Here is a 57671-nt window from a genome sequence, read left to right as displayed (position 1 = left end):
TACCTGCTGGGCGGAAAAGACAATTACGAGACCGACCGCGAGATGGCCGGTCGAATGCTCTCGCATGTGCCGGAACTCAAGACCTTGGTCTGGTTCACCCGGGGCTTCCTGCTCAAGGCGGTCGAGATGGCCGCTGACGCGGGTATCCGCCAGTTCCTCGACCTCGGCTCGGGTATCCCGATCTCACCCGCCGTGCACGAGGTGGCTCGAAAGATCGAGCCGTCGGCACAGGTGGTGTACGTCGACTACGACCCGGTCGCGATCACCCACTGCAACGCGCTACTCGCCGGACCACCTGGAGTCACCGCACTGCTGGGCGATATTCGTCGTCCCGGCGAAATCCTCGAACAGATTCACGACCAGGCCCTGATCGACTTCAGCGAGCCGGTAGCGGTCACGCTCTCCGGGGTGCTGCACTACGTGATGGACGACGAACACCCCGCCGAGATCGTCGCCGCCTTCCGTGATCAGTTGGCGCCGGGTAGCTACCTGGCGATCAGTCATGGCTCCACGGATTCCGACCCGGAGATACTCCAGGTGCTCACCGGCACCAAGGGCACTCCGGCCCAGGTCACCTTCCGGTCGACGGCGGAGACGGAGGCATTCATGGCCGGGTTCGAGTTGTTCGAACCCGGTGTGGTGCCGGTGCAGCAGTGGCTGCGTGACGGCTTGCCGGACACTCGGATGGTCATGCTCGGGACCATCGGCCGCAAACCCTGAGGAAGCCGGGCGAGCACGAGTATCCTCGAATGCGCAAATTTGTTGTTGTCCCCCTTCACATTCGAGCGCGCAGCCTGCGCTGTCCCAGCTGATCAGAGGATGAAGAGATGAAGTCCTTCAATATTGTCGCTGGTGTCGTGTCGTCGATCCTGACGGTCGCCGCGGTCACCACCGCCGCCTCGGCCGTCAATGCCCCTGCCGCCTCCGCCGCTCCCGGCGGGTTCCTCGTCACCGCGGACGTCCCCACCCTGACCGACCTCCACGACCAGGTCGTCTACTTGATCGAGACGCCCGGCGTCTCCGATGAGGCCAAGGCGGCCAATATGGAAGGCGGCATGGGAGCGGTCCCGGTCGCGGACGCCCTCTACAACACCGGTCTGTTCCGAGCGCCGTACGGATCGAATGAGATCACCGGTCCGGAAACCCAGGACGGCGACATCCACACCGCGATGCTGCGCACCAAGTCGGTCGGACGACCGGATATCACCGCGCGCGTGGTCTGGAAGCGTATCGACGGTGTCTGGAAGCTCGCCAACAGCTCCGTGTGCGAGGGCATCCAGGCCGTGGGCCTGTCGATGTCCTGCAACTTCTGACCGGCTCCGGGCACCGTGATCGAGATTCGTGACCTCACCCTGAACTACCCGGGCGTGACCGTCCTCGAAGTCCCCGAACTGACCGTGGCAGACGGGGCGCTCACCTACCTGATCGGTCTCAACGGCACCGGCAAAACCACACTGCTGCGGTGTATCTGCGGTCTCATCGCGCCTGCCGCGGGGACCGTCCGGGTCGACGACACCGTGGTGCGAGCTCATCACACCACGCCCGCGACGCTCGGAACGCACCTCGACTACCGAGCTTTCGATCCACGCCACACCGCGCGTCGGCATCTGCGCTGGATCGCTCGCGCTCGTGACATACCTACCGGTCGCGTCGGCGAGGTCCTCGAGATAGTCGATCTCGTCCGGGTCGCCGATCGCCGACTCGGGCACTATTCGCTCGGCATGCTCCAACGCGTCGGCATCGCCGCCGCGCTGCTCTGCGAGCCTCGGACCCTGCTGCTCGACGAACCGCTCAACGGCCTCGACATCGCGGGGATCCGCTGGATACGCGAACTGCTGCGCGAGCTCGCCGATTCCGGGACCTGTGTCATGGTTGCCTCGCACCTGCTCGACGAGGTCGAACGCAATGCCGACCGCATCGTCATCCTCGGAAACGGGCGGGTGCTGGCCGACCAGCCTTTCACCCAGCTCATGAGCACGCTGGAGCCCGGCGAGACCAGCCTCGAAGAGGCCTACGTGCGAATCGCGGGCCTGCCTACCCGCGTCGCGTCCGGCACGGCGTCATGAACAGTCCCGGTCCGGCCACCTTCATCCGCCGGGGTGTCGCCGCGGAATGGACCCGCACCACCGGCCGCAGCTTTCTGTGGACCGTCGCGGTCCCGCTCACCTTCGTGCTGCCGCTGGCCGTCACCTTCGGAATCGCCGCTGTCGCAGAACGACTCGCCACGCTGCCCGGGCAGCGTTTCGTCAACCCGGTCTCCACCACCAACTCCGTGTACTGGGTGATGACATTTTCGGTGTCGATCATGATGGTCACCGCTGCTTACGCCCACGGCACCCAAAGACGCGGTCAGACAAGTGATCTCAGCATGTTTCTGTTCCCCCGGCCCTGGACGGTCGCGCTGGCCAGGTGGATCTACTACGGCGCCATCGCGGCGATATCGACGGTGGTGCTGCTCATCGTCGTCATGGTCACGCTGCCCCACCAGTTCCCCGAACTCTATGGGGCAGTGGACATTACGGACTCCGCCGGTATCCGGTTCCTCTGGACCGTCCCGATCTACGCGTTCGCCGCGTGCGGAGTGGGCATCGCGGTCGGGTCACTGATTCGCGCCCCGTCCGCCGCCGTCGCGGTCCTGCTGTTCTGGGTGTACGTCGCCGAGAGTTCCATGAATCTGCTCCCCCATGGATTCACGCTGCAGGCCTATGCCCCGTTCCTCAACGCCGTCGCCGCGACAGGCCAGCAAGTCGCGTTCATTCCGCGCTTCGGCCGCAACGGATCGCTGCTCTATTTCATCCTCGTCGCCGTCACGCTCTTCATCGCGGCGGCCGTCCTACCGATCCTCATTCGCCGGATATCCGGTTATCGCAGGACGACACTCACCAAATCAGCCAAGAGCTGAGACTGGTTGAACCTGGAGCGGAAGCTTTCTCATTCCGGGTATCGGGCCCATGGCTCGCGGGAGCTTCTTGGTCGGTACCGGCTGGAACTCCCATTTCGACAGCAGACTGTGCAGCGTCGTTTGCAGTACCGGCCACGCGAAATTTCTACCGATACACATCTGATTGCCCATGCTGAACGGAACGAAGCTCCGGATTTTCGCCCCGGGGTTCGACGACGACCACCGATCGGGGTCGAAGGTGTTCGGCTCGGCGAAGAGATTCGGGTCGCGGTGAACAGCCGCGATGCTGTAGCCGATATCGGTCCCGGCGGGAAATGTGTAACCACCGAGTTCGACCGCGGTGACACTGCGTCGGGTCTGCAGCAGTGGCGAATGGATCCGCGTGACCTCGTTCAGGAACCAGTTCAGGTAGTCGAGCTCATCGAGGCTTCGAGAGCCGATGTCTCCCGCGTCGATAATCTCGCGCCGCAGTTTCGAAGCCACCTCCGGACGCTGGGACACCTCGCGCAGTGACCAGGTCAGCGTGGCGGTCAAGGCGTCGATCCCGCCGAAGAGCAGCGTCACGGCCTGCTCTGCCAGGAACTTGTCTGTACGTTGTTCAACGCCAGGCGAATTCAGCAGGAGATCGATCAGGTCGTTGCGGCGCTCACCGCTGACCCGGCGCACGACGAGCAACTCCTGGCAGTAGTCCCGCAGTCGCGTTCCAGCCGAAAGGAACTTGCGGTTCACCGGCAATGGCAGGCTCGCCAGTCGCTTCGGCAGCACACTGCCCACTATCGCGCCCGCACCGATGCTCTCGATCAGGCTCGAGATGAGTCGCAGCTCCGAGATCTCGGGTTCGTGCGAGAACATGGACCCGAGCAGATCGGTGATCACCAAATCCAACAGCTCGGCACGGATGTCGATGATCTGCCCCGGCCGCCACGAACTCGCCAGCGCGTCAGCGTTACGCCGCACGGTCGGCGTGTAGCTTTCCAATATCGTTCGATGGAACGCCGGTTGCAGCAGCCGACGAAGATCCTTGTGTTGCTGGCCATCCGCGACAATCAGCGATTCCTCGAATATGAGACGGATGCGTTCGAAGAGCAGCCCTCGCTCATAGGAATCGGAGTTCTCCACCACCACCCGGTGGAACAGTTCGAAATCGGTAATGACATAGACGACGCGACTGCCGATATCGACACGCACGATTTTCCCGACACCGGCCAGATCCACCATGAACTGGACCGGATCACGCCGCATTCGCCAACCGTGTCCGAGCACCGGCAACCGCCCGGGTCCGCTCGGGACCTCACGAGGATCCACCGCACGCTGCTGCGTTTCGTTCGGCAGATTCGACGCCGGAGACTTCGGGTGACTGTCGCTGCGCACCATCGCCCCGCCTATCGGTACGACGCCGACGATGGCACGGCCGATGCCCCTGGACGCCCGGCTACGAGAAGTAGTCCTCCGACCAGGTCATTCATGGCCAACTCCTGGATCAGCGTGTCGGTTGATGAGGTCTGAGGCCTGTGGTCCGTCAGCGCACTACGTTAGTCGCGATCAGCAACCGACCGCCGTCTTTTGCCGAAACGCTCACGTCCCGAGCATCATTCACGGGCCGCACGCGGCGTGGGTGGCGGAACTGGGGGCGATGGGTGCGGGGCCGATGGGCGGAAAAGCCGTGTGCGGCACGGGAACCAGCCAGGGTCAGGCGGTGGCGATCTGTGAATGGATCGACAGCGACAGTTTCGCGCCCAGGTGGAACGCACCGGCTAGGAAAGAAGATTTTGGACGACGCGAGGGAACTCAACTCGTCCCCCAGCTATAGACCCAGGGGTTTCCCCGCGTCGCGGCGACGACTATAACAGAGTGGTCGTCGCCAGCGCCAACCAGATTTCTCACCCGGGCAGATGCGTGCGTGCCGGAAAGCTCAGTAGTTCGGGTCGGAGATCGAGGCTCGGGCCGCGGAGCCCAGCACGGCAATCAGGGCGGCACCGGCCACGAGGTTGATGCAGGCGGTGGCGATCTGGGAGGTCTGGTCGGCGCTGAGGGTGAACGGGACCAGCACCGCGACCGCTGTGATCAAGGCCATGATCCAGTAGAAGAGCGTCATGGGGTTCGGCATGAACAGCAGCAGCAGGGTCAGCAGCCCGGTCGACATGAGGGCCACCGCCGCACCGCCGAGCGCATAGCCAGCGGTGCTCGCATTGCCGTAGGTTCCATTACCCTCCGGCGCCAGCAGCGAGAACCCGAATACGCCGCGCACCAGCAACACTCCGACCCAGATGACGAGCGCGACAACAATGCCCGCCCCCACTCCCCCGGCCCACAGCTTCCCGAAATCGACACCACGGTCGTCAGGAGCCGAAGGCAACTCCTCATAACCGGGTTCGGCCCGCGGTACGTACGGTCCACCCTGCCCCGGCACGTTGTAGTCGCGCATGCGCCAGACCGTACCGGTGCGAACACTATTCGCGATCGAACACGCCGCCCACGAATGGCGACACGGCATCGACGCGCCGTACGAACACAATTGGAATACGCAAAACACACATTCAGCCGTACGCCGAGTAGCCGTATTCACCACTCGCTCTGGGTCGCGGGAAAATTCGATCGTGGTGCGCGCCAATCCGCTGCGGCGCGGTCGAATTCGCGACTATTCGGTCACTCCCAGGCGAAGCGGGGTTGTTCCATATGAGCTACGCGGGTGGGGCGGTGGCGGAGGGCCACCTCACGGAATTGATGGAGGATGGCGGCGGTGGGGGCGTGGAGGTGGCCGCCGAGTAGGGGGAGTTGGATGGCGGGGCGGTCGGAGCCGGGAACCGGGACGAATTGGGGGTCTACGTCCAGGTCGGTGAGGGGGATCCAGTGGACTTCGGCTACTTCGGCGGGGTTGGGGCTGAGGGGTGGGGTCTCGCCGACCCAGGCGACCACGGGGGTCATGACGTAGCCGGAGCGGGTGGGGTAGTCGTCGAGCAGGCCCAGAATCGCGGAGTGCGGGAGCAGGATTCCCAGTTCTTCGTGCAGTTCGCGGAGGGCGGCGGTTTGCGGGTCCTCGCCGGGGTCGAGTTTGCCGCCGGGCAGGGCCAGCTGTCCGGCGTGGGCGCGCAGGCTCGGTGCTCGTTCGGTCAGCCAGATGCCGTGTTCGCCAGCGGATTCCGCGATGGCGATCAGCACCGCGGCGGGCTTGCGACCGTCGGGGTCTGCGGCTCGGCGGGGGAACGACGCCAGGGCCTCGGATATCCGGCGGTGCAACTGGCCGGCGGGCATCGCGTTCCAGCGGTATCCGCTGCTGTCCTCGTCGACCTGCATCATTCGAACGTAATTCGCGGCACTGCCCGACGTCAACGCGATGCGGGCAGGCGCTCGACAGCGGCTATCCGATTGCCGCCATGGATGATTCAGCGGTGGCCGTGGTCTCCGCCGTCGTGGTGGTTGTTCATGTCACCCTCGTTGCTGTGGTCGTCGGGGAACTGGGTGCAATTCGGGTTGTTGACGTCGGGGTAGGGGCACAGTTCGGACGTTCCGGGGTCGGGGCTGGGATCGTCCGGGTCGGCGCTGGCCACAGCTGCCAGGTGCGCGGCTCCGAAAATATATGTTGCTGCCACGAGTGCGGCGATGCACTTGCTTCGCATGTATGCCTCCTCACATCGGATGGACCCGATCGGGCACTGATAACTCGACGATAACCGTCATTTCGGGCGCGCGGTGAGGATCCGAGACGGATTCGGCGGAGCCCCGGATCGTGGAACTGTGCGAGTCGCCGCCTTTCGGTAGGCTGATCTTCGGACTGGGGGCTCGGTCCGATCTTGTAGTGCTCGTAGTGCGCGACGATCAGTGGAGGGCGGGATGTGTGTTGATGGAGCCCGAGAAGGCTGATGTGCGCCCGGAGTGGGCGCCGCTGACGGTTGATCTCGACCGTCCGAGCGTCGCCAGGGTGTGGGATTTCTATCTGGGTGGTTCGCACAACTTCCAGGTCGATCGTGAGCTCGCGCGGCAGACGATCGCGCAGGTGCCGGACGCGCTGGTGATCGTGCGCGAGAGCCGGGCGTTCCTGCGGCGGGCGGTGCGCTATCTCGCCGAGCGCGGGATCGACCAGTTCCTGGACATCGGGTCCGGGATTCCGACCGTCGGCAATGTGCACGAGGTGGCGCGGGCGACCCGGCCCGACGCGCGCGTGGTCTATGTGGACAGCGATCCGGTCGCGGTCACGCACAGCCGGGCGCTGCTGCAGCACGACAGCCGCACGCTGGTGCTGGAAGCCGATCTGCGTGATCCCGAACAGGTCATCGACGACGCCGCGGAGCTGATCGATTTCTCGCGGCCGGTCGCGGTGTTGTTGATCGCGGTGCTGCACTTCCTGCCGGATGCCGATGATCCCGCCGGAATCGTCGCGCGGATCGCCGCGCGGCTGGCTCCCGGCAGCCACCTGGTCATCGTGCACGGCAGCGCCGACACCGACGCCCACCATGCCGCCGCGGAGCTGTACAACAAGGCCGCCAACCCGTTCCATCTGCGCGATCGCGCCGAGATCCTGACGTTCTTCGACGGATTCGAGCTGGTCGCACCGGGACTCGTCGCACCGAGCCGGTGGCAGTCGGATCAGCCGGCCGGCACCGTGCCCGCGCTGCGCACGCCCGGGTACGCCGGTGTGGGTCGCCTGCCATGACCACCCGGCAGGCGCACACCATGCGATCGGATCCACGTGACCGTGAATACACGCTGTGCCGGGCCGCCTCGGAGTATCTGCGCCTGCTCGCCGAGGCCGGGTACATCGCCACCGACGACAGCGCGATGATCGAGGCCGCCACCGAGTTCCTGCGCGGCCTGGATCAACTCCCCGCCGAGGACACCGGCACCGCCCGCGTACTGGGCGCGGATTTCGCCGCGCGACTGCCGAGGCCGGCCGCCAGCTCGCGCTTCGTCGGCCCGCTCACCACCGCGCTGCTGCTGGCCGCCCCGCAGTCCCCCGCCGACGCGGCGGCCTGGGCGCAGCACGCCGGGCAGGCCGCGGCTGCCTACGCCGAGGTGCTCACCGAACAGGCGCTCGGACAGCACGAAGCGATACTGCGGGCTGCCGTCGCCGCGCGCGAACATCGGATCAGCGAACTGCAGGATCGGCTGCACTACGCGGCGACCCACGATCGGCTCACCGGGCTGGCCAACCGGGCCGTGCTCGAGGAGTGGATCGGCGCGCCGCGCGCCACGGCGGAGACGGTGTCGATCCTGCTCGTGGATCTGGACGGGTTCAAACAGGTCAACGACACGCACGGTCACCATGTCGGCGACGAACTGCTCGTGGCGGTCGCCGACCGGCTGCGTGCGGTCGCGCAGGCCGACGACTGCGTATGCCGTTACGGCGGAGACGAATTCGTCATCGCCACCATCGCCGGGAACACCACCGCGCAGGCCGACGCCGACCGCATCCTGTGCGATATCGCCCGCCCGTTCGCGCTCTCCACCGGCGATGTCCATATTCGAGCCAGCATCGGCATCGCCACCGCCGCGCCCGGCAACCACGACGCTCCGGCGCTGATCCACGCCGCCGACCGCGCCATGTACGTCGCCAAATCCGGTGGCGGGCAAAGCTACCGGGTCCAGGACTGACCGGCGGCTATTTCGGGGGTTTGATCGTCGAGCGGGCGATCAGGGCTCCGATCATCGCGACCACGCCGGTTCCGGCGAATGCGGTCGCGGTGGCGTGATAGGAGAGGGAGAAGGTGGCGGCGGCCAGGATCAGCAGCATTATTCCGATCACTACCAGTGATTGGATGACAGCCGCTTGGTTGCGAGTCAATTCGGTCCTTTCAAAGTTGTTGAGTACCAGGCCGACTGCGAGTCGCGTTGCACGCGGAAGCGAACTCCTCTCGGGTCCGGCGAGGGCACTGCGGGTCAGGCTACAACCGAATCGGCGATAGGGGGGAAGCTCCCGATGAGTGAACATGCCATTGCCTGTCGAATATCTCCGGTTCGGAGCCTTTAGGATTCGACGCATGCGGATCCGTGCCCGGGCTGGGTTGCTTCTCACCGTGGGCGCGGTCGTCGCCCTCACCGTTCCGACCGTAGCGTCCGCGCAGTCCAGCGCGCCGGAGGCGGTGTGCGGGACTCCCCTGTCCGATGCCGAGCTCGGCGATATCGCGCGGCTCTCGGATATTTCCGAGGTGAGCGGCGATACGCTGACGCGATTGGAGACCGCGGTCGCGCGGTTGCACACCATCACCGGAATTCTGGTCGAGCACCGGGATCGCCGGGGGCTGTTCGGAATCGGGTTGGACGCGGTCGAGCAGAGCGCGGTGATGCCGTTGCAGGAGGATCCCGGCGCGTTCCAGGATCCGGAGTACGCACACCGGATCAGCCTCGAATTGCTGGGCCGGTACCTGCGCAATCTGCATGCCGAATTCACCGGCGGCGCAGTGGATCCGCAGTGGGCGCGCTATTTCGACCTGGCGGCGCAATGCGATATCTCCGGCGCACGCGCGGCGATGGCCGGATACAACGCCCACCTGGTGGTCGACCTGGCGAACTCCGTAGCCGCCGTCGGTTCCCAGACCGGCAACGCCGCCGACTACTTCAAAATCGTCGCCACCATCGCGGCCGCCGGTGACGAGATCATCGACCGCACCGAGACCGTTTACAACGCCGACCTCGGCCCCCTGTGGCGCTTCTACTTCTTCGGCGAAGGACTGGACCTGCTGGCCGGTAAAGGCATGGCAACCCGCCCCCTGCTGGTCTTCGCCGACCTCAGCGCCAACGTCGTCATCTTCGGAAACGGCCTGGCCCTACAGGATCCGACCCTCCACGACGCCACCACCACCGAAATCTCCGCCCTCTACGGCACCGCCGACACCGCCTTCGACATCCTCACCCGACTCCACGCCCTCTAGCTACTCCGCCCTCCTCTGGTCGGTCTGGTCCGGTGATCGCGCCGACCGTGGAGCGCAGGATGTAGTCGGAGCGGTTCGGGGTGCGCAGCATGTGGCGGTGGCGGGCCGGGGTCCAGGGCCACAGTTCGGGGGTGCCGTCGGGGGCCAGATACCAGCTGTCACAGCCGGATGCCCAGACCGTGCCGGGGAGGGCGGCGTGGACGGCGGCGTTGAAGCGTTCCGTGGCTTCGGGTTTCGGCTCGATGGTGTCGAATTCGGCTGCGCTCCAGGCACGGATCCAATGCAGGATGTGGTTGGACTGGGTTTCGGCGATGGCGGTGAGGGCGTAGTTGCCCACCGGGCTGTGGGGGCCGATGAGGGTGAACAGGTTCGGGAAGCCGGGGATCGCGACTGTTTGGAAGCCCTTCGGGGTGTCGGACCAGGCGCTGTCGCGGAGGCGCAACAGGCTGGTGCGGCACAGGGTTTCGATGAATTCCCGGCGCGCGCCCGGCTCGATCAGCGCGATCGCGAACCATTCGAACACCCCGCGCACCGCGCGATACGACTGCGTGTTGAGCACGGGGATGCCGCGATACAGAGCGGTGCTCAGCCGGGAGTATCGGAAGTTGGGGATGGGCAGCACCCACTGCGGAGTGCGCTGGAACATATCCACTCGCCGCGTGTTTCCGGCCAGCGCGCTGACGATCTGCACACGAAAGCTCGCACCGCCGAAGGTCTCCATGCCCGCGATGCGCGGGAGGCGCGGGTGATGGAGCCGGCCGGTGATAGCGAGTGCGCGCGAGGAGCCCGTGGTCACGCGCGACCCGCTCGAAATAGGCGTGGATCTCCGCCGCCGACTGCCTGCGCGGCACCGGACTCGACCTCACGGTGCTCGATTCCGACCGCCTGATCGGTGCGGAGCAGGAACCTCACCAGCATGGGTCTGCTGGGCTACGCCATGCTCTCCAACCGCACGGTCCGCGAGGCCATCACCGTCGGAATCGACTATCTGACACTGACTTCCGCGTTCGTGCGCTTCGGCCTCGAGGAGCGCGGCGATGAAGCCGTCCTCACCATCGACGACACCGAGATCCCCGACGACGTCCGGCCGTTCCTGCTGGAACGCGACCTCGGCTCGACCCTCCAGGTGACCTTCGCGTCCTTCAGCACCCTGCTGCCGACCGAAAACCTCACCGCGGAATGCCCCAGTTCGCCACGCTGGCGCGCGAGCTCGGACTCTCACAGCGCACCCTGCGCCGCCGCCTGCTCGACGAACAGACCTCCTACCGCGCCCTGGTCGACGAGGTCCGCGACACCCTCGCGATGGAACTCCTCGCCACCACCCAACTCTCGATCGAGCAGATAGCCCACCGACTCGGCTACTCCGAGACTTCCGCCTTCCACCACGCCTTCACCCGCTGGCACAACGCACCCCCGGGCTCCTTCCGCTGAGCCGCGGTGGTGGCGGGTATCTCTAAGTCTCCATGCGTAATTCGGGTTCACAGCAGTTCGGCGAGCATGGCTGCGGCCTTGGTCGCGCCGTCGCTGGGGACCGGGGCGTAGGCAGGCCGCTGGGCGAGCTCCTTGCGCAGCGCCTCGGCCAGCACGAGCGGGTCGGCGGCCTCGGAGTAGGTGAGGCAGCGTCCGGCACCGTGACGGTCGAGACGGTGCCGGACATGCCGTTGCTGCTCGAAATGGCGGCGTAGGGGGACGTAGAGGAACGGGATGCGGTGGGCCGTCAGTTCCATGCAGGTGGTCAAACCGCCTTGGACTATTGCGATGTCGCAGACGGAGAGGTGGCGGTAGAGGTCGGGGACGAAGCCGTGGATCTCGATGCCGTCGAGACGTGGGAGGGTGGTGGCGTCTATCCGGGGGCCGGCGACCACGACGAAGCGTAGGTCGGGTTCGGTCAGGCGGATCAGGGGGGCTGCGTCCAGGACTCGGCGCAACAGGTGCTCGCCGACGCCGGAACCGCCGACGGTGACGACGCAGATGCGTTCGTCGGGGGTGTAGCCGAGTTCGGCGCGGACGGCCTCGCGGTCGATGGATGAGTCGAATCCTGTGATGTAGCCGGGGAATTCGAAGTTGGCTTCGGTCCAGGCGCGGATTTCGGGGAGGCCGGGGCCGAAGGTGTCGGGGACGATGTCCTCGGGTTCGCCGACGAACAGGGAGCGGTCGCGCAGGCGGCGGTAGCGGGCGCGCTGGGTGAGCATCTCGGCATTGTGGTCGGCGGTGAGGGCGGCCTCGGCGGGGCCGCCCTCGGGCATCGGGAGCCAGCCGACGAAGTCGGTGAGCCAGGCGTAGGCGAAGCGTTTGAGCTCGGGGTTCTCGTGCAGGAAATAGTCGACGTCCCAGGCCTCGTCGGCGATGACGAGGTCGTAGTGTTGCTCGGCGACCAGGTCGGCGAAGACCATGAAATTCGTGATCAGGGTTTCGTCCATGCGCCGGATGGCGGCGAAGGCGTGCAGGTCGTGTTCGGCGGACTCGTATTCGATGTGCGCGGACTCGTTGACCAGATGCGCCGAGGCGGGGTGGACGCGCTCGCCGTGACGGGCCAGCACCGAGGTGACCGGATGCTGTGCCAGCCAATCGATTTCGAGATCGGGACGCTCCGAGCGCAGGGCCGCGGCGATGGACACGTCGCGCTGGGCGTGCCCGAGCCCGATCGGTGAGGACAGGTAGAGGGCGCGGCGCGGGCGGCGCTCGGCCCGCGTCCAGGTGCGGTGGCGCGGGCGCGGATACAGGCGGTCGGCGAAATCCTTGATCAAACCGTTGACCAGCACCGGATCCCGCATGGCGGGCGCGTGTCCGCCGCCCGCCACGGTGACCAGGTCCGCACCGGTGAGCTCGGCCAGTTTGGTCGCGACACCGGGTGGGACCACGGCGTCCGCACTGCCGGAGATCACCAGCACCGGGCATCGCACTGCGCGGCAATGGTTTTCGACCTCCTCGCGCGCGATGATCCCGACCTCACCCGCATCGGCGAGAGTCCCGAACCGGCCTTCGGTGGCATCGGCGACCGTGGCGGGCGTGCTGTCGCGCGCCCAGGTCACGCAGTCCTCGATCTGCTTGGTGGAGTGCTCCTCGGTGAAGACCTGCCGGAAGAAGAAGTCGGTGAAGGCCTCGAATCCTCCGTTCTCCCAGTGGCTTCGATTGAACTTCCCCCACCCGTCCGGTTCGCCCTCAGTCTCCGATTCCCACAGCTGTGCGCGCGGGATCACCGTGAAATCCAGCGACGGCCCGATGGCGATCAGACCGCCGACCCGATCCGGATGCTCGGCCGCCACCCGCACCGACCAGGTGGCCCCGGCCGAGAATCCCACCAGCACAGCGGTTTCGGTGCCGGTGGCATCGAGCACCGCGACGGCGTCGGCGGACAGCTGCTCGGAGGTGTAGGCGGCCGCGCCGACCGGACGCCCCGACTCGCCGTTGCCGCGCGCGTCGAACGCGACGACCCGGAAATGCCGTGCCAGATAGCCGATCTGCGCCTTCCAGCAGCGCGAGTGCACGATCGACCAGGTCGGCATGAGCAGGATCGTCACCGGTCCGGCCCCGTACTCCGACCAGGCGATGCCCACGCCCGCCCGGTCGACGACACCGGTGGCGACCGCCGCGATCGCGGGCCTGGTCTCCGCGGTCACGGACGCACCTCGAGCACCATGTGGAACGGGGTCGTGGCCGCCACCCGGAAGCGGGTGAATCCGGCGGCGGTGGTGACGTCGCGCAGCCGCGCCGGTCCCGCCTGGGTGCCCAGCGCGGCCCCGACCGGCTGCGACAGCGATCCGGGGGTGCACAGCAGGGTGGAGAACCCGTAGTAGGTGCGACCGACCGGATTCAGGTTGTCCTGCACCTGATCTCCGGCGATCGGCTCCACGATCATCCAGGTGCCGTCGGCGGCCAGCTGCTCGCGCACCCGCCGCGCCGCGCCGACCGGATCGCCCATGTCGTGCAGTGCGTCGAAGGTGGTCACCAGGTCGAAACGGTGCCCGTTGAAGCCCTGTGCGGACGCCACCTCGAACTCCGCGCGATCCCCCACCCCGGCCTCGGCGGCCCGGCGGCCCGCCGTGCGCACCGATTCGGCGTGCAGATCCGAGCCGAAGAATCGCGATGCCGGGAAGGCGCGCGCCATCAGGATGGTGGAAGCCCCGTGCCCGCAACCGATATCGGCGACCGTCGCGCCCCGCTCGAGTTTGGCGAGCACCCCGTCCAGCGCGGGCAGCCATTCGGCGACGAGGTAGGCCTGATAGCTGGGCTGGAAGAACCGCTCGCAGCCGGTGTGCACGTCGTCGGTGTGCTCATGCCAGCCGACTCCGCTGCCGTTGCGAGCCGCCTCCAGCACCCGCTGCGAACCGGCCACGGTGCCGACCGCGAGCTGGAACAGACCCGGCAGATACGCGGGACTGGACGGATCAGTCAGTGCCACAGCGTGTTCCAGCGGCAGCGTGTAGCCGCCGGTCTCCGGGTCGTGGTCGACCCAGCCACCCGCGGCCTGCGCGCCCAGCCATTCGCGGGCGTAGCGGGCATCGGTGCCGGTGGCCTCGGCCAGCGCGGTCGGCGTCAGTCCGGGCCGCTCGGCCAGCGCCCGGTAGTAGCCGAGTTTGTCACCGAGCACGGCGAGGGCCGTGTTGAGCGTCGCGCCGACCTCACCGACCGCGGTGAAGACGAACGCCATCAGCTTGTCGGGATCCAATTGCGGATCCGCGGGGGTGGAGTCGACGGTGCTGGTCATGATGGATCCTTCGGTTGCGGTGAACGAGATGTCACCCACCATGCGGCGCGGCGCACCCCTGCCGCATCAGGGCACCCCCCTGGTCCGTGGCCGGGCGAGGGTGGGTGATTCACACCCCAAGGGTGTCCCGACAACGCGCCGAATGCTTCCTATGCTCGGTCCATGCTGGTGGGTCGTGATCGTGAACTCGCGGCCCTGCGACGCATGCTCGCCGGAGCACGGGTGGGCGCCGCCGGGGTACTGGTGCTGACCGGTGAGGCGGGCACCGGCAAGACCCTGCTGCTCGAACAGGCTGCCGCGCAGTCGGATTCGGCATTGATCCTGCGCGCCTGCGGGACCCCGCCCGAGCAGGACGTCCCGTTCGCCGCGCTGCTCACCCTGCTGCGTCCGGTCCTCGGCCTGCGCGACCGGCTGCCCGCGGCGCAATCCCGCGCACTGGAGTCCGCGCTCGGACTGCGTGATCATCCGGAGGCGGCCGGGCGCTTCGCGGTGGGCGCGGCCACTCTGGAACTGCTGTGCTGCGCCGCCGAGGAGCGACCGGTCCTGGTGCTCGTCGACGACGCACACTGGCTGGATCGACCGTCCGCGGAGGCGATCACCTTCGCGGCCCGCCGCCTCTACGCCGACACCGTCGCCATGCTCATCGCCTGCCGTAGCGACACCGAATTCCACACGGCGGCACTCGATCTCCCAGCGCTGGAACTGCCCCCGCTGACCGAGGACGACACCTCGGCGCTGGCCGCCACCCGATGGGGTCGCCCGATTCCTTCCGAACTGGCCGCCACCGTGCACCGCCTCACCGGCGGCAATCCGCTGGCCGTCGTCGAACTCACCCGCGATCCCGAAGCCCTCGAGCGTCTCTCTCCGGTCACCGAGATCCCGGTCCCGGACGCACTGCTGCACGGGTTCACCCGCGACTTCGCGAAGCTGTCACCGCAGGCCCGGATCGCGCTGCGGGTGGCCGCGCTCGGCAGCGCGGATCCGCTGCCGGTGGCCGCCGCCTGCACGGCGCTGGACACCGAGATCGGCTGGCTGGAGGAGGCGGAATCGGCCGGGCTGCTGCGACTTTCACCGGGCCGCATCGAATTCCGGCATCCACTGATCCGGGCAGCGGTGCGCGCCGACGCCGATGCCGCGCAACTGCGGGCCACCCATCGCGCCCTGGCCGCCACCTGCGGGCATCCGGATCGGCGGGCCTGGCATCTGGCCGAGGCCGCCATCGGCCCGGACCCCGAGGTCGCCGACCTGGTGGCGGCGGCGGGCGAGCGCGCGACGCACCGGGGCGCGGATCTGGTGGCGGCGGCCGCCTTCGAACGCTCCGCCCAGCTGACCGTCGATGCCGCCACGCGCACCCAGCGGATGCTCATTGCTGCCGAATCCGCCTGGCGGGCAGGATATCTCACCAGGGCCCAGACGCTGCTGGAAGCGGTCACGCTGGCGGAAATGCCCGCGCCGCGGCGGTTCGCGGTCCCCATCCTGGCCGCGGGCATCGCGCTCGACGAGGGCCGCCCGGCGCTGGCCCGCGACATCGTGGTCGAGGCGTACAACCGATCCCAGCCGCTGCTCTCCGGCCCGGCCCGCATCCCCGCCATGACCACCGCGGTCGCGACCTGCGAACCCGAGCAGACGACCGCCCTGGATCCGGCGCTCGAAGTGGACGGCGAAATCGACAGCGCCATCGCGCTGCTGAGTTCGGCGATGCTGGCCGGTTTCTACCTCCTCGACGCCACCATTCAGCGCTGGACCGCAGCACAACTGGAGGCGCTGCTGCCCGCGGCCTCCCCCCGCGCCCGCGAGACCGGGCGGATCGCGGCGGGCATGGCCCGAATCCTTTCCGGCAGAGGCGGTCCCACCCAGATCCGCACGGCCCTGTCGATGCTCACCCCCGAACGCTGGACCGAGGCGGGCGACGACCCGGCCCGCTGGGGCTGGCTCACCCTGGGCCCGCTGTTCCTGCGCGAATCCGAGCAGGGCCGCCAGGTGCTGCGCCAGGTGGCCGAGCGGGTCCGGGAGCGCTCGGCGGTCGGGATGCTGCCGTTCCTGCTGTTCCTGCTGGGCCGCGACGAATCGACCACGGATCGGTGGGCCGACGCCGTCGCCACCTACACCGAGGGCGCGCGACTGGCCCGCGAGACCGGGCGGCCACTCGAATTGGCCGGGAATCTCGCGGGATTGGCGGCGGTGCAGGCCCGGCAGGGCCACTTCGAGCAATCCCGCGCACACGCCGAGGAGGCGTTGCGGATCAGCGGACCGCACCGCATCCACCTGTTCCGGGTGTGGGCCACGCAGGCGCGCGGTGACGCGGCGATGGCCGTCGACGATATGGACGCCGCCCGCGCCTGCTGGGCGGAACTCGCGGAGTTGCTGCGCACGTTGCGGGTTCGCGATCCCGACCTGGATCCCGCGCCGGAACTCGTCGAAGTGTATCTGCGGCAGGGTGATTCGGCCGCCGCGGTCCCGATCGCCGAGGCGTACTGGGCGGCCGCGCAGGCCAAGGGCCAGCCGTGGGCCCTGGCGCGCGCCCACCGCTGCCGGGCGTTGCTGGCCGCGCCCGCCGCCATGGCCGAACACTTCGAGGCCGCCCTCGACGAGCACGCCCGCACCCCGGACCTGTTCGAGGAGGCCAGAACTCGCCTCGCCTACGGCGCGCGACTGCGCCGGGTCCGCCGCCGACGGGCCGCCCGCATCCAATTGCAGCGCGCCCTCTCGATTTTCGACCATCTGGGCGCACAACCGTGGTCGAGCCGCTGCGCCGCGGAACTGCGAGCCACCGGCACCACCGTCCGCCCGCACGCCACCCGCCCCGCCGATCGCCTCACCCCGCAGCAGTTGCAGGTGGCGTTGTCGCTGGCGGCCGGTCGCACCACCCGCGAGACCGCCGCCGCCCTGTTCCTGAGCCCCAAAACGGTGGAATACCATCTGCGGCACGTCTACATCGAGCTCGGCATCGGCAGCCGCGCGGAGCTGGCCACGCTGCTGGGTTAGCGGGCGGTCGCCTGCGGGAACGAGCGCGAGGCGGCGAAGGCGGCCATGTCCACCTGGCGTTCGGCGTTCGACAGGGCGGTGATGGTGCAGGTGCCCAGCGGGCCGCTGCGGTCGTAGAGGGTAGTGGAGGCGACGGCCACGCCCGCCGAGGAGACCTGGTCGAGGGCTTGCACACCGACCTCGTGCCCGTCGGGCAGCCGCGAGAGGGTGAAGCTGACGTCACTGTTGATGAAGCCGACGCCCGCGGTGCCCCAGTGGCAGACCAGGTTGGTGGAGTCGCTGACGAAGGCCACCCGCTCGAACGGGGTCGGCTCGTAGCCCTCGACCAGGGCCGGGACGCTGTGCCAGGCGCATTTGCGTTCCGAGTTCACGCCGGAGGCGAAATCGTGTGTCCAGTCGAAGTTTCCGGATTTGAACAGCGGCGGCGCGCCCTCGGGGCCGAGCCGCTCCGATGGCACCGGCAGTTCTCGATCGGACTGCCACACCTGGCCCGGCGGCTGCTGGGAGGCGGCCAGGTACATGACGCTGGCGCGTACCCGGACCTCGTCGCGCTGCACGATCGACGCGTCCACCACTCGCACCCGGAGACCGGCGCGCACCACCTGACTGTGCAGGCGGATCGGCTCGTTCAGCACCGGCCGGAACAGGTCGGCGGAGAACCGTGCGGGCACGAATCCGGCTCCGGGGCTGTGGGTTTCGAGCTCCCGCGCCAGCAGTCCGCACACCGCGGTACCGGCCAGCTGGCTCGGCGACCAGGCGCTGACCGCCATCTCGGTCGCCAGGTAGGACCCGCCGTCCTCGGTGAAAAACGCAACCACAGGGCCTCCCGCCATCCGAAACGATCAATAGAATTAGAACACGTTTCAGAATAGGGAACCGTCCGGGCACCGCTCAGTGGTACCTGACCAGCGCGAAGCTCACCCCAGTTCGAGCGTGGTGACCCCGAAGATTCGTTCGGATCGATGCGACCGCACCGGACCGGTGTACATGCGGACCGTCTCGAAGGTCGGCATCATCCCGGCCTCCTCCATCAATCGCACCGCCGGACCGTTGACCATCGGCACATCGATCGCGATCGGAATCCCGGCGGTGTGCGCGGCCAGCGCCGCCAGCAACTGCCGGGCGTCGGCGGGCCCGTTGGCGAAGAAGGGACCGACGCGCAACGAATCCCGCGCCGGGCGCAGCGTCGCGTACCCCGTGATCACCCCGTCGACGATGCGCACGAAGGTCCGATGCCCGCGCTCGCTCAGCCAGGTGGTCAGGAACGCCGGACGATCCGCCGGAAGGCAGCGCCCGTCATAGGGCAGCAGCGCCGACGCGTCCACCGGAGACAACGCCGAAATGGTGTTGTCCGGCAACGGCATTTTCGGGACGCCGACGAATCGCGCACTGCGGTAAGCGAGTTCGAAGCCGCTGCGCCGATAGTTCTCGACCTGCGCCACCACCCCGTCCAGCCCGATCACCCGGTCCCCCGCGTGCTCGATGCCGGCCTTCCAGGTAGCCGACCCGAAGCCGCGTCCGCGCAGGTCCGGACGCACGAGATAGAAACCCAGGAAGGCGAATTCGGCCCCGTAGTTCACCACCGACACCGCGGAGACGAACTCGCCGTTCAACCGCCCGAGTAGGAACCCGTCCGGATCCTGCGAGAAGAAGGCGCCGATATCCCGCATGCCCGGATTCCAGCCTTCGGCGGCGGCCCACTCGACCACCGTGGCCCACTGCGACGGCATCGCATGGGAGAAAACCAGATCATCGACGCGCACGGTCTCCGGCATGCGACCACGGTAGCGGCAATTGCACTGCTATTCACGAAGATTGAGGCAGATGGGGTGCCCCTCGGGGTCCAGCACGATGCCCCAGGGCAACTGGTTGTCCCAGTCCGGGTTGAGGCCGGGCTGGAACTCGGGGATGGTCGCACCCAGGGCCACGGCGAGATCGGTGGCGTGGTCGATGTCGGCGACGTTCAGATCCAGGTGCACGCGCTTGGGCTGATCCGGGCCGTCCGGCCAGGGGGCCGCGGTGTGGCCGGGGACGAAACCGAAGCAGAGCACCGACTTTCCGTCCGTGATCAACGCGTAGCCGTCCTCGAGGTGCATGACCCGCCAATCCAGCAGCTCGCTGTAGAACTCGGCGAGGCGCTGCGGATCGGCGCAATCGATCGTGACGCAACTCAGCGCGATCGGCGCGGTCACGGGCGGGGTCCCTTCGGTCGAGAGGCGGCCATCGATCTCCTGCGGAAACCATAACCCCGTGCTCCGGTAGGGTCGGGCAGGAGATGGCCGACTATGCACACTCCGACCATGCCAGCCGCAGTCGCGAAGAGAAGGCCCGGCGACTGGCCGGATACGTGTGGGCCCGTGGCATCAGCGGGGCCGAACTGCTGGATCTGCCCCTGGCGCAACGCCGCAAGCTGGCCCGGGCCGCCGACACCAATCCGCCCAGCACCGACGAGACCTGGCAGGCGGTGGCCGCGCTGCTGGACGAGAAGGACGCCTGGGCGGCCCGCAATCCGGCACATCAGGCGGCGCGTCGCGAACATCTCGACGAGAAGATTCTGTGGGTGAAACCTCCGGTCAAACCGTGGGAGTAGGGCCGTCACGCGGTCGACCCACCCTTGACAGCAAGAAATGAACCAGGGTTCACTTCTTGGGTGTCACCCGATTACGAGAACCACTCCGGCACCCGACCGGCCGCCTGGCGCGACGACCTGACCGGCGGCGACGAGTCGCTGTTCACCGATCGACCCGAGCCCGCCGGCGACTTCACCGGCCGCACGCTGACCTACGAGGTGACCGGGCGCATCGCGCGCATCACCTTCAACCGGCCCGAACGCGGCAATGCCATCACCTCCGACACCCCGGTCGAGTTGGCCGCCGCCGTCGAGCGCGCCGACCTCGATCCGCGGGTGCACGTGATCGTGGTGAGCGGGCGCGGCAAGGGCTTCTGCGGCGGCTACGACCTGTCGATCTTCGCCGAGAACACTCATGAGGCGAGCACCGCGCAACCGCCGGAGGGCGCGCAGCCCGCCGAGGGCACCGTGCTGGACCCGGTGGTGCAGGCCCGCAACCACAATCCCTGGGGCACTTGGGATCCTATGGTCGACTACACCATGATGTCGCGCTTCAACCGTGGCTTCGCCAGCCTGCTGCACGCCAACAAGCCGACGGTGGCCAAGGTGCACGGGTTCGCCATCGCGGGCGGCACCGACATCGCGCTCTACGCCGACCAGATCATCTGCGCCGAGGACGCCCGCCTGGGCTACCCGCCCACCCGTACCTGGGGCATTCCCGCCGCGGGCATGTGGGCGCACCGCATCGGCGATCAGCGCGCCAAACGACTGCTGTTCACCGGCGACAGCCTCAGCGGCAAGCAGGCCGCCGAATGGGGGCTGGCCATCGAGGCCCCGCCCGCCGACGAACTCGACGCGCGCACCGAGGAACTGCTGCAACGCATTTCGCGGGTGCCGATCAACCAGCTGGTGATGGCCAAACTGGCGCTCAACAGCGCGCTGCTGAGCCAGGGCGTGGCCAACTCCGGCATGATCAGCACCGTCTTCGACGGCATCTCCCGGCACACCCGCGAGGGGTACGCCTTCCAATTGCGTTCGGCCACCGCCGGATTCCGGGAGGCCGTGCGCGAGCGCGACGAGCCGTTCGGCGATTGGAAGCGCGCGCAGTTCGAGGCCCCGAAGCAGCCGGAGGACTAACCGATTCCGGCCACGTCGGTGCGCTCGACCTCGGTGACCACCTTCCCGGCGAGCGAGCGCAGCGCCGCGGCCTCGGTCTCGTTCATCTCGTCGATGAACAGTCGCCGCACCAGCTCGACGTGATTGGGTGCGGCGGCACGCAATACCCGCCGCCCCTCGTCGGTGAGCCGGACCTCGCGGCCGCGGGCGTCCTCGGCGGCCTGGCAGCGATCGACCAGTCCGCGCGCGGCCATCCGGGACAGGTGTTTCGACAGGCGGCTCTTGTCCCAGCAGATCTCCGCGCCGAGTTCCTTGGCGCGCAGCTGTCCGCCGGTCGCGGCGGACAGTGCGACGAGGACCTCGTAGTCGGAGGGCGACAAGCCGTCTCGGGTGAGCCCGGCGGCGATGGCCGCGTCCAGCCGCTGACGCATACGAATGTAGGACTGCCAGGTTGTTTGTTCCTCGTCCGATAGCCAGCGAGTCATGCCACTATCCTACCCATCCTTGGTTGACACGGACACCAATGCGTGATCGGTACCAACCCGATTCCGGCACTCTCACGTAGAGTACGGATCGGACGAACGGGACACGTTCCGCCAGAACGACTTACCGTGCGAATCGCCGGAGCTGGCAATTACCTGGATGAATAGCCCAGACGGTTGACAATGCAACGTTCCGCAGAAACAGTAGACGCCGAACCCGGACCGGTCACTGTGCCGCACCTTCGTGGCAGCGGTGGCGATCCGCGCCGAACCGGGTCGTTGCCAACCCCATTGCGCCGACATTTGAGGAATACATGAACGTTCGCCGGCTACTCGTCACCGCCAGCGTCGCCGGACTGACGGCTATCTCCGCTCAGACCGCCGTTGCCTTCGCCGATGTCCCCACCGGATCCTCCGGCACCGGCTCCTCCGCACTCGACACCGGCTCCGCCGCCACCGGATCGGCGGGACTGACCCAGACCGGCTCCGCCGGTGGCACTTTCGACAACTGCGACCAGGCCCGCGCGGCCGGCAAGGCCCCGCTGTTCCGCGGTGAGCCCGGCTACAGCCCGCACCTGGACCCGGACGGCACCGGAATGGCTTGCCCGACGGTCTGATTCGACCGCCGCCGGCGACCAACGCCGACAAATACGCAGTGAGGCCCGGTCCCTGGGGACCGGGCCTCACTGGCGTTCACGACAAAGACGACCCGCTCAGCGGCGGAAGATCTTGACCAGCACCAGGGTCGCGACCAGCGCACCCGCGCCGATCAGGCTGTACTTGATCTTGGGCTCGTTCACCTTGGCCACCAGCGACTGCTTGGCATTGTCGGCCAGCCGCTGCGGATCCGCGCGGACGGCCAGTTCGTCGAGGGTGCTCGCGAGCCGGTGGCGTGCGGCCTCGATCTCACGCTCGATCGCCTCGGTATCTCTCGCCACGTCACACTCCTGTCTGAGAAGCCGCGCTCTCCGCGGCACTGCTGGGGAGTCTATCGGCAAAGCCACACCCGACCCGCGTCTCGCGACCGCCGCCGGTGTGCCGCCGCACCAACTCGACCACGCGGACCGGTACCCGGAAACCAATGATTCTCGAGCGCTTTCACAGGCTCGGGGATATCCGCAAATGAAGGCTCAGCGATTGGTGGGAGTTGCCGGTGAACCTGCGGTATCGCCCGCACCCGGACTTAGCATCAGCCTGCAAGTTCCGCATGCGGAAGTGCACAAAAGGGAAGGCTCCCAGATGAAATCGAGAATAATCGGAACGCTGTTCGTCGCGGCGGCCAGCGGCGCGCTGATCGCGGGGCCGATGATCGGCACCGCCTCCGCCGCCGTCCCGACGCTCCAGCAGGACTGGAACCACGGGTGGGACAACCACGACCACGATCGCGACGGCGACTGGGGCGGATTCAACCGTCCCGGCTGGGCGGACCCCAACGATCCGTGGCGCAACGACTGGCACTGCGACCGGCACGGCAACTGGCACTGGGACGAACACGATCACGACGGACACCACGACGACCGCTGCCGCGCCTGGTAGTCGACCGGTCACCGCGGCCCGTCGACTAACGTGGCCGCATGACCGAGAATCACCGACTCAGTCCCGGCGACACCGCGCCCGCCTTCACCCTGCCCGACGCCGACGGCAAGAACGTCTCGCTGTCGGACTATCGCGGGCGCAGGGTGATCGTCTACTTCTACCCCGCCGCCAGCACGCCCGGCTGTACCAAGCAGGCCTGCGACTTCCGTGACAGCCTCGCCGAACTCGAAGGCGCGGGCATCGAGGTCATCGGCATCTCCCCCGACAAACCCGCCAAACTCGCCAAGTTCCGCGACGCCGAGAAGCTCACCTTCCCGCTGCTGTCGGACCCCGACAAGGAAGTCCTGCAGGCATACGGGGCCTTCGGCGAGAAGATGATGTACGGCAAGACGGTCACCGGCGTCATCCGCTCCACCTTCCTGGTGGACGCGGACGGCAAAGTCGAAGTGGCGCAGTACAACGTCCGGGCCACCGGGCACGTCGCCAAACTGCGTCGCGACCTGTCGGTCTGAGCGGATAGACGAAAGATCCCGGCCCGCAAGCGGACCGGGATCTTCGTTCGTGCGGAACAATTTTCGCCGCGATTACACCTTCGGCAGCGCGGTTACACCTTCGGCAGCGCCTCGGCCGCCCACTGCACCATCATGTGCCAGTGGTTGTCCCACCACTGCGCGAACTCCGTGGTGCCCAGCGCGGGCGGTGCGAGCTCACCCGGGAACAGGCCACCGTCGGTGGGCGCGCCGACCAGATGCGTCGGAGCCGGAATGATCGACTCCGGGCCCGTGGTCGCCGCCGCCGGTTCCGCCTCGGCCTTGATCAGCGGCTTGGCCGAACGCGAACCCATGCGCCCGGTCTCCGGACCCCAGTTCAGGCTGGCCGGATCGATGGTCACCACATCGGTGGGCTGCACCTCCGGAGCGGGTGCCGCGGTGTCGGCCGCCGGTGTCCCGGCGTCGGCGGGCGCGGCCGGCAGCAGGTCGGTGCCGCCGGTCGAGCCGGTGTTCGGAACTCCGGGATCGCCGACCGGATGCTCGGCGGTGGGACGCGAGTCGGCCTGCACCCGCGAGTCGGTGAGCATCGGCTCGGGCACCTTCTTGGAGTCGCTGCCCGCCGCGTACACACCGCCCGCCACCAGACCGCCCGCCAGCACGCTGGCCGCGGCGAACAGGGCCGCGGTGCCGCGCGCCCGGCGGATCCGCTCGGCCGCCTCACCGGCGAACTCGGCCTCCGGCAGCGCCGACAGCGCCGCGCCGAGGGCCGGTGCGACCGCCGCGATCCGGCACGGGATGACCGGTGCGCCGAAGCCGGACTCCAGCGCCGCCACCACCTCGGATTCGCCTGCGCCGGAACCGATCAGGACCACGGCGTCCGGCTTCACACCGGCGGCGTCGAACTGATCCCAGGCGGAGGTGACCGCCGCGCGCATGGTCGCCTCGGTGGCCGCGCCACCGCTGAGCGTGATCGCGGCCAGCACCCGGCTGCGATCCGGATCGATCAGCGAGAAGGCCTGGAAACCGGGCACCACCTCGCAGACCGCCAGGTCCTCGAACTCGTCCACCCAGGTCATGGCGCGCGCCACGGCCAGGTGGGCCGTCTTCGCCGACACCAGGGAGGCGTCGTGCCAGGGCCCGGCCGCCAGCCTGGTGACGATGGCCCGGCGGTCGGCGGCGTCGCGGTAGGCGACGGCCGCACCCAGGATCTCGCGATCCGCGCCGATCCGATCGGCGATGTCTTCCAATGCGGTCTCCACCGCAGCGGCCAAGTCCGCCTTGGTTTCTCCGGCGATCGGGACGGCGCGCTCGAGCACCACCCGATCGGTCAATTTGTCGCCGTCGTCGGTGAGGGCGACGGCGCGTACCGTGCCACGCTCGGTGGCGACGCCGATCGTCACCGCGGAACGAACAACAGTCGAAGCAGACACAATCAGCCTTCCAGCGTCGTCGCGCTCGGGAGGGCCGGAACTCGCCCGGCCGACACTTGATGATTCGCGAATAGATACAGGCAGCTGAGAGGCAGCTGCGATGGGTGTTCGGTGCCGGACGCGGAGTTGGATGGGTCAGATGGCGTGACACACGAAGTACCGCAGCGTGTCATGCGCGTGTCGCTACCCGTAGGCTGTTCAGTGTGGAAGCGCGCACGGGAGCCAGGTCGACTCGACGACCGGACCCTGCGTTGGAGCTGCAGGACGACCCCCAAGAACTGATGCCCCGCCGCCGCCCGACGCAGGAACGGTCCAAACGCAAGTTCGACGCGCTGCTGCAGGCCTCGCGGGTGCTGCTCGTCGAGGTCGGCTTCGAATCGTTCACCTGTGAAGAGGTCGCGGCCCGCGCGGAAGTGCCGATCGGCACCCTCTACCAGTTCTTCGCCAACAAGTACGTGATCGTCTGTGAGCTCAATCGCCAAGACCTGGTGGCGGTTTCCCAGGAGCTGGCCGACTTCCACGGCGAGATCCCGTCCATGGACTGGCTGCGGCACATGACCGCGCTCGTCGATCACCTGGCGGATCTGTGGATGACCGACCCGTCGCGGCGCGAGGTGTGGCTGGCCATGCAGTCCACGCCCTCCACGCGGGCGACCGGGGCGATCCACGAAAAGGAGTTCGCGGAAGCGGTTTCGCAGATGCTGCGCCCGCTCATGCCCCGCACCCCCCGCGGCCGCCGCTCCATGATGGCCCAGGTGCTGGTGCACGTCGTGTACTCGATGCTGAACTTCTCGGTGCAGGACGGCCTCAGTCACGAGGACGCCGTCTCCGAGCTCAAGCGACTCATGGTCGCGTATCTGCTGATCGCGGAGAAGGAGTCGCGCAGCGGCGGCCAGCGCACCCCCTTCGAACCCGACGCGAACTGAGCCGGGTCCCGCCCGAAACCGCTACTCGCGCATCAGGTCCGCCAGCTCACCCGGATCTTCCAGCACCACCATCGCGGCCGCCGTATCGCCATCGTGGGTGAGCGACAGGTGAACTCGCACCCGGGGCAGGAATTCCGCTGCGAGGCCGTGCAATTTGATGCTGGGCCGTCCCCAGGCGTCGTTGACGACCTCGATGAGCGGATACGGATTGTCCCCGATCTGCGGACTGCGCGCGAAACGAGATGACGCCCACGCCTTGATGACCGCTTCCTTCGCCGCCCAGCGGGTGGCGTAGCTGCGGGCCGGATCGGTGCCCTTGCTTTGGCAATAGCGCCGTTCTCCAGCGGTGAAACTCTCCCGGATCATGGTGGTTCCGGTGCGTTCCAGTTGTTCGGCGAACTCGGAGATGGTGACCAAGTCCAGGCCGATGCCCAGGATCGTCACAGTGCGGGACTCCTAGATTTCTCGTGAGGTGCAGTCGAATTGGCTGCAACATACCAGCGGGACCTACGCCACCGTAGGCTCCCGCGCACATGGAAACGGCGGGCCCACACCCCGGAAACCCGGGACGCGAGCCCGCCGCGTCTGACCTACCAGGAGCTACCTACTGGCAGGCCGGTCCTTTGGGCACCGCCACATAGACGGCGTCCGAGCCGAGCCGGGCCTGCTGCGAGAGCAGCATGTCCGCCTCGAGCTGACGAGACTTCTTGGCCGGGGTGCCGTCGCCACCGAGGCGACGATCGGCCGGACGCTCGTAGAGCGGAGCGCCGCCGCACATGGCCTCGGCGAAACGCTGGCGACCGGCGAGCTGACGCTGCTCGGCCTGGCGCTGGTACGCCTCCCGCTGCTCGGCGTCGGCGATGGCCTCGACGAACGCCTGCGGGTGCACCAGGGCGATCAGACCCGACACGTGACCGAAGCCGAGCGAGGTGACCAGACCGGCCTTGAGCGGGAAGCGATCTCCCACCGGCAGCGCCTCGCGCAGCCACACCAGGTGCGGGTAGTCGCGCATCTTCTCGTCCACGCAGTCCAGGCTGCGGTTGGGCGGGATGACACCCTGCTCGAGCACCTGGCACAGGCCGATCATCTGGAACGCCGCCGCGCCGCCCTTCGCGTGACCGGTGAGGGTCTTCTGCGAAACCACGAACAGCGGAGCGCCTTCCGAGCGGCCGATGGCGGTGGCCAGCCGCTCGTGCAGCTCGGACTCGTTGGGATCGTTTGCGGCCGTGGAGGTGTCGTGCTTGGACACCACCGCGATCTCGTCCGGGGTGACGCCCAGCTTGCCGAGTTCCTTGGCCAGCTTGGACTCCGGGCCACCGCGACCGGCGCCCAGCGCACCCAGGCCGGGGGCCGGGATGGAGGTGTGCACGCCGTCGGCGAAGGACTGCGCGTAGGCCACGACGCCCAGCACCGGCAGACCCATTTCGAGCGCGACCGAACCGCGGGCCAGCAGTACCGTTCCGCCACCCATGGATTCGACGAAGCCGCCGCGGCGACGATCGTTGGCCCGGGAGAAGTAGCGGTCGCTGATGCCCTTGGCGGCCATCACCGAGGAGTCGGCGGTGGCGGACATGTCACCGAAGCCCACGATGCCCTCGATGCCGAGGTCGTCGTAGCCACCGGCCACCACCAGGTCGGCCTTGCCGAGGCGGATCTTGTCCATGCCCTCCTCGACGGAGACCGCCGCGGTCGCACAGGCGGCGACCGGGTGGATCATGCCGCCGTAGGAGCCGACGTAGCTCTGCACCACATGCGCCAGCGCGACGTTGGGCAGCGCCTCCTGCAAGATGTCGTTGGCGCGCGGCTCACCGAGCAGGTTGTCGATGTAGAGCGAGCGCATCGAGGACATGCCGCCCATGCCGGTGCCCTGGGTGTTGGCCACCATCGCCGGGTGCACCCAGCTCATGAGCTCCGCCGGGCTGAAGCCCGAGGACAGGAACGCGTCCACGGTGCAGACGATGTTCCACAGCGCCACCCGGTCGATGGAACCGGCCATATCGGCGGAGATGCCCCACTTGGTGGGATCCCAGCCGGTGGGGATCTGGCCGCCGACGGTGCGGGTCAGCTTGGCCTTGCGCGGCACCCGAATCTCGGTGCCCGCCTTGCGCGTCACCTGCCAGTCGCCGGTGCCCTCGACGGGCGTGACGACCGTCTGCTCCGGGTTGGCGGCGAAGAAGGTGCGCGCCTCGGCCTCGCTGTTGACCACGAAGGTGAGGTCCTTGTCGAGGAACACCGAGGTGAGCAGCGGCGCGGTGTTGTCGAGCATGGCGCCGTCGTCGCCGTAGCGGCGCACGCCGCAGCGTTCCACCACGATGTCGTGGTAGCGCTCGGCGACCTCGGATTCGTCTACGTAGTCACCGGTTTCGGTGTCGTACCAGCCCGGCTTGGGGTCGTTCTCCCAGCCGACCAGACCGGTGGTCCAGGCCAGCTCGAGCACGCCCGCGGCCGAAAGCTGGTCGGAGACCTCGATTTCGAAGCGGGTACGGGCCGAACCGTAGGGGCCGAGCTCGCCCGCGCCGACGATGACGACCATGTCGTCGAGATCGGCGGTCACCGCACCCCACTCGGGGGTCGGCAGCTTGGAGCTCAGGGTCGGCGGGGCGGGCAGGGCCGAAATGGTCCGGCCGTCAGCGCTTTCCGGCTCCTGCGCGGCCTCGGCCTGCTCGCGGGCCTGGCGAGCCAGTTCCGGCAGGTCCAGCTTGGCACCGGCGAGACCGCCGGTCAGGTCGATCTGCTGCGGTCCGGACGCGGTCACCACGCGAGCCCGCGAGGTGCACCACTTGAGCAGCTCGTCGGCCATCTGCACGGTGGACCAGGTGTGCACGCCCGCCTTCTCGACGGCCTCGACCAGCGGGTCGTTTCCGCCCATCAGGCCGGTTCCGCGCACCCAGCCGATCAGCGCGTGCACCAGGGTGACCCGCTCGGCCCAGGACTTCTCGGCACGCCACTTGGCGACGACCGCGTCGAGGGCGGCCTTGGACTCGCCGTACGCGCCGTCCCCGCCGAACATGCCGCGGTTGGGCGAACCCGGAAGCACCACATGCAGTTTCGCGTCCACGTCGTGGTCGGCGCCCAGCTTGGACAGGCCGCCGATGAGACGCTCCACCGACCACAGCAGCACCCGCATCTCCATCTCGGCGCGGGCCCCGGCGTCGGCCAGGTCTCCGGCCACGCGGGGCGCGGCGAACGGCAGCAGCAGGGTGGGGGTCATCGCCTCCTTGACGAGGATCTTCGCGCCACCGGCATTGTCGACCTGTTCGTTGCCGACCCAGTCGATGAGGGCGTCGATATCGGTGTAGGAGGCCATGTTCGCGGGCACCACCCAGAGGGCGGCGCCGTTGCGGGCGTTCTCACGGTAGAGCTGCTTGTAGAAGGCCAGGCGGTCATCGTCCAGCTTGGAGGTGGTGACGACGACCGTCGCACCGCCCGCGAGCAGTCGGCCGGTGGCCGCCGCCGCGATGGAACCCTTACTGGCGCCGGTGATCACGGCGATGTCGGAGGACCAGGCGCCGGCCTCCTCGGCGCTGCGGGCGGCCTCGGCGATCGCGCCGTAGACCCCGGCCAGCACCGAGCGGGCCTCCTTCATGGCGCGCTCACGCCACCAGATGGCCTGTGCGGCAACGGCTTCACCGGCACCGACGTAACCGTCGACGACCGGCTCGACCGGCAGCGAACCGTCGTTGCCGAACCACAGCCGCGCGAGATCCTCACGGGCAGAAGCCCAGCGGTCGTCGATGAGCAAGGCCTTCTTGGCGTCGAAGGCGGGCGCGACGAGACGCGGCCAGTCCGAACCCAATTCGGCCGATACCAGGTCGACGAGGGTGTCGGTGGTGGTCTCCGGCGCGGACGCCTGCTCGGCGTGGCCGAGGGACTCCAGGATCACCCGCGCGGCCTGCGCCAGCACACCGTCGCGGCCGGTGATGGCCTCGGTGAACTCGCCCAGCGCGGCGGCGTCGACGGTCGCGCCGCCACCGCCACCGGCGGACGGCATGGAGACCGCGACACCGCGGCGCGCGGCCACCGACTGCACGGCGGCGTCGATCGCATTGTCAACGGACGCAGCGTCGTTCAGACCACCGGCGACCAGGCCGCCGAGATCGCCACCGCGCACCGAAGCGCCCTCACGGGTGCCGAGCGACACCTCGGCGGTGACGTGACTGGCCCAGCCGTCGCCCAGACCCCAGACCTTCTTGACCCGCTCGCCGATGGCGGCCGGGCGCTTGCCGGAGGGACCGAACACCTTGCGCAGGTGGTCACCGATCGAATCGGACAGCACCGAACCGAACGGCTTGTAGGTGCGGGCCAGACGATCGACGGTGTTGGACAGCGCACCCATGTCGGCATCGGCGGCACCGTCGATGGCACCGAGCGAGAGCTCCGCGCCGAGGTCGACGAGCAGCTGGTTACGACGCGAGGAGACACCGTCGCAGAGGCCCTCGATGGTGTCGACCGGGCCGATCTGGTCCATCCGCAGCTTGGTCCACAGCGCGATGAGCACGCGGGTGGCGTCGGCGGCGGAGAACGCGATGTCGTCGGCGACCGGACCACCGGTCGGGACGGCCACGGGGGCCGGGGCGGCGGCAGCGGCGGGAGCCGTTGCGGCAGCACCGGTCTCGGCCGGGGTCTCCTCGGGCTCCTCCACCGGCGCGGGGTCGGTGTCGGTCGAGTAGACGATGGCGGCTTCGCGCTCGATGTTGAGCACCTCGACGACCGTGTTCGAGAACTGCGGCAGCTTCAGCGTGTTCGAGGCCAGGTTCGCGACGGTAGGCGTAGGGGCCAAACCGATTTCGACGAACCGCTCGACACCCACGCCACCGTGCTCGACATCGGTGAACAGCAGATCCTGGGTCTCGATCCAGCGCACCGGGCTGGCGAACTGCCAGGCCAGCAGCTCGACGAGCACCACGCGGCACAGGTCCACCTGCTTGGCGGCCCACTCGTCCCAGTTCGCCAGCACCTCGGCCAGCGGCTCGGACGGCACCAGATCGGCGATCTCCTGGATGTATTCGCGCTCCAGGTTGAACAGGCGCGGCACCAGGTTCGGGATGTAGCGCCCGATCAGCAGGCTCGGGTCCAGATCCTGCGGCAGCAGTTCGAGCAGCTTGCCGCGGAACTCCGGGACGCCGGCGCGCAGCACCGTGGAGTGGAAGGGAACGTCGATGCCCGGGATGACCACGAACGCGCGCTTGCCGCCGGTCTCGGCGCGCAGGCGCTCGATCTCGGTCTCGAGGGCGACCATGCCCCGCACGGTGCCCGCGATGGCGTACTGGGCGCCACGCAGGTTCAGGTTGACGACCTCGAGGTACTCCCCGGCCTGCTCACCCACGTTCGACACCCAGCCGATGACCTCGTCGTCGGCGATGCCGATCTGCGAGGGCCGAATGGCGGCCATGCGGTAATCGCTGCGGCCCTGGGCATCCCGGGGCACCAGCTCGTGCATGGCCGAACCGCGCTGGAACACGACCTCGAGCACCGCGTTCAGCGGCAGCACGCCCGCGGCGGCGGACAGTGCGTTGTACTCACCGACGGAGTGCCCGGCGAGCATGGCTCCTTCGATGAAGGCACCGGCCTCACGCAGCTCCGCGACCTGGGCGACACCGAGGGTGGCCATCGCCACCTGGGTGAACTGGGTCAGGTGCAGCACGCCCTGCGGGTGGCGGTATTCGACGCCGCGGGCCTTGAGGTAGGTCGGGTTGTCGCGCACCACAGCCAGAATCGAGAAGCCGAGGGCCTCGCGGGTGTGCTTGTCGGCGCGATCCCAGATGTCCTTGGCGGCCTTCGAGCGGGTGCGTGCGTCCAGGCCCATCCCCTTGGCCTGAATGCCCTGCCCCGGGAAGGCGTACACGGTCTTGGGCGGGGCGATGCGGCCGGTGGCCGTCATCACCAGGTCGCCGTCGATGCGGCAGGAGACCTCGACGATCTCCGAACCATGGTCCACCGCAACGCGTTCCACGCGCACGTCGATCTGCGCGCCGAGGCGCACCATGCCGAGGAAGCGGGTGGTCCAGGCGGTGATGGTGCGCGGCGGCACCTTGTCGCCGAGATCGATCGCGGACACCGCGTGCTGGGCGGCGGCCGAGAGCCACATGCCGTGCACGATCGGATTGCCCAGTCCCGCAAGGCGAGCGGCGTTGCCGGAGGTGTGGATCGGGTTGAAGTCACCCGACACCTGAGCGAACGCGCCCATGGCGCGTGGGGCGACCAGGGAGACGTCGCGACGGCGGCGTCGCGGGGTGTCGGTGGCGTCGTCGGAGAGCGAACCGGCGGCGCGCGGCGGATCGGTGAGCTCGCCCGCACCGGTGCGGCCGCGGATGGCGAACCGCTCGGCGAGGGTGGCGATGACCGGCATGGACATGCCGGTCTCCGGCTTGTCGAGCATGCCCGAGACGCGGACGCGAACCTCGACGACGCGGCCCAGATCGGTGTCGATGGTCTCGACCGACTCGGCGCGGACCGCGAGCACGCTTGCGGCGGAAGGCAACTGGCCGTTGAGCTCGATCCGGTGATCGAGGTGCACCAGGTCCAGCATGCCCTCGATGACGCTCTGACCGTTCGCGGTGCGGGTCGCGCCCAGTACCGCGAACACGGCGGGCCAGCACGCGCCGACCAGCACGTCGGGAACCGTACGGCCGTTGGTGCTCAACGAGTCCGGCAGACCCGAACCGGTGACACCCGCGTGGTCGGCGATGAGATCCGGGCTCCAGGCGACGTTCACGTGCGCCACCTTGACGCCGTCGGCCTCCTTGACCTCCGGCAGCGACTGCCCGGCCGCGACGGCCAGCAGCGCCGACATGGCGGCATCGGCGTCGGCCTCCGAAATGACCGGCGCGCCACCGTTGTACACGGAGACCGGCACGGTGATGCGGATGCGGACCGCGTCTTCGCGCAGCAGCGGAACGGTGAGTTCCACGTAGGCGTGGTCGGCTTCGGGGCCCTCGGTGGCGCTCAGCCGCGCACCGGTGGGCGGGTGGATCGCGCCCTTGCCGTTCATGATCCACTCGCTGAGCTGACCCAGTCGGTGGATGGGGTTGACGGTGGTGCGTCCGGCCCACTGCACATCCGGTGCGGCCAGCACGATGTCGAGCAGTCCGCCCGCCACCTCGACGCGGCGGCGACCGTCCACGGCGGCCGGGACGACGCCGTCACGCACCAGCGCGAAGGCGGTGCTCTGCTCGAAACGGTCGAGCAGCTCGCCGACCGGCTCGTCCACCCGGGTGATGCCCGCGACGGCGACGGTGCCGGGGATGACGCACACCTGATCGGCGGTGTAGCGCGGATCATGGGCCTGCCACAGCGAATCCGAACGCCACCACCGGCGCACGTCCTGATCCACCACCGGCACGAAGTTGACCGGCTTGCCGGGGGTCTTGCACAGGCTCACGAAGAACGGGACGTCGGCGGGGTGCAGCACGGTGGTGGCGACCGCCGGGTACTGCTCCTTCAGCGCGCACAGCGCCTTGACCGGAGTCTCGAAATCGGCGTCCACCTCGAACAGGGTGGCGATCTCACCGCGGTCGGCCGGGTTGAGGCGGGATTCGGTGCGGCGCACCATCTCCGCGAACCGGTCACGCCAGGTGATGTCCAGCCACACTGAGGAGGTGGCGTCGGAGATGGCGTCGGCGAAGTCGCCGCCGCAGTCGAAGTCCTTGCGGCGGTCCAGGCCGACGGCCAGCTCGACGTAGCGCTCCAGCCACTCCGCGTAGGTCATGGTGGCGACATCGCCGAAATACGGCTTGGCGGTGGAGTCGAGCGCGGCGATGATCTCGGCGCGACGGTCGGCCACGGCCTCGGCGTCGCCGGCGACCTCGTCCAGCAGGCGGCCCGTGCGCGAGGCGGCATTGTCGATCTCGTGGATGTCCGCGCCCAATTGGCTACGGCCGGAGGCCATTCCACCGTTCGCGGTGCCTGCGCCGACCCAGTCGGCGGTGCCGGGGGTGTCGACCAGCAGCTGCTTGACCTCGGGAGACGTGGTGGCCTCCAGGGTCGCCATGGCGGCGGTGCCGACCAGCACGCCGTCGAGCGGCATGATCGGGAAGCCGTGCGGCTGCGACCAGGTGCCGGTGAGGTATTCGGTGGCGCGCTCGGGGGTGCCGATGCCGCCGCCGACGCAGACGATCACATTGTCGCGGCCACGCAGCTCGGCGTAGGTCTCGAGCAGCAGGTCGTCGAGGTCCTCCCAGGAGTGGTGGCCACCGGCGCGGCCGCCCTCGATGTGCATGATGACCGGGTAGCCGGGGACCGCGTCGGCGATGCGCAACACCGCGCGGATCTGCGCGACCGTGCCGGGCTTGAACGCGACGTGGCTGATGCCCGCCTCGGTCAGCTCCTCGATGAGGGCAACGGCCTCTTCGAGTTCCGGGATGCCGGCGGTGACGATGACACCGTCCAGGGGCGCACCCGCGGTGCGCGCCTTCTGCACGATGCGCTTGCCGCCGAGCTGCAGCTTCCACAGGTACGGATCCAGGAACAGCGAGTTGAACTGCACCGCGCGACCCGGCTGCAGCAGCGCCTTGAGCTCCTCGACGCGGTCGGCGAAGATCTGCTCGGTGACCTGACCGCCACCGGCCAGCTCGGCCCAGTGGCCCGCATTGGCCGCGGCCGCAACGATTTTCGCGTCGACCGTGGTGGGGGTCATGCCCGCCAGCAGGATCGGCGAACGACCGGTGAGCTTGGTGAACGAGGTCTCGACGACGACGCGGCCATTGGGCAGGCGGATCGGCTTGGGCGCGAATTCGCTCCAGGCCGGGGCGATCTCGGGGGCCGCGCCGGGGGTGAACAGGCTGCGCTGGCCCGGCCGGGTGGAGGCGGCGAGCACGCCGACACCGGTGCCCTTGAGCGAACCGGCGGTCAGGCGGGTGAGCAGGTCACCGGGGCCCAGGTCCAGAATCCACTGCGCGCCAGCGGTTTCGCCGGAGCCCTGCACGGTCTCGTCGACGATGGCGACCCAGTCGATCGGGTCGACGAGCACTTCCTGGGTGAGGGCGGCGGCAAGGTCGGCGTCCACGCCGCACTGCTGCGCCCACGACTTCACCAGGTCGACGGTCTCGGCGAGGGCCGGGTGGTGGAAGGCCACCTCGACCGGAATGTCCTCGAACACCGGCGCGAAGACCGAGCCGCCACGCTTCTTGGCGTCGCGCTCGCGGGCCTGTTCGGCATTGATCTCGGCAGCCCGCTGGCGAACCCGGTCCAGCTGCGCGATGGGACCGCTGAGCACGGCGCGACGGCGGCCGTTGCGAATGGACAGCACCGCGGCCTTCTCCGGCGCGACACCCTGCATGGCCTGGGCGACAACGGCCTTCAGCGCTTCGGGGTCCACGTTGGAGACGGCGACCATCGGCGACTTCTCACCGATCGGCACCAGGCCGCGGCGACGGGCGACCAAACCGGCCGCGGCACCGATCAACTGGGCGATGGCGAGCAGTTCGGCGTCGCGGCGACCGTGCGCCTCGGCGGCGGTGGCGGCGATCCGGCCCTGCGAGTGGCCGATGACGGCGACCGGGGCGTGGGCGACGATGTCGAGGCCCTGCAACCGCAGGGCCCGCAGCGCGGCCACCTGGGTCAGGAAGACGCCCGGCATGGAGACGGCGGCAGAGCGCAACACCTGCGCTGACGGCGCTCCCGACACCTCCCCCTGCTCCGGGTCGGCAATCTCTTCCTCGAGCATCCACGCGATGGGGTCGAAGCCGACCGGCCGCACCACCAGCAGCTGCGCCGCGACGGGCTCCAGCTTGGCGGCGGCCTCGTTGACCAGTGCGGTCAGCTCCGGCTCCAGCGCGGAATCGCGCCCGATCTCCTCGAGCTCGGTGAGCCACGCGGCACCCTGGCCGCCGAACGCCAGCGCGTAGGGCGCACCCGCCAGCAACCGGTCGAGCAGTGACGACCGGACTCCACTGTCCCGTGACTTCCCCGCCGCCCTGGCCTTCGATCCGGTCCCGGTGCTCTCGTTGATCGTCAAGACGTTCGACTTCCTTCTCCTGGCGACCCGCCCCCACAGGACTGGGCCGCGCTCACGGTGCGCAGGTATCCCTCCGGCCATCAGGCCCTGGTAGACGCCGAGGATTCCACAAAATCATGAGGATCTCCTCATGTTTGGTCCACGCCCGCTCTCCTACCCCCGGGTATTTCCGTACGCTTGTACCAGAATGCCGCGAAACATGACCCTCCCTCATGTTCGATATCGCTGGTGAGCTGGGTTACGCAGGCGTAGGAAATGTGAGGGCCCCTCATATTGCCGTTTATCAAATCGTTATAATCCCAGGTAGGGTTACCGACCAGTACGCCACACCTCCCCGGTGCTTCGCGATCGCCGATTCGCCCGGTAAAGTTTGGACGGTCGTACCGTTAGCGCGAGTGGCGAAATTGGCATACGCGCCAGATTTAGGTTCTGGTGTCCTCGGACGTGCGGGTTCAAGTCCCGCCTCGCGCACCCCCCGGAATCGGGGCGGCCCGCCCACCGGCGGCCCGCCCCGAACTCATCTCCCCACCACCACGTTTCAGATTCTGGCAACTATTCAGCGACCACCATCGGTGCTGATCCGAGCCGACTCCGCAGGTCCGAGTTGCTGGATCGGCCGCGCGGTCATTCCGGCAGCAGTTGGGCGATCACCGTACCCCGCAAAGAGGCGAGGAAAGTACCCACAGTGCTCATTGGGGTTAACACCTCGATTGCCCGCGCCCATTGAACCTCGCAGTACTGCGAAGAATCAGCATCTTCGCAGGCAGAGGCAAATGCATCAGCACCGAATCCCGCTTGAGGAAGCTCTTGCACACGGAAACCATCTGATAACCCCCTTATTGCCAGCTGCCTCGCGGACATCTACGGTCGGGCGGAACCATAAGGTATCGGCGGCTGATCGGGGGGCGGGGAGTGATGATCAACGAGTTTGTCTCGCGTGCGCGCCTAGCAGAGCTGGCGGGCGTCCAGCGGCCCACGATCACCATGTGGGCCAAACGGCATCCGGATTTCCCCAGACCGGAGGGCAACTCGAACGATCTCCGCCTCGAGCAGGCGATCGCCTGGCTCGACCGGCGTCCGATCCAGCCCAAGGAGCGCGAAGCCGATGAAGCGGACGGTTCAACATATGGCGACCGAGTTCGGAGACGCCATGCGGCACAGATCGCGGGAATACCCAAACCGGAAGTACCGCAAGATGATTCGAAGGCTCCGCAGGCACTGGCCCAACTGTTCGGCTGGCTGGCACCACAGATTCGGGGTACGACCGGATCACCAGGGGACTATCTGATCTTTCTGCTCTGTCTGATCTTCCTGCGCAGTCGAACCGAAATCGAGAAATCCGATCTGCTTGCGGCTTACTCCGACCCTGCCGCACACCTGCGCAGGTTGACGTGGCTTACCGATGACACCTTGCGGCGATACGCGATCACACCAGGCATCGAGAGCACGTTCGAGCGCCTGACACCACAGGCCGGATACAGCATCAATGAGGTTGTCCACCTGTGTGAGCATCTGGGCAGCCGGTCCTTCCACGAGCTGATGGCTCGCTTCACTCGCGAAGTCGGCCGGACCAGTGACGATTTCTTCACCCCGAGCGGAACCGCGGCCGTGATCGCCGAACTCCTCACCCAGCCCGGCAGAACCGTGAGCCGGGTTCACGACCCCTATATGCGGGGCGGCGAGCTACTCCTCGCCGTCGCCGCCCGCACCGAAGTGCCGGTCCTTTCCGGTGAGAGTCCGAGCCGGGACGCGCTGCGACTCGCTGGGATGAACCTGGTGCTGCACGGCCACAGCGCAGACATCCGGGTCGCCGATGTGCCGCCGTGGGATCTCGGCACGGCTCCCCCGTCGACCGTGGACCTCGTGGTGACGAACCCTCCGTTCAACACCCGCCCGTCTCTGGACCGGTCGTCCAGGAGATACCAGGGGCAATGGCTCTTCGGTCCGCCGCCGGAGCACAACGACAACTACGTCTGGCTTCAACTGGCAGTTGAGAGGCTGTCGCCGGGAGGCCGAGCAGGCGTCGTGATGCCTAGTAGCGCGGGCGCGACCACGGACAAGTCGGAACGCCGGATTCGACAGCTGATGGCAGAACGCGGAGCTGTCGAGGCGATCGTCGCATTCCCCGCACAGCTGTTTCCGGCGACAGACACGCCGGTATCGCTGTGGATCCTGCGGCCGCCCACCAGAACTCCGGAACCGATCCTGCTGGTCGATGCGAGTGCGATGAGCAAGAAGGCTCAAGGCGGACAGGGCCGACCCGGACAACAGCTCAGCACCGAGGCAATCCGGCTTGTCCCACGCCTTTTCCACCAACGTCGGCAACTGCCGCTCCGTCAGGTCCATCGATTCGGGACAGGTGGGCGCGCGATCTCCGTCACCATCGACGATCTTCGCATCGGCCAATACTCCTTGAGCCCCGCGGACTATCTCGACACCGCAGCTCCCCGGACACGGTCGACGCGAAACCACGACGCGCTGCGGCTGCTGGACGACTGGCGTACGTCGAGAACCACGGTGTCCCAGCTGGATTCGCGGGTGGCCGAGCTCTCACCAACTTGCCGCACCGGTATGACAGCCTCGCGAGGACAAACATCCAAGCTGGCCGAACTGTGCACCATTCAACCCGGTCCTTCCTACTCCAGGCTGGGCATCGAGCAACGCGTCGAGAGCGGCACGGTGCCGATCGTGATGCCGAGACATTTGCGCGCGCACCGGGTCGAGGCTGCGGACGCTCAAAAGGCGACCGCCGGCAAGGCCCGTGAGCTGGATCGATTCCGCCTGGCCGAGAACGACATTCTGTGCGTTCGGTCAGGCGCGATGGGTGAGCCGTCAATCGCCACCGCAGAGCAGACCGACTGGCTGTTCGGCGGAAATCTGCTGAGACTGCGGGTGAACGACCTGAACCAGGTTGATCCGCACTATCTGCTCGCGTACCTCACGCTGCCCTCGGTGATGGAGTGGATCCGGCAGCGATCCTCGGGCAGCGTCGTGCCGACAATCAGTGCGGCGGTGCTGGGCGAGCTCGAGGTACCCGTACCGGCCCTGGATCTGCAACGTGAAATCGGTTCGGCACTATCGGTTTTCGATCAGCAGATTGTTGAGCATCACCGATTCATCACCGCCTCGGCGCGCGCGCGGACGGCAATTGTCGAAGGATTGATCAACGGAGGGCTGACCCTGCGATGACCACGCAAAAGTCCGGGCGGTCGGCACGGCCGCATTCCGAGACCGAATCATCCTCGCGAACAATCACCCCTGGCTTACTGTCCGGAGGCGCGAGCATCGGCGCTCCCGTCACTGTCGCCACCATGGGTGCGCCGTGGTGGGCGGTCCTCGTGGTCTCCGCCCTCGGTCTCGTGATCGCGGGGGTGCAGAGTAGCCTCCCGCAGGATTCGGGTGACCGCCTGGCGTGGTGGAAGGACCGCCGACGCCATCGTGAGTCCCTGGCCCGTCGACGCAGGCCATCGTCGCGGTGATCCGAGACTGGGGCAATCCATCAGAAATGGAGGCCGCGGTCGACAGCCTCCCTGCTTATCGGCGAGTCACAAAGAGTCCGTCCATCGACTGATCGGCTACGAATACATCGTGCGGGACTCGGCGTCGGCAGATCATCGGCAATGATGTCGGCGGATCATCGGACAAACTGTCGGCAGATCGTCGAAGATACTGTCGGCAGATCGTCAGAACCTTGGTAGCGTAAAGGCATGCCCGAAGGTGCGAAGTACCTGCCCAGAAGAGCCTCCGAACTGGTCGAAGAGGCGCTTTCGGACACTCGCGTGGTCATCCTGAACGGTGCCCGGCAGACCGGGAAGAGCACGCTCGCGGAATGCTGCCTCCGCGACACTTCCAATACCGTCAAGCGGTATCTCGACGATCCGCGATCCCGCGCCTCGGCCATCGCCGATCCGGTCGCCTTCCTGGATGCCACGGGCACCATGCTGATCGACGAAGTCCAGCGCGTCCCGGACTTGTGGCTGGCGATCAAGAACACCGTCGACCGGGACCCGAGACCGGGCCGGTTCCTGTTGACCGGATCAGCTCGGCTGCTCGGCCTCAGCACGCTGCCCGACGCCCTGCCCGGACGCTCGGAGACCATCGAATTGTTTCCGCTCTCGCAGGGCGAAATCACCGGCACACCAGACGGATTCATTGACGCAGCCTTCACTCACGGCCACAAGATACGCAGCGAACCCTCCGAGCTTCGACGGCGCGACTACCTCGCCCTGGCTTCCCGCGGCGGCTACCCGGAAGCAGTCCGCCGAGACGCACCACGCCGCCGTGCACAGTTCTTCAAGTCCTACCTCGACGACATCATGAGTCGCGACGTCCATCAGGTAGCCGACATCCAGCGAATCTCCGATATGCGCAGATTGATCGGAGCATTGGCGGCCCAGAGCAGCGGACTACTCAACTACAGCCGACTCTCGTCGGATCTCGCCATCCCGCTCACCACCGTCCGGGACTACGTCGGCCTACTCGAAATCATCTATCTGATCCGCCTCATCCCGGCCTGGTCCACCAACGCCACCGCACGCGCCATTTCCACCCCGAAGCTCGTTTTCACCGACTCCGGTCTTGCCGCACATCTGCTGACCGGCATTACCAACGATGCCGCCACCGGTGGCCTCATCGAAACCTTCGTCCTCGGAGAACTGACCCGCCAACTCACCTGGAGCCACACCATGGCTCAGCTACACCACTATCGTGATCGCGACGGCTACGAAGTCGACGCCATCCTCGAGGACAACGCCGGTCGCATCGTCGGCATCGAAGTCAAAGCCGCCGAAACCGTCCGAACGGACGACTTCCGCGCCCTCCGTATCCTGCAGCGCCGCCTTGGCGACCGCTTCCACGCCGGCTATGTCCTCTACTGTGGCGACCAGCAACTCCCCTTCGGTGACCAACTGGCATGCCTTCCCATCAGCACCCTATGGAGCACTCCCGCACCGTAACCGGTGCTCCACCAAAGACTCTCGCGCTCCGCATACGGCGGGGTGAGTCATACACCGGCGGGTGAGCCCCGAACACATCCCTGCAGCAGCATGTTTCAGATCCAGGCACGCTTTCAGCGGCCCTCGATGATCGGATCGGGTGCGATGCTCCGGAAGCCCCGTGCGGGCCGCCTCCCCGGAATACCATTCGCCTATGGCCGATGACATGCTGATCGGTGGGGAATCACGCAAGCTTCTGATGCGCGCTGTCGCACGGATGTCCATGACTACGGACTCCGACGGGTGGGGACGGTTATCCGGTGCCCTTCCAGCGGATCTGATGGTTCCGTTCGCACGCGCGCTGCTCAGGATCGAAGCCGAGCTGCTGCTACACGACGCCGATGAATTCACGGCACAGGACGGGGAACCCCGGACCCAAGACGAACGTCGTGCCGATGCCTTCACCGCACTGCTCCTGCGCCTCAGCGAATAAGGCCCCCTGCAGTCACTCCGGCAGCAGTTGGGCGATGACAGTCTCGATGAGCCAGTCCCGGTACTGCGGTGCGGCCCAGCCTCTTTGGCGGCGGAGTAGGCGGAACAGGTGGGGGGAGGCGAGGGCGTAGGCGATGTCGGCGGCGGTGTCGGCATCGAGGGGTGGGCGAAGTGCGTTGTCGCGGAACAGGTTGCGGGTGAGGGTGAGCCAGAAGGTGTGGGTGTCGGCCTCAGCGGCGGCGGTGGCCGCGCGCATGTTCGCGTCGGCCGCGCCGGCTTCGATGCCGACCATGATCAGGTCACCGGCGCGTTCGAACAGGGCCGCCGTGTAGGTGACGAGTTGGGTGACGGCGGCGCGGGGGTCGGGATCGGCGCGGGCGTCGAGGACTTCGGGGCGGGCGGCGACCGCGACGGGTTGTTCGTCGCCGACGGTGGCCACGCCGATCGTGTGGCGGAACAGTTCGAACTTGTTGGGGAAGGCGTCGTAGAGGGTGCGTTCCCCGACGCCCGCCCGCCGGGCGATCTCGCGCATGGTGGTGGCCGCGTAGCCGGATTCGACGAACAGCTCGGTGGCGGCGGCTCGCAGTGCCGCCCGGGTCGCCTCGGCGGTCTCGGCGCGCTTGGCCGCGCGATAGGTCCTCTTGACCGGTGGGCTCATGAGGCGCATCCTATCAATATCTACCGCAGTGCCACTGCGGCGAAAGTTGGAGAAGGTGAATCAGATGCCCGAACTCGCCGGCATTCATCACATCAAGATCCCCGTCACCGACCTGGTCCGCTCGATCCGCTGGTACCGCGAGGTCCTGGGCTTCCGCCCGACCATGCAGTTCTGGGACAGCGACGGCGTGGTCCGCGGCACGGCCGGTGAACTGCCCGGCCTCTCCCCCGCCCTGCTCGGCCTCCGCGAGAATCCCCTTGCCGCACAGGGCTGCAAGGGCTTCGACCCGGTCAGCCTCGGCGCCCGCGACCGCGACCACCTCGAACAGTGGTCCGCCCACCTCGACACCCACGGCGTCGCACACTCCCCGATCATCGACGCCTCGGCGGGATGGCTGCTGGTCTTCAACGACCCCGACGGCCTGGAACTGCACCTCTACACCTGGGCCGAGCACGGCGCGGACACCGCCGACCGCCCCGGCTACGCGACGCCCATCGAGAATCCCGACGACTGGCTGCCGAAACGCTGAATCGGCCTGGGACGGAGGTGATCTCACGCACCGTGCCGTGACTCACATCACCTTCGAAAGTGACGGTGTCCCATGACCGCTGGTCAGCCCTTCGAGAAACCGTGGATGCACCACTCGCGCGCTCGCCTCGACCCCAGCTTGATTCACTGCTTGACCGGCCGAACCTTGACTCTCGTGAATCAAGATGATTCGATCTGAATCATCATGTTTCCAGTGAATCAACCCGCAGAGGGCGCGAGCGAGACGACGGCAGCGGCCGCCGGTTCGGCTGCGCGCCAGGCGAGCCCGCGCCAGCAGTTGGCCGTGGAGCTGCGCCGGTTGCGGGATGTCGCCGGGATCTCGGGAAGGGAGTTGGCCAAGCGGGTCGGAATCAGTCAGTCGACGCTGTCGCGGATCGAGGCCGGGCACGTGGTGCCGCCGCTGCCGCAGGTGCTCGACTGGGCCAAAGCCGTTGGGGCGGAGCCGGATTGCCAAGCAACCCTGCGCGCTCTCACCGAAGCGGCGCACTCACCCGAGGTGCGGGACTGGGCGGCGTCACTCGCCGAGCGGCCGCATCTGCAGGATGATGTGCGGGCCTTCGAGGAGGACGCGCACCTGGTGCGGAACTTCCAGCCCGCGCTGGTACCCGGTTTACTACAGACCGCCGAGTACGCCCGCCGGGTGTTCGACACCTTCGACCCGCCCTATGCGCCCGAGGCCGCGGCGGCCGCACTGGCCGCCCGTCTGGATCGCCAACGGGTGCTCTACGACCCCGCCAAGCAGTTCGAATTCCTGATTACCGAAGCGGCCCTGCGGTTTCGGCCCGGCCCGCATCGCGTACTGCTCGCCCAGTTGGACCGCATCATCTCGATCGAGACCCTGGATACGGTCACCATCGGGGTGATTCCGCAGGACATCGAGGCGAGCACCACGATCCCGCACGGTTTCGTCATCTACGAGAACGAGGACCACGCCGTCGCCTCGGCGGAGCCGATTCCGGGCAGCATGGTCACTCGCGGCCCCGAACTCGTCGACGCTCATCGCCGCCGTTGGGCGGCGCTGGGTCGAATGGCCTTGTTCGACAACGATGCCCGCGAATTTCTCGCCGAACTCCGCGAAGAAATCCACCGCATCGCAACCAATTGACCATTTTCCAGCGGCCGTCGAGGGGTCGGCCGCACGTGGGGGTGGTGGTGTCGCAGCGAAATTCGCTGCGACACCACCTGCACGTCACTCGATGAAATCGAAATCGAATTCGCCCGCGCGCGCACCCGATACGAATGCCCGCCATTCCGATTTCGTGAACCACAGCGTCGGACTCTGCTTATCCTTGGAGTCTCGGACCGCGATCTGTTCCTCGTGGTAGGCGACTTCGACGCAGTCGCCACCACCGTAACTGAAGCTGCTCTTGGCGAACCTGGGCCCGCGTATCCTATTGCAGTTCATGACTTTCGTTCCTTCCCCCGGAGGGTCACTCCCCATGACCCTTCTCCTTCACTTACGCCCAACACAGTGCTATCCGAACCCTCGACCGCGCAACCGAATTCACCCGGCCCTGCCCGCAGCCGCACCGAAATGCTCATGAACGCAACACTACGGCGACCCACCGACAGAACCGGCGCACCGGCGAGCCCCGCCCCGGCCCTGACCACTCGGGGCACTCACCGCCGCCGCGGCATCGGTTGACCGCCAGCAGGTTTCGGATCCCAGTAACTATGCAGCGACCGTCGATATGAGGTCAGCTGTCACCCGGCCTACACGACTCACAGGGAGCTTTCGGTGGACACGCGAACAGGCGGTATCGCGTCTTCCAATCGGCGATACAGCGCATCGAGCGGAAGCGGGAAACGACTGGCGGCCAAAACCTGATTTCCCCGGTATCCGGCGAACACATCACCGTCGAGCAGTATCCGGTAGGGAAACACCGCGTATATCTCGTCGAGCTGATGGCGAGTTCCGACCAGGTTCAACAGATATATGCCATCCGGTCGCAACACCCGGGCCGCCGCGGCGGTGAATTCGGCTCCCGTTATCCCGGCCGCTATCCGCAGCCCCTCGAATGCGTCGGCCACCACCAGATCAGCGGAATCAACTGGCAGCGTGCCGATTTCGGTGAGACCCTCCCCGATTCGCAATTCCAGCCCCGGCACCGAACGCAATCCCAGTCGCTCTTCGACGAACTCCGCCAGCGCCGCATCCGCCTCGATCACCAGATGCCGTGACCCCGGCCGCACCGCGGACAGGTAGCGCGGGAAGGTGGCCCCGCCGCCACCGACATGCACCACATCCAGCGGCTTGTCCTGCGACTCCAGGGAATCCACCACATAGCCGAGGTACCGGAGGTATTCCAGCTCCAGATAGGTCGGATCATCCAGATCCACGTACGACTGCGCGATCCCGTTGACCGTCAGCAGCCACCCACCCGGCCGCTCCTCGTCCGTCCGCAATTCGGCAAGCCCGAACCGCACCTCACGCGTCCAGGACACCGCCCCCGGCTCATCATCGCTGGGCACATCCAGCCAGTTGTCCACAGCTACATGATCGCAAGCCGCCCGGCGAGCGCCTCGGGTGCGGTGTTCATTCGAAATGCGCTCGGAGCCAGTCCGTCAGCGGCTCGGTATCGGTTGTCAGGAGGCCGAAATGGGCTCCGAGCGGGCTGGACGCCACCTGCGGGTAGGAAACGTAGGTGACGCGGTCGGGTGCGTTGATGGCCCGCAGCTCCTGGTTCAGCAGGGCGGTGCCGATGGGACTGACCCTTTTGTCTTCCTCGTCCTGCACCAGGCGAATCGGCGCCTGGATGGACAGCGCGGGCTGGGTGGCTTCCAGTTGGGTGATGAACTTGCGGTAGTCGGGGCCGGTGACGGCGTCGAGTCGGACGATGTCGGTGCCCTTGATGCCACCCCAGGAATCGGGTTCGCTCAACTCGATTCGGCACCGGCTCTCGGTGTCTCGAAGGTAGAGGCGGTAGGCGTCCGCGGTGAGGAACCGCTCCGGATCGATGCTCGGGTCACCGCCGACCGCGCCGTTGATGAACAGCGGGTCGAAGGCATAGCCCTCGTCGGGGTTCGGGGAGAGCAGGCTGGTCTGGAATCCGAGCGCGATGTGGTTGGCAGGCGCCTGTGCGACAACGGTTTTGAGGCTGAGCTCCGGGGTCCAGGATGGTGCGTAGTGCGCGGCGAAGAGCGCGGCCTGCCCGCCTTGTGAATGCCCGACGATCGCCAGCTGATCGGAGATGACCGGATGCAGCTGGCGCGCGGCACGAACGATGTCCAACGCTCCCCGCGCCTCCGACTCACCGAGGAGGTACGGATGCGGCCCGGGTGTTCCGAGGCCTTCGTAGTCCGTCATGACCACCGCATAGCCTTGCCGCAGTAGGGCATTGAGCATCGGCTGCGGCGCGACGTTGAACGGATGCGCCGCCGAGTCGGCGGTGTCCCGCGAAGGCGCACACTTGTCGGCCGACCCCAGCGTGCCGTGCGTCCAACTGACGACCGGATACCCGCCCTCCGGAGCCGGCGTCCTCGGCAGCGCGATGATGCCCGACACGGCGATCGGCTCGCCCTGCACCGAAACAGAGGTGTACAGCACCCGCTCGTTGACGGCGGCATCCGACAGCGCGGCCACACCACTCAGCGACTCGGACCGGATCCCCGCACCGTGCTCCCCATCCGGAAACTGCACGGGCGCAGCGTAAAACGAGTCCTCGATAGGCGCGGACCCAGCGATTCCCGCACCGGTCATGGTCGCTGCCGCAACCACCGCGGCCGCCAGCCCGAGGCCCGCTACTTTGAAATTCCGCATCGAAGATCTACTCGCTTCCACGTCGACAGGTTCATCGGTCACCGAACTCTCACCCCGAACAGCTTGGCCGCGCGGGGCATTCACCATCCCAGCCGCATCTCCTCGATCTCGGGCATCGGATAGATCGTCCGACTGATCGCCTCCTCGTTGAACAGCTGCACGAGGCTGTCGATACTCAGCGGTCGTCGCCGACCACGACCATGGTGCCCGGGCCGAGGGCCTGGCCGAAGCTGGGGCGGCCGTCCGCGCCGAAGGTCATGGGCTGGGCGCGGATGCTGCGGCCTGCCCAGCCGGTGCCGGGGTCGAGGCGGGCGTGGTAGGTGATCCAGGGGTGGCCGTTGACGGTGAAGAAGCCGTTGTGGCCGGGGGCGATGGCACCGGGGACGCCCGGGAGGATCGGGCCGCCGGATTTGGTCCAGGCGGCCGGGTCCATCGGGTCGCCGCCGGGGGTCAGGCGGAGGAGGCCGAGGCGGTAGCTGTCGTCGAAGCTGGCGTTGGCGGAGAAGGTGGCGTAGAGGGTGCCGTCGGGGGCGTAGAGGGGTTGGGGGGCTTCATTGATGAGTAGGCCGGCCTCGTTGGGGACGGTTTCCCAAGGGGCGGTGGGGGTGGCAATCGATACCGGGTCGCCGGTGGAGGTCATCGGGTCGGACATGCGGATCGCGCAGATGTCTTGTACGCGTTGATCTTCGGGCTTCAAGCACGACCAGAGGAAGTAGCCGCGGCCCTGGTAGCCCAGGTATACGCCGTCGATGGAAACTCCTTCGGGGAGAGCCATTTTCCCCATGAAGTCGTACGGTCCGGCGGGGTCGTCACCCGTCGACCGCAACGCGTACATCCGATGTGTGGTCGGGTCGTCGTTCTCCTGCCCGGCGAAGTAGATCCACCACCGGTCCCCGACCCGCTGCAACTCGGGAGCCCAGATCTTGGTGCAGGCGGGTGCGGGGCAGTCGGGGTGCTGCCACACCACGGCCGCCTCGGCGTCACCCAGCCCGCCGAGTGTCTCCGAGCTGCGGATCACGATGTTGTCGTTGTTGAACGAGTCCCCTTGGACGAGATGGAACCGTCCTCGGTAGTAGGCGATGCTGGGGTCGGCCCCGGCGGCCACGATCGGATTGTTGAACTGCTCGTGATCGGGGCCGATGGCCGCGGCCCGGGGCGTCATCGGTGCGGCCGTCAGCGCGAGTACCGCCCCGATGACTCCGAGTGTCGTGCGCCAGCCCACCATGACCGCCTCCAGCAAAGACCGAGAAATCAGTCTCCGACACCGGACGGACCGGATCGATCATTAGCGAATACACGGCGTTTCGCACTGCGGGCCGGTGTGCTTACAGCGGGCGATCCGTCGGAACGTTCACCCAGCTGGGTTCGGCCGGATCCAGCAGCAGGTGCTGCGGTTTCAGCTGCGACTCCAGCATGAGCGCGGGCACCATGAAGCCCTTGGGGATATTGGCGGCATAGATGTCGACACGCAGTCGGTGGCCCGGCTGCAGCACCGCGTCGGTGGCGTTCAGTCCGACATCGAGGGTGGTCGGCTGGCCCGGTACGAGGGGCTGGCGATCGGCCAGCGTCAGCACCTGGAAGGGCGCGGTGTAGTCGCCGTTGGGTGACTTCTTGCTGCGGCTGTCGTCGATCTTCCGCAGAGACGCGGTGAGCTGCCCCGTGGTCAGGACCGTCGATTGCCCGTCGGGCGCAACATCGTTGAGGGTGGCCGACCAGTAGCCTTCGGTCGCGTCCAGCACGGTGTTGAGGTGCACGGCGACCGGGCCGGACAGCGCGGTCGGCTCCGCAACCGGGGCTCCGGTGAAAGTGAGCGCGGCGGTCTCGGCGACCCGTGAGTCCTTCGCACAACCGTCGATGACCTGAATGAACAGCAGTCCGGCGGTGCCCTGCGCGGCGTCGCGTGAACAGATCGTCGACAGACCGGGCGAGACGGTCAGGGTGGCCGGTTCAGCGGACGGATCGGCACTGAGTGAACCGTCATGCGCGACAACGCCGGTGGTGCCGCTCGGGTCGGCCGACAAGTACAGACGCGAGTAAGTCATTCCGGCACGCGGGAATTGGTCGCTGGTCGTCCAGCCACCACCCTGCTGGAACAGGGTCGCCGGACTGTATCGATCGATGCCGTTGTCGATTCCCTTGAGCCACTTGTCGAACCAGGCGCGTTGCAGCACGTCGATGCGCGGCGGCGCACCGGCCACACCCAGGCCCCCGCCCATGCTGATGTGATACCAGTCGCCCATCAGCAGCTTCTTCTGCTCGGCAGGCAGCGGGATCGAATTGATGATCTCCGGTTCCGAATTCGCGAAGATGTCGTGCCAGCCGCCGACCACGAAGGTCGGAACCTCGATGCGATCCGGATGCCCGGTAAGCCCTTGTCGCAGTGGACCATCCGGATCCAGAATCGACTTCATGTCGTCCGGCAGCGCGTCGACCGAGGGCACGAACAGAGCGCGAATCAGGGTGTCCAGGAAGGTGATCGGGCTCGCCACCCGATCGGCCAGCCACTTCCAGTCGAACTGTCCGTTCGCGAGCGAGGCCAGATCGGGCAGCCACTTGCCGATGTTCACCGCCGACAACCAGATCGGAACGAATCCGATGTCGAAGCCACCACCGGGAAACACCGTGTCGCGCAACAGATCACTGCCGGGTTCGACGGCGAAGACGGCCTGCACCGACGGCGGGCGCTGCTCGGCCCCCTGCAACGCGCTGATGCCACCGTTGGAAACGCCCGCGAGGCCGATCTTGCCGTCCGACCAAGGCTGCGCGGCAGCCCATTGCGCGATCTCGGCGGTGTCGAGTTGTTCGCGTTCCCCGAACACCTGCCAGGAGCCCTCGGAGAAGCCGGTGCCCCGGACGTCGGCGACGATCTCGGTGTAGCCGGACTGGACCAGTTTGCGGTCGGCCGAAATGGTCCGCAGGACGCCGCCGGAGAGGGCCTTGATCTGATCGCCCAGGCCGGAGAACGGCGTGCCGTTGAGGTCGAACAGGTCGAAGCGGTTGATCAGGTCGATCGCCGCATCGGACAGACCCGGGATGGACAGCGCCGAATCCAGCAGCATGTACACGAGTTTCGTGTACGGCGTCATGTTGACCACGGCGGGCAGCGGGCTGTCCACGATGTGCCCGGCGGCGTCCATCGGCCGATACACGTTGGCCTTCAACACGGTTCCGTCGCTCATCGTGATCGGCACATCCCAGTCGACATGCACCCCCGGATACCGCGGCGGCCCGTCCTGCGCGGCGGTCCATGCGGCGGCAGGGTCGGCGTCGCCGGGTTCCGCGTGCGCGAGTGGTACCGCGAAGGCCGCCGTTGCCACCGTGATCGCCGCGCCCGCGATCCATCTCCGCGTCTTCGTTCCCATCGCGACCCGCCCCGCCCTTCATTGGACCAGAGGAAAACAGTGCGTTTCCTCACTAGTCAGGTACCGTAACGTTTATCACTGGACGGTGCAAGAATCTGTCTGGGTCACATCCATTCACATACCGCTATGACCAGGTGTGGCGCCTCGATCGCCCAGCTCACCGGTTGCTATCGTGGCCGGGTGAACGTGCCGATCCCCGACGACCGGCTGCCGCGCGGCCCGCACCGATTGACGCGCGACGAGGTGGCCGACTCACAGCGCGGGCGGCTGTACCTGGCGGCGCTCGACGCCGTCGCCGAGCACGGCTATCAGGCCCTCACCGTCGCCGACCTGGTGACCCGGGCCAAGATCTCGCGGCGCACCTTCTACGAGCTGTTCGATTCCAAGGACGCCTGCTTCAGCGCCGCCTTCGAGGTCCTCGTCGAGGTCGCCACCGGCCGCCTGGGCCAATCGGTCGGCACCGCACCGCAATCCGATTGGCGCGAACTCGTCCGCACCTCCCTGACCGCCTACCTGGCCATCCTCACCGAGGAGCCCGCCGCCGCCCGCACCCTGCACGTCGAGGCGCTGCTGGCGGGCCCCGCCTTCGCCGCGTACCGCACCCGGCTGATGACCGTGTTCGCCGCACGTATGCGCGCCGCCCGCGAAATCGGCGTCGAACAGGGCGAACTCACCGGCGAATTGCCCGACGAGACCTACGAATTCCTCATCGGCGGCATCGACGACCGTATCCGGAACTGCCTGCTCACCAGCGGTCCCGACGCTCTCCCCACCCTCGCCCCGGCCCTCATCGACGTGGCCCTCATCCTGCTGGGCAGCCCCGGCCACTAGGGCCGCAGCTTGACGGGTTCTGTGGCGTCACCGTGCCAGACTGGCCGGGTGGACGAGGCAGCGGCGGAACCCGGCAGCGGCAAGCACCCCGAGACAGCGGATCGGGGGGTCGTGTTCGGGCGCGGGCTGATGTGGCTCGCGAAATGGTCGTTGTGTCTCGTCGCGATCGCGGCGGGAACCTGGGTGATCTGGTTCGTGCTGGCCAAGTTGTGGGTGGCAGTGCTGCCCGTCGCCCTGGCCCTGGTCGTCTCGACGGTGTTGTGGCCGCCGACTCGATGGCTCACCAACCATGGGCTGAAACCGGCTGCGGCAGCGGCGATCACTACCTTGGGGCTGCTGGCGCTGCTGGCCGGGGTGATCGCGCTGATCGTGCCGTCGGTGGTCGATCAGGCACCGGATCTGGCCGACCGGGCCACCGAGGGCGTCAACAAGGTGCGGGACTGGTTGCAGGGTCCGCCGTTGAATATCGGTCAGGAGCAACTGAATTCGGGTGTCTCGGCGATCGTGGACCGGTTGCAGTCGAGTGCGGATCGGATCGCCACCGGCGTGTTCACCGGTGTCAGCACCGCCACCTCGGCGATCGTGACCCTGTTCCTGGTGCTGATGCTGTCGTTCTTCTTCGTCAAGGACGGCCCGAAGTTGTTGCCGTGGTTGCGGTCCCTGCTCGGCGGGCGCAGCGGCAGGCATGTCGAGGAAGTGCTCAACCGGGTGTGGGTGACCCTCGGCGGTTTCATTCGCACCCAGGCGCTGGTGAGCCTCATCGACGCGGTGTTCATCGGCGGCGGCCTGGTGATCCTGGGCGTGCCGCTGGCCGCCGTGTTGACGGTGCTGACCTTCCTCGGCGGTTTCGTCCCGATCGTCGGCGCGTTCGTGGCGGGCGCGCTCGCGGTGCTGGTGGCGCTGGTCGCGAAGGGATTGACGACGGCGCTCATCGTGCTGGCGATCATCGTGGTGGTGCAGCAGCTGGAAGGCAATGTGCTGCAACCTGTCCTACAGAGCCGCAGCATGCAGCTGCACGCGGTGGTAGTGCTGCTGGCCATCACCGTCGGCGGCTCGCTCTACGGCATCGTGGGCGCGTTCCTGGCCGTCCCGGTCGCCGCCGTCGGCGCGGTCGTCCTGCGTTACCTCAGCGAAGAACTCGACGCGCACAGCGCGCCCACCCCGGAATCACCTGTCGCCGAGCCCGATTCGGCCGACCGGGCGCCGGCATAGGGACCCGGCGAGGTCGAATCCGCCCACGCAGGCAGGCGGATTCGGGTCAGGAGGCCGCGCACACCGCGGTGTCGAAGACCTTCTGCATGGCCGCGGTCGACGCGGGATCGCCCGGTCGTTCGTCGGCGGTCACGGTCACCGCGCGACCCGCCGCGGTCACCCCGTCGGAGGTGCGAAAACCGGGAATCGACCCGCCGTGCCCCCACACCTCGGTCCCGCAGGACACCGTCAAGCGGGCCAGGCCGAGACCGTAGTCGATGCCTGCGGCGCGGTTCGTGAGCGGCTTGGTGTCGCGCTTCATCTCCGCCAATTGTGCTGGCTGGACCAGCTTTCCGGCGAGCAGCGCGGTGAAGAAACGGTTGAGGTCGGAGCCGGTGGAGACCAGCGCGCCCGCCGCACCAGCCCAGCTGGGGTCCAGCCGGGTGACATCGAAGGGTTTGCCGTCGACCGGCTCGTAGCCCTGCGGGTGCGGATCTCGCAGATCGACCTCACCGGCGGCCGGAAAGTAGGTGGCGCGCAACCCGAGTGGCTCGATGACGCGGCGGGTCACCTCGTCGGCGAAGGGCTTGCCGGTGACCTGCTCGAGCACCATGCCCACCAGCACATAGTTGGTGTTGCTGTACTCCGCCTTCTCCCCCGGCGGGAAATGCGCGGGCATGGTGGCCAGCGCGCGCTGCACCAGTTCGACGGGGTCGTGAGCCTTGGTCAGGCTGGCGGGGTCATCGCTGTCGAGCTCCGGAAGCTCCAGGTATTCGGGCAGACCGCTGGTGTGCTGCATGAGGTTTCGCACGGTGATGCGATTGCCGTCGATGCCGTCGCCGCGCACGACCCCCGGCAGGTATCGCTCCACCGGCGAGTCCAGGTCCACCGAGCCCGCCGCCACCAGCTGCATCATGGCCGCCGAGACGAATGTCTTGGTGTTGCTGCCGACCCGCACCCGGCCGTCGTCGGGGAATGGCGCCCCCGACGCGACATTCCCGACCCCGGACGCAGCGGTCCAGTCCCGGCCGTTCTCGGTGACGACCACCTGCACTCCGGCCAGCCCGGAGGCCACGGCCGCGTCGAGAGCCTGCCGGACCGCCGCCCGGCTGCTGTCGGAAAGCACTTGCGGCGCAGCGGAATCCGTGCCCGAGTCACAGGCGGTCAATGCGCACACGGCCGCGACTCCACCCACTACGATCTGCCGTACCTTCAGCATCGAAGTCATACCTGCACGGTCACACGGTCACCCGCTCGGGCGCATCGCCCGCAGGTTCCACCCCGACCCGGGGTTTGCCCCGAGCCGACCCTGGTGTGGCATCGACTCCGCTCTGCTCGAGGTCGGCGCCGGAGATCACTCCGGAGCACGGTGACCGCGTCGAACAGGGCGTACGCTCGAGGTATCGGTGGCCACTCGCATCCGGTCGTATCGAGACCGCCTCGTCAACCGATTCTCGTAGGTGCCGGCCCCTCACGGCCGAGACAGGAACGTCGCCGTATGACGTCGCAGCCCTCTCGCACGCCGCATCCGGCACCCGGCGGCGCGGCCTACCCGCGCAAACGCATCGCACCGACCATCCGTGTGGCGATGAAGCCGAACGCCCCGAGGACCGGCCAGGTCGACGGTGCCTGGTGGCCCTACACGGAGGATCTCCTGACCGAGCTGCCCGGATTGATCACCGCACTCGCCCCCCGTCTGGGCCCGGTACTGAAGGTCGGGTACTTCCTGGTGGACTGGGAAACCCCGACCAGGGCCCTGGTCATCGCGGGGCAGCCGGTCCGGCTGGGGTGGCATGGCTACGCCACCGCGCACACCGTCGAGCTCTTCGGTACCGGAAATCGCAGCGCCACGCTGCTGGCACTGCCGCCCGATGCCGAGCCCCGCAGCGCCGACGCCGCCATGCTCGCCGCGGCCGAACCCGACAGCACGGCGACAGTGACCGAACTGCTGAAGATCGGCGTCCGCAGACGGCGTGACCCCGGGGGCCGCAAGAACACCACCGACCTGCGGGCGCTGCGTACCACCTCACGCAGCTGACTCGGGACAAGGCGGTGACCTTCGATCGCCTCGGGATATCGGAACTACTGCACGACAACATCTTCCAGCGCGTCGCCGGACGCCCGCTCGGGTGGCGCGGCGGCAGCCACCGACCGTTCGAGGAACCGGACCCCGCTGACGATTTCGGGTCGGACCGCGACGATCAGATCGCGAGGCCCCGGAATCCACGGCCGGAACAGCGCGCGGTATCGGTCCAGTCGGCCACGATCGATCACGACTTCGGCGATGCCGGACACGGTGACGAACCAGCCGAGATGGGTACGCGGGTCGATGGCATCCGCCTCGTAGGCCACGACCTGCCGGTTCGCCGAGAAGTCCTCGGAGCCCCCGCAGATCACCAGGGTGTCGTCGATGATCGCGTGATTGACCGGCCGCACCATCGGCAAGGCGTAGCGGCAGAAGACAATTCGACCGAAGTCGATGCCCCGCAGCAGGCTCAGCACTTCCTCGGCGGCCAGGGTACGAGTGAGGGTGAGAGTTTCCACGGAGCGCTACCGTTCTGTCCGGAGATCGGGGTCGGATCGGCGAATGCCGAGCCGGGGGGAATCGTGCCGTGAGCCGCAGGCGAGTAAGGTGAAATCCGTCTTCCCGGTCCCGGCCGTCCGGCCGATTCCGCGTCGACGGCCGAGGAGGCCGGGATGCCCGACGATCGACTGTTCTCGCATCGAAGCGAACATTTCACGCGGGCAAGTGAATTCGCGGCCATCAGCGATCGGCTGGTCGGGCAGTTGCACGAGATCGGCTTGCAGCTCGCCGCGGCGCGGATCGCGTTCGAATCCCGCACCGATTCGGATGTGGACGCGGCGCTCGCCGGAGTGATCGACCGTTTCGGCATCGTGGTCCGCGACAGTGGCACGAGCCTGCTCGCGCTCACCGGCGAGCACACCGTCGCCGCTATCGGCCGGGTCGAATAACGCTCGCGTACAAGGAATCAACGGCCGCCACCCCCGGCGACTCGCGCACGCTCGTCCGACAGCGCGAACATGGCCAGGCCCGCATCGCGGACGATCAGATCGAGGTCGCAGACCAGCCCGGAGATCACCTCCGTGATCACGGCGGCATCGAGAGGCGCTGTCTCACAATCGAAAACCACACGCAGCACGCCGAGTTGCAGCCCCACGTCGAACAGGTGCCGCACCAGACGATCTCCGGCGCTGACGAATTCGGGTGAGAGAGTTGCGCGAACACTGTCCAAATGGTCCACCCTGATGTCGTCGAGAACGAGAGCGCTTACGCTGTGCACTCATTCGACCACCAGGGACTGGAGCAGCCGTCGATCAAGCAGTCTACGCGCGACCCGAGATCGTATCCAGGTCTAGCGTGCGGTCGACGACATCATGGGCGAGTTCGGCCAGCCGCAAGTTGTTCACGCGCGCGAAGCTGCGCAGTCGGCGGAACGCGGAATCCATGTCGACCTCGGCGTGCTGGGCGATCATGCCCTTGGCCTGTTCGATGACAATCCTGCTGTTGAGCGCGGTGTTCAGCTGCTCGTTGACAGTGAGGGTGTCGGCGAGGATGCGGGCGTGCATGATCCCGATGGTGGCGAAGTCCGCGAGCGCCTGCGCGACCCGCAGATTCTCCTCGTCGAAGGCGGCGGGGCGGGTGGTGAAGAGGTTCAGCGCGCCGATCCGCTCGGTGCGCAGCCGCAAAGGGAAGGCGCACACGCCGCGGAAGCCTTGGCGGCGGGCATAGGCGACGAACGTCGGCCACTGCTCGACCGCCGTGTCGAGATCCTCGATCAGCACCCGCTCCCCCGTGCGGTAGGCCTGCAGGCAGGGGCCCGCCGCGGACTGCACTTGCAGCACCTCGAGCAGACGGGTCTCCTCGGAGGTGGAGGCGAACACCTGCAACCGGCCGCGACCGTCAGCCAGCAGCAGGCCGGCGGCATCAGCGGACAACAATTCCACGCTGGCGTCCACGAGCTCCTGGGTCAACTCGACCGAGTCGTAGTCGGCGACCAGCGTGTCGACCAACCGCACCAGTGCGGCCGTCAGCGCGCTCTCACGACCTGCCATTCCACTCACCCTTCTCGTATTCCCATCCTATGGACTTTCGCGATGTAAGAGCTCACCTGAGCGGATCTCGATCCGGTGAGCCGTTCGCACCGGGATCCGCCTTGAAGATCAGCCGGCGGGCGACCACCTCACCGGCTACCTCGCTCAGGGTGTGCCCACTGCTGAAGGCGTGCCCGACCAGCCGGGAGTACGCCGCCCCCGCGCTGCAATCCAGTTGTACCGCAACCATTCCCGTGGCTTGATGAATCTCGCGAGCCGAATTCGGCTGATCCCACCACGGACCTTCGAGGAAATCGTCCGCATCCACGGCGTCACGCGACGGCGTGAGCCTCGACAGCAGCAGGGTGGTGATGACGTCCGCGACCTGGACCGCGTCCAGGTAGACAGACCTGGTCGAGACGACCGCGTCGGCGTCGTACAGATCGAGGAAACCGACCTGAATAGCGCCCAGCTGCAAGGGAAACGAGCACACCGACCCCGTGACGACGGCACTGTTCCACTGGGCGAGCATCGGCCACCGACCGGCGCTCATCGGCTCCGCGAGTTCCCGTACCCGCACCGGAACCCCGGTGTCGAGCGCATCGGGGCCCGGCCCCTCGCCGACGGCGGCCTGCGCGTCGGCGAGTCGGGCCGCGATGGGACCCGAGGCGCCCATGACCTCCCATCGATCGCCCGGCATCGACACCGTCAAGGCGGCCTGCCCGACCGGCAGGGCCAGCACGACAGCCGCGCACAGCCGTGCCCCCGCCATCGACTGGCCGGCGACGTCGGAATCGTCCCGCAGCGCGGTCAGGAATCGAGTGGCAGCGGATCCGGCAATGGTCACTCGTGGTTACCGCGCGACCGGTGGTCGTCGGCCATGGCGTGTCCTCCTGTCCGAGCCGAGCACCCGCAGCCGTCCGCCGAACTCGGAGATCGATGTCCGGCGGCCGACCCGAGTTGTTCGGTCGGCCACTACACCCTATGCCTACATGCCGGTGAACCTGGCCAGCGCTCGGGCAGGTCACGTGGCACTGGAACCCATTCGCCCCAGGCCCACCCGGCCTCTTCTCGCCACAAACGGCTGACCCAGGACGTCTTCGGCATGGTGCGCAGGTGGCCGGAAGCCCGGTCCACCTCCACTTCACACGGCGTCGCGACCAGATAGCACGCGCCGGACGGCAGGGCGGGCAGATGACGCGACACCTGGCCGGCGGCGAGATCGAGGTCTGCCGCTACCACCACGCCCGCCGGCAGCGACGTGGACTTCTCGGCGTCGACAAGTACCGCCATGACGGTCCATTGCTGGAAATCGCCGTCCTGGTCTTCGAATTCACGCTCACGGATAGTCACCGCGTTCCCTTCGTAAGGCCAACTCACGAACGAACCGCCGGGGTCTGGAGCGGAACTCCCGGAAGATCGGATCCCCACAATCAGGGATAGCGGCCGGGATATGGATGAAGTGTACCTGCCGCCGACTGCTGTTATAGCGATTTCGCTGTCGCCCAACGCATTCGATTTGCGACCGGTACGTTTTACGTACCGGTCGCAAATCCCCAGCGTGCGTACTGTCGCGCGAAATCGGCTACAGCGACCGGGAGATGATCTCCTTCATGATCTCGCTGGTGCCGCCGTAGATGCGGTTGACGCGAGAACCCGTGTACATGTTGGCGATCGGGTACTCCATCATGTACCCGTAACCGCCGAAGAGCTGCAGGCACTTGTCGACCACCTTGTCGGCGGTCTCCGCGGCGAACAGTTTGGCCATGGACGCGGTGGACGGATCGTTCTTGCCGTCGATGTACTGCTGAATCGCGTAGTCGACAATGGTTTTGATGGCCAGCGCCTCGGTCTTGACCTCGGCGAGGGTGAACG

53 protein-coding genes, 1 tRNA gene and 1 pseudogene (2 of these 55 running past the window's edge) are annotated in these 57671 nt (G+C 67.6%); 26 read left to right on the top strand and 29 right to left on the bottom strand.

All coding sequences use genetic code 11. The features are described from left to right. From OG300_RS40155 to OG300_RS40140, 4 genes are all read left to right on the top strand, one after another. On the top strand, window positions 1-720 hold the 3' portion of the coding sequence (locus OG300_RS40155; RefSeq protein ID WP_405490356.1) for an SAM-dependent methyltransferase. It extends 93 nt beyond the left edge of the window; only the last 720 of its 813 coding nucleotides appear in the window; its start codon lies off the left edge, out of view; its stop codon occupies window positions 718-720. 107 nt (window positions 721-827) lie between these two features. Then, complete coding sequence (locus OG300_RS40150; protein WP_405490354.1) at window positions 828-1313, top strand: hypothetical protein; 486 nt, start codon at window positions 828-830, stop codon at window positions 1311-1313. 15 nt (window positions 1314-1328) lie between these two features. Continuing rightward, window positions 1329-2066: an ABC transporter ATP-binding protein gene (locus OG300_RS40145; protein ID WP_405490352.1), complete on the top strand. Its 738-nt coding sequence runs from the start codon at window positions 1329-1331 to the stop codon at window positions 2064-2066. Beyond that, complete coding sequence (locus tag OG300_RS40140; RefSeq protein ID WP_405490350.1) at window positions 2063-2902, top strand: ABC transporter permease; 840 nt, start codon at window positions 2063-2065, stop codon at window positions 2900-2902. The genes OG300_RS40145 and OG300_RS40140 overlap by 4 nt, the downstream gene beginning before the upstream one ends. Here OG300_RS40140 and OG300_RS40135 read toward each other — a convergent pair. From OG300_RS40135 to OG300_RS40120, 4 genes are all read right to left on the bottom strand, one after another. After that, on the bottom strand, window positions 2888-4276 hold the full coding sequence (locus OG300_RS40135) for a cytochrome P450 (RefSeq protein ID WP_405490348.1): 1389 nt from the start codon (window positions 4274-4276) through the stop codon (window positions 2888-2890). The genes OG300_RS40140 and OG300_RS40135 overlap by 15 nt on opposite strands. A 538-nt stretch (window positions 4277-4814) precedes the next feature. After that, window positions 4815-5327, bottom strand: a complete 513-nt coding sequence (locus OG300_RS40130; RefSeq protein WP_405490346.1) for a DUF6069 family protein — start codon at window positions 5325-5327, stop codon at window positions 4815-4817. A gap of 221 nt (window positions 5328-5548) precedes the next feature. Continuing rightward, on the bottom strand, window positions 5549-6154 hold the full coding sequence (locus tag OG300_RS40125; protein WP_405498847.1) for an NUDIX hydrolase: 606 nt from the start codon (window positions 6152-6154) through the stop codon (window positions 5549-5551). Window positions 6155-6285: 131 nt separating this feature from the next. Then, on the bottom strand, window positions 6286-6519 hold the full coding sequence (locus tag OG300_RS40120; protein WP_405490344.1) for a hypothetical protein: 234 nt from the start codon (window positions 6517-6519) through the stop codon (window positions 6286-6288). A gap of 224 nt (window positions 6520-6743) precedes the next feature. Here OG300_RS40120 and OG300_RS40115 point away from each other — a divergent pair, with 224 nt between their 5' ends. Together OG300_RS40115 and OG300_RS40110 are read left to right on the top strand one after the other, a co-directional pair. Beyond that, window positions 6744-7553, top strand: a complete 810-nt coding sequence (locus OG300_RS40115) for an SAM-dependent methyltransferase (protein ID WP_405490342.1) — start codon at window positions 6744-6746, stop codon at window positions 7551-7553. Continuing rightward, window positions 7550-8491 carry a diguanylate cyclase domain-containing protein gene (locus OG300_RS40110; protein WP_405490340.1) on the top strand — a complete coding sequence of 314 codons (942 nt, stop codon included), beginning with the start codon at window positions 7550-7552 and terminating at the stop codon, window positions 8489-8491. Before OG300_RS40115 ends, OG300_RS40110 begins: the two co-directional genes overlap by 4 nt. A gap of 7 nt (window positions 8492-8498) precedes the next feature. Here the strand turns inward: OG300_RS40110 and OG300_RS40105 are convergent, their stop codons facing one another. Then, complete coding sequence (locus OG300_RS40105; RefSeq protein ID WP_405490338.1) at window positions 8499-8642, bottom strand: hypothetical protein; 144 nt, start codon at window positions 8640-8642, stop codon at window positions 8499-8501. Window positions 8643-8877: 235 nt separating this feature from the next. Between OG300_RS40105 and OG300_RS40100 the strand changes: the two genes are divergently transcribed. Next, the gene (locus OG300_RS40100) at window positions 8878-9768 is read left to right on the top strand and encodes a DUF5995 family protein (protein WP_405490336.1); all 891 of its coding nucleotides are present in this window, start codon (window positions 8878-8880) and stop codon (window positions 9766-9768) included. Here the strand turns inward: OG300_RS40100 and OG300_RS40095 are convergent. Continuing rightward, window positions 9746-10564 (bottom strand): hypothetical protein, encoded by an 819-nt coding sequence (locus OG300_RS40095; RefSeq protein WP_405490334.1) that lies wholly within the window; start codon window positions 10562-10564, stop codon window positions 9746-9748. The two genes, OG300_RS40100 and OG300_RS40095, sit on opposite strands and share 23 nt — an antisense overlap. 120 nt (window positions 10565-10684) lie before the next feature. Between OG300_RS40095 and OG300_RS40090 the strand changes: the two are divergent. Further along, a pseudogene (locus OG300_RS40090) lies at window positions 10685-10912 on the top strand (AraC family transcriptional regulator ligand-binding domain-containing protein); the annotation flags it as partial. A gap of 35 nt (window positions 10913-10947) precedes the next feature. After that, entirely contained in the window at window positions 10948-11199 is a 252-nt protein-coding gene (locus OG300_RS40085; protein ID WP_405490332.1) for a helix-turn-helix transcriptional regulator, read from the top strand. A gap of 47 nt (window positions 11200-11246) precedes the next feature. On the opposite strand, the gene OG300_RS40080 is transcribed toward OG300_RS40085, so the two are convergent. Together OG300_RS40080 and OG300_RS40075 are read right to left on the bottom strand one after the other, a co-directional pair. Next, window positions 11247-13388, bottom strand: a complete 2142-nt coding sequence (locus OG300_RS40080) for an alpha/beta fold hydrolase (protein WP_405490330.1) — start codon at window positions 13386-13388, stop codon at window positions 11247-11249. Next, window positions 13385-14476 carry a class I SAM-dependent methyltransferase gene (locus OG300_RS40075; protein WP_405490328.1) on the bottom strand — a complete coding sequence of 364 codons (1092 nt, stop codon included), beginning with the start codon at window positions 14474-14476 and terminating at the stop codon, window positions 13385-13387. The genes OG300_RS40080 and OG300_RS40075 overlap by 4 nt, the downstream gene beginning before the upstream one ends. 162 nt (window positions 14477-14638) lie before the next feature. On the opposite strand from OG300_RS40075, the gene OG300_RS40070 reads away from it, so the two are divergent. After that, on the top strand, window positions 14639-17461 hold the full coding sequence (locus OG300_RS40070; RefSeq protein WP_405490326.1) for an AAA family ATPase: 2823 nt from the start codon (window positions 14639-14641) through the stop codon (window positions 17459-17461). On the opposite strand, the gene OG300_RS40065 is transcribed toward OG300_RS40070, so the two are convergent. The 3 genes from OG300_RS40065 to OG300_RS40055 all read right to left on the bottom strand — a co-directional run bounded on the left by OG300_RS40065 (window position 17458) and on the right by OG300_RS40055 (window position 19653). Beyond that, window positions 17458-18279, bottom strand: a complete 822-nt coding sequence (locus tag OG300_RS40065) for an acyl-CoA thioesterase domain-containing protein (protein WP_405490324.1) — start codon at window positions 18277-18279, stop codon at window positions 17458-17460. The genes OG300_RS40070 and OG300_RS40065 overlap by 4 nt on opposite strands. Window positions 18280-18378: 99 nt before the next feature. Then, window positions 18379-19236 carry a GNAT family N-acetyltransferase gene (locus tag OG300_RS40060; RefSeq protein WP_405490322.1) on the bottom strand — a complete coding sequence of 286 codons (858 nt, stop codon included), beginning with the start codon at window positions 19234-19236 and terminating at the stop codon, window positions 18379-18381. Between the two features lie 27 nt (window positions 19237-19263). Then, window positions 19264-19653, bottom strand: a complete 390-nt coding sequence (locus tag OG300_RS40055) for a VOC family protein (protein ID WP_405490320.1) — start codon at window positions 19651-19653, stop codon at window positions 19264-19266. A gap of 83 nt (window positions 19654-19736) precedes the next feature. Here OG300_RS40055 and OG300_RS40050 point away from each other — a divergent pair, with 83 nt between their 5' ends. Together OG300_RS40050 and OG300_RS40045 are read left to right on the top strand one after the other, a co-directional pair. Continuing rightward, complete coding sequence (locus tag OG300_RS40050; protein ID WP_405490318.1) at window positions 19737-20051, top strand: hypothetical protein; 315 nt, start codon at window positions 19737-19739, stop codon at window positions 20049-20051. Between the two features lie 60 nt (window positions 20052-20111). Beyond that, the gene (locus OG300_RS40045; protein ID WP_405490316.1) at window positions 20112-21167 is read left to right on the top strand and encodes a crotonase/enoyl-CoA hydratase family protein; all 1056 of its coding nucleotides are present in this window, start codon (window positions 20112-20114) and stop codon (window positions 21165-21167) included. Here OG300_RS40045 and OG300_RS40040 read toward each other — a convergent pair. Further along, window positions 21164-21631, bottom strand: coding sequence for a MarR family winged helix-turn-helix transcriptional regulator (locus OG300_RS40040; protein ID WP_405490314.1), 468 nt, complete (start codon window positions 21629-21631; stop codon window positions 21164-21166). The two genes, OG300_RS40045 and OG300_RS40040, sit on opposite strands and share 4 nt — an antisense overlap. 311 nt (window positions 21632-21942) lie before the next feature. On the opposite strand from OG300_RS40040, the gene OG300_RS40035 reads away from it, so the two are divergent. Continuing rightward, window positions 21943-22245 carry an excalibur calcium-binding domain-containing protein gene (locus OG300_RS40035; protein WP_405490312.1) on the top strand — a complete coding sequence of 101 codons (303 nt, stop codon included), beginning with the start codon at window positions 21943-21945 and terminating at the stop codon, window positions 22243-22245. 96 nt (window positions 22246-22341) lie between these two features. On the opposite strand, the gene OG300_RS40030 is transcribed toward OG300_RS40035, so the two are convergent. Continuing rightward, a complete protein-coding gene (locus OG300_RS40030; protein ID WP_405490310.1) occupies window positions 22342-22566 on the bottom strand; it encodes a DUF3618 domain-containing protein in 225 nt (74 codons plus the stop codon). Window positions 22567-22867: 301 nt separating this feature from the next. Between OG300_RS40030 and OG300_RS40025 the strand changes: the two genes are divergently transcribed. Both OG300_RS40025 and bcp read left to right on the top strand, forming a co-directional pair. Next, window positions 22868-23164, top strand: a complete 297-nt coding sequence (locus tag OG300_RS40025) for a hypothetical protein (protein WP_405490308.1) — start codon at window positions 22868-22870, stop codon at window positions 23162-23164. Window positions 23165-23202: 38 nt separating this feature from the next. Then, window positions 23203-23676: a thioredoxin-dependent thiol peroxidase gene (bcp, locus tag OG300_RS40020; protein WP_405490306.1), complete on the top strand. Its 474-nt coding sequence runs from the start codon at window positions 23203-23205 to the stop codon at window positions 23674-23676. A 92-nt stretch (window positions 23677-23768) separates the two neighbouring features. Here bcp and OG300_RS40015 read toward each other — a convergent pair whose 3' ends face one another. After that, the gene (locus OG300_RS40015) at window positions 23769-25055 is read right to left on the bottom strand and encodes a hypothetical protein (RefSeq protein ID WP_405490304.1); all 1287 of its coding nucleotides are present in this window, start codon (window positions 25053-25055) and stop codon (window positions 23769-23771) included. Between the two features lie 311 nt (window positions 25056-25366). Between OG300_RS40015 and OG300_RS40010 the strand changes: the two genes are divergently transcribed. Beyond that, a complete protein-coding gene (locus OG300_RS40010) occupies window positions 25367-26011 on the top strand; it encodes a TetR family transcriptional regulator (protein ID WP_405498846.1) in 645 nt (214 codons plus the stop codon). A gap of 21 nt (window positions 26012-26032) precedes the next feature. Here the strand turns inward: OG300_RS40010 and OG300_RS40005 are convergent, their stop codons facing one another. Both OG300_RS40005 and OG300_RS40000 read right to left on the bottom strand, forming a co-directional pair. Then, window positions 26033-26455 carry a holo-ACP synthase gene (locus OG300_RS40005; RefSeq protein WP_405490302.1) on the bottom strand — a complete coding sequence of 141 codons (423 nt, stop codon included), beginning with the start codon at window positions 26453-26455 and terminating at the stop codon, window positions 26033-26035. Between the two features lie 160 nt (window positions 26456-26615). After that, window positions 26616-35966, bottom strand: a complete 9351-nt coding sequence (locus tag OG300_RS40000; protein ID WP_405490300.1) for a fatty acid synthase subunit beta domain-containing protein — start codon at window positions 35964-35966, stop codon at window positions 26616-26618. A 389-nt stretch (window positions 35967-36355) separates the two neighbouring features. On the opposite strand from OG300_RS40000, the gene OG300_RS39995 reads away from it, so the two are divergent. The 4 genes from OG300_RS39995 (at window position 36356) to OG300_RS39980 (ending at window position 41393) form a co-directional block, all read left to right on the top strand. Next, window positions 36356-36437, top strand: a tRNA-Leu gene (locus tag OG300_RS39995). Window positions 36438-36881: 444 nt separating this feature from the next. Continuing rightward, complete coding sequence (locus OG300_RS39990; RefSeq protein WP_405490298.1) at window positions 36882-39155, top strand: N-6 DNA methylase; 2274 nt, start codon at window positions 36882-36884, stop codon at window positions 39153-39155. A gap of 518 nt (window positions 39156-39673) precedes the next feature. Next, the gene (locus tag OG300_RS39985; RefSeq protein WP_405490296.1) at window positions 39674-40921 is read left to right on the top strand and encodes an ATP-binding protein; all 1248 of its coding nucleotides are present in this window, start codon (window positions 39674-39676) and stop codon (window positions 40919-40921) included. A gap of 193 nt (window positions 40922-41114) precedes the next feature. Then, the gene (locus OG300_RS39980; RefSeq protein ID WP_405490294.1) at window positions 41115-41393 is read left to right on the top strand and encodes a DUF222 domain-containing protein; all 279 of its coding nucleotides are present in this window, start codon (window positions 41115-41117) and stop codon (window positions 41391-41393) included. A gap of 12 nt (window positions 41394-41405) precedes the next feature. Here the strand turns inward: OG300_RS39980 and OG300_RS39975 are convergent, their stop codons facing one another. Beyond that, window positions 41406-42050 (bottom strand): TetR/AcrR family transcriptional regulator, encoded by a 645-nt coding sequence (locus OG300_RS39975; protein ID WP_405490292.1) that lies wholly within the window; start codon window positions 42048-42050, stop codon window positions 41406-41408. A 64-nt stretch (window positions 42051-42114) separates the two neighbouring features. On the opposite strand from OG300_RS39975, the gene OG300_RS39970 reads away from it, so the two are divergent. Together OG300_RS39970 and OG300_RS39965 are read left to right on the top strand one after the other, a co-directional pair. Continuing rightward, window positions 42115-42579 carry a VOC family protein gene (locus tag OG300_RS39970; protein WP_405490290.1) on the top strand — a complete coding sequence of 155 codons (465 nt, stop codon included), beginning with the start codon at window positions 42115-42117 and terminating at the stop codon, window positions 42577-42579. Window positions 42580-42792: 213 nt separating this feature from the next. Beyond that, window positions 42793-43704: a helix-turn-helix domain-containing protein gene (locus tag OG300_RS39965; protein ID WP_405490288.1), complete on the top strand. Its 912-nt coding sequence runs from the start codon at window positions 42793-42795 to the stop codon at window positions 43702-43704. 84 nt (window positions 43705-43788) lie between these two features. Here the strand turns inward: OG300_RS39965 and OG300_RS39960 are convergent, their stop codons facing one another. The 5 genes from OG300_RS39960 to OG300_RS39940 all read right to left on the bottom strand — a co-directional run bounded on the left by OG300_RS39960 (window position 43789) and on the right by OG300_RS39940 (window position 49721). After that, window positions 43789-44004 carry a DUF397 domain-containing protein gene (locus tag OG300_RS39960; RefSeq protein WP_405490286.1) on the bottom strand — a complete coding sequence of 72 codons (216 nt, stop codon included), beginning with the start codon at window positions 44002-44004 and terminating at the stop codon, window positions 43789-43791. Between the two features lie 317 nt (window positions 44005-44321). After that, window positions 44322-45089, bottom strand: coding sequence for a spermidine synthase (locus OG300_RS39955; protein WP_405490284.1), 768 nt, complete (start codon window positions 45087-45089; stop codon window positions 44322-44324). Window positions 45090-45135: 46 nt separating this feature from the next. After that, a complete protein-coding gene (locus tag OG300_RS39950; protein WP_405490282.1) occupies window positions 45136-46239 on the bottom strand; it encodes an alpha/beta fold hydrolase in 1104 nt (367 codons plus the stop codon). A 295-nt stretch (window positions 46240-46534) separates the two neighbouring features. Continuing rightward, window positions 46535-47584, bottom strand: coding sequence for a family 43 glycosylhydrolase (locus OG300_RS39945; RefSeq protein WP_405490280.1), 1050 nt, complete (start codon window positions 47582-47584; stop codon window positions 46535-46537). A gap of 100 nt (window positions 47585-47684) precedes the next feature. Further along, the gene (locus OG300_RS39940) at window positions 47685-49721 is read right to left on the bottom strand and encodes a CocE/NonD family hydrolase (RefSeq protein ID WP_405490278.1); all 2037 of its coding nucleotides are present in this window, start codon (window positions 49719-49721) and stop codon (window positions 47685-47687) included. A gap of 126 nt (window positions 49722-49847) precedes the next feature. Here OG300_RS39940 and OG300_RS39935 point away from each other — a divergent pair, with 126 nt between their 5' ends. Both OG300_RS39935 and OG300_RS39930 read left to right on the top strand, forming a co-directional pair. Beyond that, entirely contained in the window at window positions 49848-50552 is a 705-nt protein-coding gene (locus OG300_RS39935) for a TetR/AcrR family transcriptional regulator (RefSeq protein ID WP_405490276.1), read from the top strand. A 48-nt stretch (window positions 50553-50600) separates the two neighbouring features. Beyond that, on the top strand, window positions 50601-51764 hold the full coding sequence (locus tag OG300_RS39930) for an AI-2E family transporter (RefSeq protein WP_405490274.1): 1164 nt from the start codon (window positions 50601-50603) through the stop codon (window positions 51762-51764). Between the two features lie 46 nt (window positions 51765-51810). On the opposite strand, the gene OG300_RS39925 is transcribed toward OG300_RS39930, so the two are convergent. Then, window positions 51811-52971, bottom strand: a complete 1161-nt coding sequence (locus tag OG300_RS39925; protein ID WP_405490272.1) for a serine hydrolase domain-containing protein — start codon at window positions 52969-52971, stop codon at window positions 51811-51813. A 270-nt stretch (window positions 52972-53241) separates the two neighbouring features. Here OG300_RS39925 and OG300_RS39920 point away from each other — a divergent pair, with 270 nt between their 5' ends. Then, complete coding sequence (locus tag OG300_RS39920; protein ID WP_405490271.1) at window positions 53242-53781, top strand: DUF5994 family protein; 540 nt, start codon at window positions 53242-53244, stop codon at window positions 53779-53781. Window positions 53782-53825: 44 nt separating this feature from the next. On the opposite strand, the gene OG300_RS39915 is transcribed toward OG300_RS39920, so the two are convergent. After that, a complete protein-coding gene (locus OG300_RS39915; RefSeq protein ID WP_405490269.1) occupies window positions 53826-54287 on the bottom strand; it encodes a pyridoxamine 5'-phosphate oxidase family protein in 462 nt (153 codons plus the stop codon). Window positions 54288-54440: 153 nt separating this feature from the next. Here OG300_RS39915 and OG300_RS39910 point away from each other — a divergent pair, with 153 nt between their 5' ends. After that, entirely contained in the window at window positions 54441-54716 is a 276-nt protein-coding gene (locus tag OG300_RS39910) for a hypothetical protein (protein WP_405490267.1), read from the top strand. Window positions 54717-54733: 17 nt separating this feature from the next. Here OG300_RS39910 and OG300_RS39905 read toward each other — a convergent pair whose 3' ends face one another. From OG300_RS39905 to OG300_RS39885, 5 genes are all read right to left on the bottom strand, one after another. Further along, on the bottom strand, window positions 54734-54997 hold the full coding sequence (locus tag OG300_RS39905; protein WP_405490265.1) for a hypothetical protein: 264 nt from the start codon (window positions 54995-54997) through the stop codon (window positions 54734-54736). A gap of 91 nt (window positions 54998-55088) precedes the next feature. After that, complete coding sequence (locus OG300_RS39900; protein WP_405490263.1) at window positions 55089-55817, bottom strand: GAF and ANTAR domain-containing protein; 729 nt, start codon at window positions 55815-55817, stop codon at window positions 55089-55091. 52 nt (window positions 55818-55869) lie between these two features. Further along, complete coding sequence (locus OG300_RS39895; RefSeq protein ID WP_405490261.1) at window positions 55870-56643, bottom strand: ANTAR domain-containing protein; 774 nt, start codon at window positions 56641-56643, stop codon at window positions 55870-55872. A 128-nt stretch (window positions 56644-56771) separates the two neighbouring features. Next, window positions 56772-57149: a hypothetical protein gene (locus OG300_RS39890; protein ID WP_405490259.1), complete on the bottom strand. Its 378-nt coding sequence runs from the start codon at window positions 57147-57149 to the stop codon at window positions 56772-56774. Window positions 57150-57381: 232 nt separating this feature from the next. Then, window positions 57382-57671, bottom strand: partial view of an acyl-CoA dehydrogenase family protein gene (locus OG300_RS39885; RefSeq protein WP_405490257.1) — the end only. Its footprint extends 871 nt past the window's final position; only the last 290 of its 1161 coding nucleotides appear in the window; the start codon falls outside the window, past its right edge — the gene reads right to left on this strand; it ends in the stop codon at window positions 57382-57384.

The sequence above is a fragment of the Nocardia sp. NBC_00511 genome (assembly GCF_045161165.1).
Classification (GTDB): Bacteria; Actinomycetota; Actinomycetes; order Mycobacteriales; family Mycobacteriaceae; genus Nocardia.
The sequence above is the reverse complement of the archived record's forward strand: the minus strand, read 5'-3'. Positions and strand labels throughout refer to the sequence as shown.

Excerpts from the sequence above, each read along its gene's own strand:
- OG300_RS39935 (WP_405490276.1), top strand. The coding sequence starts at position 49,848 with ATGACCAGGTGTGGCGCCTCGATCGCCCAGCTCACCGGTTGCTATCGT.
- OG300_RS39960 (WP_405490286.1), bottom strand. The coding sequence starts at position 44,004 with ATGAACTGCAATAGGATACGCGGGCCCAGGTTCGCCAAGAGCAGCTTC.
- OG300_RS40050 (WP_405490318.1), top strand. The coding sequence starts at position 19,737 with ATGGCCGACTATGCACACTCCGACCATGCCAGCCGCAGTCGCGAAGAG.
- OG300_RS40040 (WP_405490314.1), bottom strand. The coding sequence starts at position 21,631 with ATGACTCGCTGGCTATCGGACGAGGAACAAACAACCTGGCAGTCCTAC.
- OG300_RS40010 (WP_405498846.1), top strand. The coding sequence starts at position 25,367 with ATGCCCCGCCGCCGCCCGACGCAGGAACGGTCCAAACGCAAGTTCGAC.
- OG300_RS40120 (WP_405490344.1), bottom strand. The coding sequence starts at position 6,519 with ATGCGAAGCAAGTGCATCGCCGCACTCGTGGCAGCAACATATATTTTC.
- OG300_RS39945 (WP_405490280.1), bottom strand. The coding sequence starts at position 47,584 with ATGGTGGGCTGGCGCACGACACTCGGAGTCATCGGGGCGGTACTCGCG.
- OG300_RS40110 (WP_405490340.1), top strand. The coding sequence starts at position 7,550 with ATGACCACCCGGCAGGCGCACACCATGCGATCGGATCCACGTGACCGT.
- OG300_RS40130 (WP_405490346.1), bottom strand. The coding sequence starts at position 5,327 with ATGCGCGACTACAACGTGCCGGGGCAGGGTGGACCGTACGTACCGCGG.
- OG300_RS40035 (WP_405490312.1), top strand. The coding sequence starts at position 21,943 with ATGAACGTTCGCCGGCTACTCGTCACCGCCAGCGTCGCCGGACTGACG.
- OG300_RS40135 (WP_405490348.1), bottom strand. The coding sequence starts at position 4,276 with ATGGTGCGCAGCGACAGTCACCCGAAGTCTCCGGCGTCGAATCTGCCG.
- OG300_RS40085 (WP_405490332.1), top strand. The coding sequence starts at position 10,948 with ATGCCCCAGTTCGCCACGCTGGCGCGCGAGCTCGGACTCTCACAGCGC.
- OG300_RS40025 (WP_405490308.1), top strand. The coding sequence starts at position 22,868 with ATGAAATCGAGAATAATCGGAACGCTGTTCGTCGCGGCGGCCAGCGGC.
- OG300_RS39985 (WP_405490296.1), top strand. The coding sequence starts at position 39,674 with ATGCCCGAAGGTGCGAAGTACCTGCCCAGAAGAGCCTCCGAACTGGTC.
- OG300_RS39900 (WP_405490263.1), bottom strand. The coding sequence starts at position 55,817 with ATGGCAGGTCGTGAGAGCGCGCTGACGGCCGCACTGGTGCGGTTGGTC.
- OG300_RS40140 (WP_405490350.1), top strand. The coding sequence starts at position 2,063 with ATGAACAGTCCCGGTCCGGCCACCTTCATCCGCCGGGGTGTCGCCGCG.
- OG300_RS39980 (WP_405490294.1), top strand. The coding sequence starts at position 41,115 with ATGGCCGATGACATGCTGATCGGTGGGGAATCACGCAAGCTTCTGATG.
- OG300_RS40075 (WP_405490328.1), bottom strand. The coding sequence starts at position 14,476 with ATGACCAGCACCGTCGACTCCACCCCCGCGGATCCGCAATTGGATCCC.
- OG300_RS39975 (WP_405490292.1), bottom strand. The coding sequence starts at position 42,050 with ATGAGCCCACCGGTCAAGAGGACCTATCGCGCGGCCAAGCGCGCCGAG.
- bcp (WP_405490306.1), top strand. The coding sequence starts at position 23,203 with ATGACCGAGAATCACCGACTCAGTCCCGGCGACACCGCGCCCGCCTTC.
- OG300_RS40150 (WP_405490354.1), top strand. The coding sequence starts at position 828 with ATGAAGTCCTTCAATATTGTCGCTGGTGTCGTGTCGTCGATCCTGACG.
- OG300_RS40125 (WP_405498847.1), bottom strand. The coding sequence starts at position 6,154 with ATGCCCGCCGGCCAGTTGCACCGCCGGATATCCGAGGCCCTGGCGTCG.
- OG300_RS40115 (WP_405490342.1), top strand. The coding sequence starts at position 6,744 with ATGGAGCCCGAGAAGGCTGATGTGCGCCCGGAGTGGGCGCCGCTGACG.
- OG300_RS39940 (WP_405490278.1), bottom strand. The coding sequence starts at position 49,721 with ATGGGAACGAAGACGCGGAGATGGATCGCGGGCGCGGCGATCACGGTG.
- OG300_RS40100 (WP_405490336.1), top strand. The coding sequence starts at position 8,878 with ATGCGGATCCGTGCCCGGGCTGGGTTGCTTCTCACCGTGGGCGCGGTC.
- OG300_RS39910 (WP_405490267.1), top strand. The coding sequence starts at position 54,441 with ATGCCCGACGATCGACTGTTCTCGCATCGAAGCGAACATTTCACGCGG.
- OG300_RS39990 (WP_405490298.1), top strand. The coding sequence starts at position 36,882 with ATGATCAACGAGTTTGTCTCGCGTGCGCGCCTAGCAGAGCTGGCGGGC.
- OG300_RS40070 (WP_405490326.1), top strand. The coding sequence starts at position 14,639 with ATGCTGGTGGGTCGTGATCGTGAACTCGCGGCCCTGCGACGCATGCTC.
- OG300_RS39925 (WP_405490272.1), bottom strand. The coding sequence starts at position 52,971 with ATGACTTCGATGCTGAAGGTACGGCAGATCGTAGTGGGTGGAGTCGCG.
- OG300_RS40060 (WP_405490322.1), bottom strand. The coding sequence starts at position 19,236 with ATGCCGGAGACCGTGCGCGTCGATGATCTGGTTTTCTCCCATGCGATG.
- OG300_RS39970 (WP_405490290.1), top strand. The coding sequence starts at position 42,115 with ATGCCCGAACTCGCCGGCATTCATCACATCAAGATCCCCGTCACCGAC.
- OG300_RS39920 (WP_405490271.1), top strand. The coding sequence starts at position 53,242 with ATGACGTCGCAGCCCTCTCGCACGCCGCATCCGGCACCCGGCGGCGCG.